Raw genomic sequence first — 57,671 nt, 5'->3', positions numbered from 1 at the left:
AGCACCTTGGCCAATGCGGCCTGGGCGGCGGCATCGGCCGGCCAGCCGGCCAGGTCGTAGCGGATGCCACGCTCCACGCGGTGCACCGGCTGTCCGGCACCGCGCAGCAACTCGGTGGCCTTGCTGGCCCACGGCGACAGCGTGCCCAAGCGCGGTGTGACGTAACGGGAGACGGCCCCGGCCTCACGCGGCGCGGCCGCGCTGCTGGCCTGCAGGATGCGGTCGAGCGCGGCGGCATCCGGGGTCTGGCCCGGATCGGCATCGACCCAGTACACCCACCACGCGCCCAGCAGGCGCAGGTCGGCATGGATGGCTTGGAGGCGGGCTTGCAGGCGTTCGCGGCGGAACGAAGACAGGGCGGGTACGCCCTCGAGGACGATCATGTCCGGGGAACCGTGCTACGTCGGGCCCGCCATTGTAACCGAGGCCTCACGATGGCGTTGCCCGGCCGGGCGGCGGGGTACGACAGGCCGCTGGGGGGCGGCGCGAAGCCGGACTTCCGGGGCCGCAAACGCAGACCGCCGCCCGAAGGCGGCGGTGCGGGCCCTCACCCAGGGGTGGCTTCAGCCGGCCCGGGTACCGAGGCATGGCCCGGATCAGGCTCCCGTGGCGGGCTTCACCGGGTCCGAGGGCGTCGCTGCGGCCGGAGCGGCGGCGGCCGGCTTGGCCCCTTCGCCCGCCAAGCGGTCCAGGGTGGCGCGCAGCTGGGCCGGCGGCAGGTAGCCGCCCACCTGGGTGCCATCCTTGGTCAGGATCATCGGCGTGCCGGTCAGCCCGGCGCGCTGGCCCACGTCGTACTGCATGGTGACGGTGTTCTTGCAGTCGACCATCTTCAGCGCCTTGTCGCTCTTGGCGTCGGTCAGGGCCTTCTTGCGGTCCGCCGCGCACCACACCGACACCATCTTCTTGTGGTCCTCGCTGCCGATGCCCATGCGCGGGAAGGCCAGGTACTCAATCGCGATGCCCTGGCGGTTGTACTCGGCGATCTCGCTGTGCAGCTTGCGGCAGTAACCGCACTCCACGTCGGTGAAGACGGTGACGGTGTACTTGGGGTTCGGCGGCGCGAACACGATGCGCTCGCTGGCCGGGATGGTCTTCAGCAGGTCCACGCGCATGCCGGACAGGGCCACTTCGCTCAGGTTCTTCTTGGCGCCCACGTCGAACAGCGCGCCGCCCGAGCCGGGCAGGAACAGGTACTTGCCGTCGTCGCTGATGTAAACGACCTGACCACCGACGATGGCCTCGCGGAAACCGGGCACTGGCGCCGCGGCGACCTTTTCCACGGTGACCTGCGGGTTGAGCTGGCGGATGGCGTCCACCGCGCGCGCTTCCGGCGTGCCGGCGATCGGCTTGGCCGCGGTGACGGCATTGGCGCTGGCGGCCTGGGCGCCGGGCGCCTGGGCGGACTGCGGAGCCTGCTGGGCGCAGGCGGAGAGGCTGATCGCGCCGAGCGCGGCGATGAGGATGCGCTTCATGAAGGGGGTTCTTCCCTGGAGGTTCGAGTAGTTCGACCGCGGCGACGGGCCTAGGTTCCGCGGGATTGTTGCACGACCAACGGCAAAGCCGTCGCCAACAGGACCGGGCGGCATGGAAACCGCGATGTGCGGCACTGTCCGCTCAGCCTCGCGGGTGGTGGCGCGCGTGCAACTGCTTGAGTTGCTCGCGCGCGACCAGGGTGTAGATCTGCGTGGTTGACAACGAGGCGTGCCCCAGCAGCATCTGCAGCGCGCGCAAATCGGCGCCGCGGTTCAGCAGATGGGTGGCGAAGCTGTGGCGCAGCCCATGCGGGCTGATCCGGCGGGGATCGATGCCCGCCGCGGCGGCGTGGCGCTTGACCAAGTGCCAGAACTGCTGGCGCGTCGGCGCCTCGCCACTCGCTTCGAGGAACAGCGGCGCCAGCGCACGCTTGCCGGCCAGTTGCGGGCGCGCGGCGGCCAGGTAGCGCTCCAGCCAGTGCTGGGCCTCTTCGCCCAACGGCACCAGTCGTTCCTTGCTGCCCTTGCCGGTGACCCGCAGCGCACCCTGGCGCAGGTTCACGGCGGTGGCCGGCAGGTTCACGAGTTCGCTGACGCGCAGGCCAGCGGCGTACATCAGCTCCAGCATCGCCCGGTCGCGCAGGCCGAGTGGCGTGGTGGTGTCGGGTGCGGCCAGCAGTGCATCGATCTCGCTTTCGGCCAACGCCTTGGGCAGCAATCGCGGCAGTCGCGGCGGCTCCAGCAGCCCGGTCGGATCATCGTTGCGCTCGCCACGGCGCACCAGCCACGCGTACAGCGCACGCAATGCCGACAGCAGGCGCGCGTTGCTGCGCGGCGAGTAGCCCTCGCGCGTGCGCCACGCCAGGTAATCGAACAGCACCGCACGGTCAGCGGCGGCCACGCCACCCGCTTGCCCCTCGCGCCAGCGGGCCAGCCCTTCCAGGTCGCGACGGTAACTGTCGAGGGTCTGCCGCGAGAGGCCATTCTCCGCCCACAGGGCTTCGAGGAAGCGGCTGATCAGGGACTGGTCCGCGTCCGGCACGGGGGGCAACGCCATCACCCGCTGGCGGCGTTCGGCAGGTGTGCGCGACGTCATGGTCGCAGCTTAGCGACTATCCTTGTGCGATGACATCGCACCCCGACACACCGCGCGCGCTCATCGGCTGGCGCCTGCTGGCCCTGCTCTACGACTTCTTTCCCGCACTGGCCCTGTGGATGGCGGCCGGGGCCGTGTTCACGGTGGGATACCAGCTCGCCGGGCATGGCTCGCGCGAAGTCATCGCCCCTTTCAGCGCGCTGCAGTGGTTGTTGTGGCTGGTGTGCTGGCTGTTGACCGGCGCGTATGCCATTGCCAGCTGGCGTCGCGGTGGGCAGACGCTGGGCATGCGGCCCTGGCGGCTTCACGTCATCGGTCCGGATGGCGGCCCCGCACCGCTGCCCGCGCTGCGCGTGCGCTACGCGGTGGGCACGGTGTCGGTGCTGGCAGCGGGCCTGGGCTTCTGGTGGGCGTGGTTCGACCGTGACCGCCTTACCTGGCATGACCGCGTCAGCGGCACGCGCCTGGTACGCCGCCCCAAGCCGACCTGATCCGGGGCGAAAGACTCAGCCCGACCGGCGTCGGAACAGCATCACCGACACGGCCACCATGATCACGGTCGGCAGCAGATAGGCGACGCGGAAGTCGAACTTGTACACCTGCGCCAGACGCACGAACTGGGTCTGCAACAGCCAGAAGCCCAAGGCGAACACGATGCCGATGAACAAGCGCTTGCCCAGCCCGCCACTGCGCAGGCTGCCGAAGGCGAACGGGATCGCCGCCAGGCACAAGGCCAGCGCATTCAACGCGTAGAACCAGCGCCCCCAGTAGATTTCCTGGAAGTCACCGGCATCCAGCCCGTTACGCAGGCGGTAGTCGATGGCGTCCTTCAGCTCGGGCGATGGCATGTAGCGTGGCTTGGCCATGCCTGCGGTGAGCGCGGTGGTGTCCAGCTCGGAGTCCCAACGCTCCTCGGCCACCTGCCGGCGTGCCACCGAGCGCTCGGCGAAGGTGGTCCGGGTCACGTCGCGCAACAGCCAGCCGCCGGGGCGGTGCTCGGCCACCTTGGCCACCGCCATGGACTTCAGCCGGCCGTCGGGCTCGAATTCGTACAGGCTGACGTCGCGCAGCTCCAGCCAGCGGTCGTCGCCGTTGTCGCGCTCGTCGCCATCGACGGCGTTGAGGATGACCTCGCCTTCACGCGCCCACAGGCCCGAATAACGCGCCACGATCAGGTCGTTGGATTTGGCCGAGGCCTTGAGCGCATCGGCCTGGCGCTGACCCCACGGCGCCAGCGTCTCGCCGTTCACCACCATCGCCAGGGTCAGCACCGCGAGCGCGCCCGCCACGGTCAGGCTGAGACGCCGGCGCGACAGGCCCACCGCGCGCAGCGCGGTCAGCTCGGAGGTGGCCGCCAGCTGGCCCAGCGCCATCAGCGCACCGATCACGGCCGCGGTCGGGAACAGCGTGTAGGCACGGCGTGGGACGGTGTAGGCCATGTAGGCCACGGCCTTGGGAAAGTCGTAGCTGCCCTTGCCGATGTCGCTGACTTCGCTGACCAGGGCCAGCATCACATCCAGCCCCAACAGCACCGCCCAGGTCAGCAGCACCGTGCCCAGCACGATGCGGCCCAGGAACAGCTCATGGACCTTGGGAAAGGCCTTGCCGAAGACCGCCATCAGCGACGCCCCCACAAGCCACGTGGGTGGCCATCACGCACGTACATCCAGATGCCCAGCACCAGCAGGGGCAGCACCAGCCACCACATCCCGGCCGCGGGCGGCAGCTTGCCGTCCTCCAGCCAGCCGCGCGCCATCAACATCAGGCTGGTGGCCACCACGAAGCCGAGGAACCCCATCAACAGGTGCCCATAACGCGCCTGCCGCGGCGAAGTGCGCGACAGCGGCACGGCCAGCAGGGCAAACGCCAGCGCCAGCAGCGGTGGCGCCAGGCGCGCGTGCACCTGCGCATTGGCCTCGCGGCGATCATCGGCCAGCAGCGCCGGCGTCGACATCACTTCCGGATCCTTGGGATCGAACTTCCCCTGTCCCGGTGGCAGGCGCACGTCATTACTGGCGTAGCGCAGCAATCGGTAACCCAAGCCGTCATGCCGCGGGCCTTCGACCTGGAAGCCTTTTTCCAGGGTAATGAAACGCTCCCCGTCAGGGTGCACGGTCAGGCGGCCGGTGTTGGAGGTGGTGATGTCCATCCGCTCGTCGTTCTGGCGGTGGATGAAGATGCGCTGGAACTGGGTGCCATCGCCGGACATGCTGCCCACGTACACCACGCCGCCGCCGGGCAATTCAGTGAAGCGGCCAGGCTCCAGGCCTGCGATCAACAGGTTGCGGTTGGCATCGCTGATCATCTGCTTTGAGGTGCGGTGGGCCAACGGGCCCAACCACAGCGAGCACAGGGCGATGAAGGTCACCACCGGGACCACCAGCATCATCACCGGCCGAAGCAGGCGGCCGGGGCCGACACCAGCGGCGGTGATGACCGGCATTTCCGAGTCGCGATACAGCCGCCCCACGCCCAGCATCAACCCCAGCAGCAGGGCCAGCGGCAGGATGATCGGCAGGTAGTTCAGGAACTGCAGCCCGATCTGCGCCAGCAGCAGCGCCGCAGGCACCCGGCCACTGGTGATGTCGCGCAGCACGTCGGCCAGCACCGCGCCCATGCTGACGATGAGCAGCACCACCAGCACCGCGAAGGTGGACTGGGCGAGTTCGCTGAACAGGTAGCGGTCTAGCTTGGGCATCGGGCCTCGGTGGGTTGGCGGCGCCCCGGACCCTTTTTTCGGGAATCCGGCACGGTGCTTTAGACTTGGGGGTTCGTCCGGCGATGCCGGGCCCGCCAAGGGCCCCGCCCGCCGCGCATTCTGGCCTGAAACGACCGTTGGCGCCGCCGGATTGTACGGAATGGCGCATGAAACGGCCGCATGGCCTCTGCATTCTCTGGAAACTGCCGCATGACCCTCGAATTCGACCTGAACCGCGATGCACCCGCCTCCACCACCACCGATTGCCTCGTGGTGGGCGCCTTCGCCGACAACACCCTGACCCCGGCCGGCCAGGCGCTGGACGCGGCCAGCGGCGGTCGCATCCGCGCCCTGCTGGAGCGCGGCGACGCCAGCGGCAAGACCGGCAAGACCGCCCTGCTACACGACCTGCCCGGCGTCACCGCGCCGCGCGTGCTGGTGATCGGGCTGGGCGAGGCGGCGAAGTTCGGGGTGCCCCAGTACCTCAAGGCGGTCGGTGACGCGGCGCGCACGCTGAAGAGCGGTCCGGTCGCCCACGCCGTGTTCACCCTGGCTGAAGTGCCGGTGGCCGGCCGCGATGCCGCCTGGAACATCCGCCAGGCCGTGATCGCCGCCGACCACGCCTGCTACCGCTACACCGCCACCTTGGGCGAGAAGGCCAAGAAAAAGGTCGACCCGGGCCTGCGCACCTTGGCCGTCACCGGCAGCGACGAGACCGCGCTGGCGCAGGGCAAGGCCATCGCCAACGGCGTGAAGTTCGCCCGCGAGCTGGGCAACCTGCCGCCGAACATCTGCAACCCGGGCTACCTGGCCGAGCAGGCGCAGACCTTCGCCGGCAAGTTCCCGACGACCTCCTGCGAGGTGCTGGACGTGGCGCAGATGGAGGCGCTGGGCATGGGCTCGCTGCTGGCCGTGGGCCGCGGCTCGGCCAATCCGCCCAAGCTGATCGCGCTGCAGTACCGCAACGGCGGTGATGCCAAGCCCTACGTGCTGGTCGGCAAGGGCATCACCTTCGACACTGGCGGCATCAACCTCAAGACCCAGGGCGGGATCGAGGAGATGAAGTACGACATGTGCGGCGCTGCCACGGTGATGGGCACGTTTGTCGCCGCCGTGGGCATGAACCTGCCGATCAACCTGGTGGTGGTGGTGCCGGCCGTGGAGAACATGCCCGACGCCGACGCGTACCGCCCGTCCGACGTGCTGACCAGCATGTCCGGCAAGACCATCGAGGTCGGCAACACCGACGCCGAGGGCCGCCTGATCCTGTGCGACGCGCTGACCTGGTCGCAGAAGTTCGAGCCGGCCGCGCTGGTCGACGTCGCCACCCTGACCGGCGCGTGCATGGTCGCACTGGGCAAGTACGCCTCGGGCCTGATGAGCAAGCACGACGATCTGGCGGGCGAACTGCTGGCCGCCGGCGAACACGTGTTCGACCGTGCGTGGCGCCTGCCGCTGTGGGACGAGTACCAGGGCATGCTGGATTCCTCCTTCGCCGACGTTTACAACATCGGCGGCCGCTGGGCCGGCGCGATCACCGCGGGCTGCTTCCTGTCGCGTTTCACCGAAGGCCAGCGCTGGGCACACCTCGACATCGCCGGCTCGGCCAGCGACGAAGGCAAGAAGGGCATGGCCACCGGCCGCCCGGTCGGCCTGCTGAGCCAATGGCTGATCGATCGCGCCGCCTGATCGCGCCGTGACCCACGCTACCGACTGACGGACCCGCGCCCGCATGGCCAGCGCCGAGTTCTACCTGATCCAGAAGCCGCGGTTCCGCGAGGAGCCGCTGCTGCTGGTGTGCAAGCTGGCGCAGAAGGCGCATGACGCCGGCCTGTGGACGCTGGTGCTGACCCGCGATGCCACCCAGGCCGAACAATTGGACGACCTGCTGTGGTCGTTCGACGAGGACGCCTTCGTGCCACACCAGATCGCCGGCATGGCCGACGAGGGGGACGAGGAGGACGGCGACCACCTGGCGCCGGTGCTGATCGCGCCGCCGTCGATCGACACCCCGGTTCGCCCGCTGGTGATCAACCTGCGCGACAACCCGGTCGAAGGCAGCTTCGAGCGGGTGCTGGAAGTGGTGCCGGCCGACGAATCCGCGCGCGGCCCGCTGCGTGAGCGTTGGCGGCAGTACCAGGCGCGCGGCCTGGAGTTGAAGAAGTACGACATGTAGTTCCCGGTCTTCGCTGCGGCATGCGCATGCCGCGAAGACCACCGGCCCTCCCGCACTTCGCTGCGTGTCGGCCCTGCACCACCGCGACGCACGCCGTCGTGTGCGCCACCCCACCTCTTACCGCGACTGCCCCATGACCTCGCTCTCCTCCAGCTACGATCCGACCCAATTCGAATCCCGCCTGTACCAGCAGTGGGAGAGCAGCGGCGCGTTCAAGCCCAGCGGCAAGGGCGAGCCCTACACCATCCTGCTGCCGCCGCCGAACGTGACCGGCACCCTGCACATGGGCCACGCGTTCCAGCACACGCTGCAGGACGCGCTGGTGCGTTACCACCGCATGCGGGGCTACGACACGCTGTGGCAGATGGGCACCGACCACGCCGGCATCGCCACCGAGATGGTGGTGTCGCGCAACCTCGCGACCGAAGGCAAGGGCGAGACCCGCGACTCGCTGGGCCGCGAAGGCTTCATCGCCAAGGTGTGGGAGTGGAAGCAGCAGTCCGGTGACACCATCGAGCGGCAGATGCGCCGCATCGGCACCTCCGGTGACTGGTCGCGCCGCGTGTTCACCATGGACCCGATGGCCGCCGAGGCGGTGGCCGAAGCCTTCGTGAAGCTGCACGAAGACGGCCTGATCTATCGCGGCCAGCGCCTGGTCAACTGGGACCCGGTGCTGAAGACCGCGATCTCCGACCTGGAAGTGGTCAACGAGGAAGAAGACGGCCACCTGTGGTCGATCGAGTACCCGCTCACCGACGGCAGCGGCACGCTGGTGGTGGCCACCACGCGTCCGGAGACCATGCTCGGTGACGCCGCGGTGATGGTGCATCCGGAGGACGAGCGCTACGCGCACCTGATCGGCCGCTCGGTCACGCTGCCGCTGACCGGCCGCGAGATCCCGGTCATTGCCGACGACTACGTGGACCGTGAATTCGGCACCGGCGTGGTCAAGGTGACCCCGGCGCACGATTTCAACGATTACCAGGTGTGGAACCGCCACGTCGGCACCGGCGTGTTCGATGCGCTACCCAACCGCGGGCTGATCAACATCTTCACGCCGGATGCGAAGGTGGTCGGACATTCGCATGGCAGCCCGGCTCACGGCGAGACCGCGGACGTGGCGACGCATGACGCCGGCATTCCCGACGCCAACGCGCTGCTCAACGTGCCGTCCGCCTACCATGGCCTGGACCGCTACGACGCGCGCAAGGCCGTGCTCGCCGACCTGGAAGCCGCTGGCCGCCTGGTCGAGACCAAGCCGCACAAGCTGCAGGTGCCGCGCGGCGACCGCACCGGCCAGGTGATCGAGCCGTACCTGACCGACCAGTGGTTCGTGAAGATGGACCGGCTCGGCGCGCGCGGCCTGGCGCTCGCGGAGAGCGGCAAGGTCAAGTTCGTGCCCGGCAACTGGATCAACACCTACCGCCACTGGATGGAGAACATCCAGGACTGGTGCATCAGCCGCCAGCTGTGGTGGGGCCACCGCATCCCGGCGTGGTACGACGGGCAGGGCAAGGCCTACGTCGGCCGCAGCGAAACCGAGGTGCGCACGCTCAACAACCTCGGTCCGGACGTCGCACTGACGCAGGACAACGACGTGCTGGAGACTTGGTTCTCCTCCGCGTTGTGGCCGTTCAGCACGATGGGCTGGCCGGACGCCGACGCGATGGCCAAGCGCGGCTACGAGCGTTACGTGCCGTCGTCGGTGCTGGTCACCGGTTTCGACATCATCTTCTTCTGGGTCGCCCGGATGATCATGATGACCGACCACTTCACCGGCGAAGTGCCGTTCCACGACGTTTACGTGACCGGCCTGGTGCGCGACAAGGACGGACAGAAGATGTCCAAGTCCAAGGGCAACATCCTCGACCCGCTGGACATCATCGACGGCATCACCCTGGACGCGCTGGTCGCCAAGCGCACCACCGGCCTGATGCAGCCGAAGATGGCCGAGAAGATCGAGAAGGCCACGCGCAAGGAGTTCCCCGACGGCATCCCGGCGTTCGGCGCCGATGCGCTGCGTTTCACCATGGCCGCGCTGGCGGGCCACGGCCGCGACATCAAGTTCGACCTCAACCGCGCCGAAGGCTACAAGAACTTCTGCAACAAGCTGTGGAACGCCGCGCGCTTCGTGCTGATGAACACCGAAGGCTTTGCCGCGCGCGAAGCGCTGCCGGCCGGACAGGCGCCAGCGGTGCCGCAGCCGGTGACCGACGCGGAGCGCTGGATCCTGGCGCAGTTGGAGCGCACCGCCGCCGAGGCCGCGCAGCACTTCGCCGATTACCGCTTCGACCTGCTGTCGCAGGCGCTGTACGAATTTGCCTGGAACCAGTTCTGCGACTGGTTCGTGGAGCTGGCCAAGCCGGCGCTCAATGGCGATGACGCCGCCGCGGCCGAGAGCACCCGCCACACCCTGCTGTACGTGCTCGAGCGCCTGCTGTGCCTGCTGCATCCGCTGGTGCCGTTCGTGACCGAAGAACTCTGGCTCGCCGTGGCGCCCAAGCTGGGCCTGTCCGGCACGGTCATGCGCCAGCCCTACCCGCAGGCCGGCGACGCCGCGGGCGACTTCGCCGCGGCCGAAGCCGACGTGGAGTGGCTGAAGGCGATGGTCTCGGCGCTGCGCAAGGTGCGCAGCGAGCTCAACGTGGCGCCGGGCAAGACCGTGGCGCTGCTGCTGGCCGATGGCGTGGAGGCGGACCGTGCGCGCGCGGCGCGCTTCGACTCGCAGCTCCGCTTCCTGACTCGCCTGGAGCGCATCGAATGGCTGGCCAGCGCCGATCAGGCGCCCGCCGCCGCTGCCGCCGTGGTCGGCGAACTGAAGCTGCTGGTACCGCTGGAAGGCCTCGTCGACCTCGGAGCCGAACGCACCCGGCTGGACAAGGAACTCAAGCGCGTGGAAGGCGAAATCGCCAAGTGCCAGAACAAGCTGGCCAGCGAGACCTTTGTCGCCAATGCCCCCGCCGCCGTGGTCGAGCAGGAGCGCAAGCGCCTGCTCGACTGGAACGTGCAGCGCGATGCGCTGGCGGCGCAGCGCGCCAAGCTGGGCTGACGCAGAGGCGGCGGGTTTCAGGGAAACCCGCCGCGATGCTTCAGAAACTCTTGTTCTCGGTGGTGATGTCTTCGCGCTGGGCGCTGGCCGCCCGTTCGGCGAAGGCATCCACATCAATGGGCGTCCACGTGCAGGCCGTCGCATCGGTGGGCAGGCGAATCACCAGCCCTTCCAGCGCGATGTAGCCCGGCCGGGGATCGATGCTCTTGGAACGCGTGACATAGGCCGCCTCGTTTTGGCGGAGTACCACCGCATTGCCGCCACGTTCCGCTGCCGCATGGGCGAGCTTGCCGAACGCCTGCTGATAGCTGACGCCACGCGCGGCTCGCGTGTCCTTCGACCCGATCGAGACCGACACCCGCCCCATCTTAGCCTCGACACACCCGGGAACCGCGTCCAATACCGCGGCCGGCTCCGACGATGCGGCTTCACCTGCGTATCCGCGTGTCGCCGCCATGAACAGGCACAACACCAACGCCTTTCGCACGAACATCAGCCTTCCTCCCTGAAAATCTCCATTGCCATGACGATGGCGTCCTCACGCCCGTCCTTGGCGGGATAGTAGCGCGGCCGCCGCCCGATCTCGTTGAAGCCTTCGTCGTGATACAGCGCAATGGCGCCGACGTTCGACGGCCTGACTTCAAGGAACACGCGCTCCGCTCCGCGCCCGCGCGCGACGTGCATGATCGCGCGCACCAGCTTGCGCCCCAGTCCGTGCCCCTGGTGCTCGGGCGCCACGCACACGTTGAGGATGTGCGCCTCGCCAGCGGCCACGCTCATCAGCACGTAACCGACGATCACGCCGGCCTCCTCCAGCACCCACGCCGGGTAATCCGAGCGCAGGCAGTCGCGGAAGATGCCCGGCGTCCACGGGAACTCGTACGCGCGCTCTTCCACGGCGTGCACGGCGACGAGGTCGTCTTCGCGCATGGGGCGCAGGCTGGCGGGCGCAGGCGCCGTATCGCGCGGAAGCGCGCTCACGGGCGGAACCTCGGCCGCAACGGCCGCAGTTTCAGCCACAACGCGCGCTTCGCGGCTGGGTTGCCGCGCAGCGCCTGCAGGTCCATGCCCAAGCGCTCAAGCACGGCACGGGCCTCCGAACGGGTGCGTTGGCCGGTGGCGCGCAGCAGCGCGCGTTCGAGCGCATCGTCGGGAGCACGGGATGGCGCGGTACGCGGCGGGCTGGGCGTCGCAACGTTCACAGGAGCTTCGGGGCGCGAATTCGCCTCAACCCCGGCAGGCGGCATCGGCGGACGTGGACGCGCCCTGTCGGCCGCAGGGGCTGCCGCAGCAAACCCTCGCTCACGGACGCCCTGGTGCCCCTCGTCACGCGATGGCAGGGCCGCGGACCGGGCGTTGCCAAGCGGGTCCCCGAGGGGCGCATCGACCCCCGGCTCATCGCCGGCCAACACGAAGACCCGGTGCCCCAAGGCCTTCAACCAGGCCTGTTGCTCGGCTGACCACAACGGTGTCACGTCGTCACTTCCTCGGGACGACGGCGCAGGCGGCGCCACATCGCATACACCGGGCCGAACAGCGCATACACCGCGCAGATCGCCAGCAACACGGTCGGCGGATCGATGGCGATGGCCACCAGCACCGCAACGACCACCACCGGCACCAGGAATGGCACGCGGTCATGGCGCGGGCCGGCTCCCTTGAAGCTGTAGTAGCGCATCCGGCTGACCATCAGCAGGGCTGCAATTACCGTCAGCGCCAGTGCGGCATAGCGCAGTTCGGTACCCGTGAAGCCGAACGCATCGAAGGTCCACACGAAGCTCACCACCAGCCCGGCGGCGGCAGGGCTGGCCAAACCGATGAACCAGCGCTTGTCCACCTGCCCCACCTGCGAATTGAAGCGGGCCAGCCGCAGTGCCGCACAGGCCGCATAAAGGAAGGCGGCGATCCAACCGATCTTTCCCGGCGTCACGCCATCCAGCTTCATCGACGCCAGCGCCCAGTGGTACATCACCATCGACGGCGCCAGGCCGAAACTGATCAGGTCGGCCAGCGAGTCGTACTGCACGCCGAACTCGCTCTGGGTGTTGGTGAGGCGCGCCACGCGGCCGTCCACCCCGTCCAGCACCGCGGCGATGAACACCGCGATGCAGGCATCGGCGAAATGCCCCTGTGTTGCGGCGATGATCGCGTAGAAGCCCGCGAACATGCCGCCGGTGGTGAACAGGTTGGGCAGCAGGTAGATGCCCCGGTGGCGGGGACGTGGCATGTGCGGTCGATCCATGTCCGGCAGTTTAGCGCTTGCCTGCCCCCCGGCACGGTGTTGCAATCAGCTCGACGTCCCCTCCCCACCGGAGCCCCGCATGCCCCGCCCCACCCACCGCGCCCCCGCCCTGCCCATCGGCCTGGCCGCCGCCGCGCTGCTGGCCGTGGCGCTGCCGGCTGCCGCCAGCAAGGTCTACCAGTGGAAGGACGCCAATGGGGTGACCCATTACGCCGACTCCCCGCCGCCGGGCCAGAAAGTCACGGACCGCACCCTCGACCCGCGCGCACCCGTCGCCCCGGCCAAGCCGGTGGTCAATGCCGACTGCAGCAACGCGCGCAGCAACCTCACCATCCTCAAGGGCAGCGGCCCGGTGGGGCTGGACGCAGACCGCGACGGCAAGCACGAACGCGAACTGACCCCGGCCGAGCGCGCCGAGCGCACCGCCAGGGCCGAGGAGGCCGTGAAGACCTATTGCGAAGGCGGCCCCGTCATGCCGGCCCGCTGAGGGCCACGCGTCGAGACCATCGTCGGATCGATGATGCCGGCAGCGGCACTGCGCCCGACTCCTGACGGCCCCCGCAGCCCGTGTAGCGTGCTCCGCACGCCCGCCCGCCCAACGCCCGGCGGTGGCCATCGCGTACCCATGGCAAAATGGCCGCTTCCCTCCGCGTGAAGCCCCATCGATGCGCCTGTCGCAGTTCCACCTCCATACCACCAAGGAAACCCCGGCCGACGCCGAGATCATCAGCCACAAGCTGATGCTCAAGGCCGGCATGATCCGCAAGCTCGCCGCCGGCCTGTACACCTGGTCGCCGCTGGGCCTGCGCGTGTTGCGCAAGGTCGAGCGCGCGGTGCGCGAGGAGATGGATGCCGCCGGCGCCATCGAGCTGCTGATGCCGACCATCCAGCCGCAGGAGCTGTGGGAGGAGACGGGACGCTGGGAGAAGTTCGGCGGCCAGCTCCTGAAGATCAAGGACCGCAAGGAAGCAGGCTACTGCTACGGCCCCACCGCCGAGGAGGTCATCACCGACTTCGCGCGCAGCGAGCTGTCCAGCTACAAGCAGCTCCCGGTCAACTTCTACAACATCCAGACCAAGTTCCGCGACGAGATCCGTCCGCGCTTCGGCGTGATGCGCGCGCGGGAATTCCTGATGAAGGATGCCTACTCGTTCCACATCAGCGAGGAGTGCCTGGGGCGCGAGTACCAGAACATGTACGACGCCTACGGCCGTGTCTTCACCCGCCTCGGGCTGAAGTTCCGCGCCGTGTTCGCCGACACCGGCGCGATCGGTGGCAATGCATCGCATGAGTTCCACGTGCTGGCCGACTCCGGCGAGGATGCGATCGCCTTCTCCACCGGCTCGGACTATGCCGCCAACGTCGAACTGGCTGAAGCCGTGGCGCCGGGTCCGCGTCCGGCCGCCAGCGAGGCCATGCGCAAGGTCGACACGCCGACGCAGAAGACCTGCGAGGACGTCGCCGCGCTGCTGGGCATCGGCCTGGAGCGCACTGCCAAGTCGGTGGCGATCATGGGTGCCGACGCGGAAGGCAACCCGCAGTTCGTGCTGGCGCTGGTGCGCGGCGACCACGTCGTCAACGAGATCAAGCTGGCCAAGCTCGCCGGCCTTGGCGACTACCGCCTGGCCACCGAGGCCGAGATCGTGGAGCACCTGGGCGCGCAGCCTGGCTTCCTCGGCCCGGTCAACGCCGTGCGCCCGATCCGCGTGGTCGCTGACCGCAGCGTGGCGGCGATGGCCGATTTCGTGGTCGGCGCCAACGAGAACGGCTTCCACTTGGCCGGCGTCAACTGGGGCCGCGACCTGCCGGAGCCCGAGGTCGCCGACATCCGCAACGTGGTCGAAGGCGACCCGTCGCCGGACGGCCACGGCACGCTGGGGATCGCCCGCGGCATCGAGGTCGGTCACGTGTTCCAGCTGGGTCGCAGGTACGCCGAGGCGATGAAGTGCACCGTGCTCGACGAGACCGGCAAGGCCGCCGTGCCGCTGATGGGCTGCTACGGTATCGGCGTCTCGCGCATCGTCGCCGCCGCCATCGAGCAGAACCACGACGACAACGGCATCTGCTGGCCGGAGGCGATGGCGCCGTGGCAGGCCGCGGTCTGCGTGATCAACCCGAAGAAGGACGCCGCCGTGGCCGAGGCCGCCGAGGCGCTGTACCGCGAACTCAACGCCGCCGGCATCGAGACGGTGCTGGATGACCGCGGCCTGCGCCCCGGCGCGATGTTCGCGGACATGGAACTGATCGGTGTTCCGCATCGCGTGGTGGTGTCGGAGCGCGTCGTGGCCGCGGGCAGCTTCGAATACCGCCACCGTCGCGCCAGCGAGGCCGAGAACCTCGATCGCGCGGGTCTGCGCATCAAGCTGGGGCTGGCCGGCTGATAACCGCGCCTCGCCGACCGGCGAATGTCCTCCATACACGAAAGCCCGGTCGAAAGACCGGGCTTTCGTTTGCGCCCGTGTCAGCCGAACCGGGCCAAACCCTGGGGAAACGTGGCCACCGGAACCGCCCTCTTCTACGAAGACATCGATGCTTTTGCAGTACCAAGCGCGAGGATATTATCGTGCCAATCACCCGTAACATTTACCGCCCGGGTTGGGCGCATTACCATCGCCCCGGTACGCCGCATTCCGCGGCACGATTATCTAGCCCCCATAGCCGAGATAATCCCGACCATTACCGGAGGTTTCATGTCGATCAATCTCGACGCCTTGTCCGCCAAGGAACTGCAGGCCCTGATCACCCAGGCCAAGAAGCGCAAGACCACGCTGGCCAAGCGCAAGCCCCTCGTCGCCGTTCGCAAGAAGGTGATGGCACTGATCAAGGCCGAAGGCTACACCGTGGCCGAACTGTTCGGCACCGGCAGCAGCGCACCCCGCGCCGCCGCTCCCAGGAAGGCCGCTCCGCGCAAGTCGACCGCCGGTAGCAAGGTGGCACCGAAATACCGCAACCCTGGCAATTCCACCGAAACCTGGACCGGTCGCGGCAAGCAGCCGCGCTGGCTGGCCACCCTGACCGCATCGGGCCGCAGCCTGGACGAGTTCCTGATCAAGTGAGGCACTGCGGGCCCGGCTGATGCCATGGCCCGCGGCACGCCAAAATGACGCCGGCCGCGCGCCGGCGTCATCGTTTGCAGCTTGCAGGTCAGTGCGGCACGCACGGGATGCACGCGCCGCCAGGGCCGCTACAGGTTACGCCGCGCCGACAGCAACAGGTTGCCGAACAGCAGACCGGCGATCAGCGCCAGCAGGATGTTGATCACCGCCAGCACCGCCTCCTGCCCAGCATTGACGTCCTGGGTTTGCAGCAGGCTCAACAGGCCGCGCAGACTAATGCTGCCGGGCACCAGCATGATGATGCCCGGTACGCGGATGATGGCGCCGGGGCGATGCCACCAGCGCGCATAGGCATTCCCTGCCGCGGTCACCGCCAACGCCGCCAGGAACACACCCGCCGGACTGCCAAAGGCTTGCCCCGCGAACCGGGAGATCAGGTAGCCCAACGCCGCTGCCAGCATCACCCGCGGGTAGTCACGGCGATGGGCCTTGAACAGCACGGCAAACGCGTACGCGGCCACCAGCAACGCACCCCATTCCACCCAATCGCTTTGTGGGCGCAGCGCCCGCACCTGCGGCTTCAAACCGAACAGATCAGCGACATACAGGGCGATAACCACGCCCACGGCCAATTGCATGATGGTGGTGACCGCACCAGCGAAACGCCCCGTGCCCGACATCAAGTGCTGGCTGCTGAGCTCGTTGACCGCATTGGTCAGCGCCAATCCCGGCAACAGAACCACCAACGACGCAATGATCACCGTGTTCTGGTTGAGTGGCGCCACCAGGCTGGCGACGAGGATGGCCAACGTCGCAACCATCACCGCTGCCACTGCGTCGAGCGCTTCGCGCAATTGTGGCCGTGACGCCGAATACTGCACCAGCCAGCCGGTAAGCAGTCCGTTGACGCCCGCGACCCCGATATCCAACCACGGCAGCCGGAACAGGCCACCCACGGCCGCGGCTGCGAGTCCAAACGCCAGTAGCTCCATCAGCCGCGCGCGCCGCCCCGGCGGCCGATCCAGCGCGCTCATCGTGGCGTGGGCTTCGGTCAGCCCCATGCGACCGGCGATCACCTCTTCGGCGATCCGATCAGTCTCGGCCAGCCGGTACAGATCGTTCTGACCCAGCGGCAGGCGGATGACGCGCGTGGTGTCGCTCTCGCCCGGCGGCCGCGTGGGGTCGCTGAAGGTCAGGATCATGCCGGTGGGGTTGGACCACGGCTCGCACTCCACGCCCAGCCGCTGCGCGGTCGCGGTGATTGCGCCCTCCAGCCGCTGCGCGGTGGTGCCGTAAAGGTGCAGGCGCTCGGCCAGTTCGATGAGGAAGTTGATGCGGTCCGCGTAGCTGGCGGAACTGGGCGGCGCGAGGGTCGACATGGCCGCAAGCATCGCATGCAAGTCCCTGCATCGATAGCGCCCCATGAGCGTTTTCATCACGATCCGGACACGTCATCGCACCGAGCCTGTATGCTCGCCTTCAGCGCCCGACCCTGCCGCCCATCCCCCCACTGTGCGACTGCCCGAGCTCACCTTCGAACCGCAGCAGCCCTCACAGCTCCGCCTCGCCGGAGGCTGGACGCTCGACCACGCCGATGCGATTCGCCAGCAACTGGCCGACGCACCGCCCGAGGCGACCGCGGTGGACGTCAGCCAGGTCGATCGACTGGACTCGCTGGGCGTGTTGCAGCTGATGCGGTTCGCGCGGCGCCGCGACCTGGACTTCAGCCACTTCCACTTCCACGAGCGTCACCGCGCGCTTGTCGCGGCCATCGAGGACGTGGCCGATGACCGCCCCCGGCGCAAGCGCGAGTACGGCGTCAACGCAGCACTCGAACGCATGGGCCACTCCGTGGTGGACAACTTCAAGGAATCCACGGCGCTGATCGGCTTCCTAGGCGAGGTGCTGTCCAAGATTGTGCGCATGGTGCGCGAGCCCACGCGCTTCCGCCCCACCGCCACCGTCCACCACATGGAACAGGTGGGCCTGGATGCGGTGCCGCTGGTGGCGTTGCTCTGCTACATGGTAGGCGCCGTGGTCGCCTTCCTCGGCGCCAACGTGCTGCGCGATTTCGGTGCCGTGATCTACGTGGTGGAGCTCGTCAGCATTTCCTTCCTGCGCGAGTTCGGCGTGCTGCTCACCGCCATCATTCTCGCCGGCCGCACTGCCAGCGCGTTCACCGCGCAGATCGGCGCGATGAAGAGCCGCGAGGAGGTCGACGCCATCCGCACCCTGGGCATGGATCCGATCGACCTGCTGGTGATCCCGCGCCTGCTCGCCCTGGTGGTGATGCTGCCGCTACTCACCTTCGTGGCGATGGTCTTCGGCCTGCTGGGCGGCCTGACGGTGGGCGCCTATGGCCTCGACATCCCGCCGCCGCAGTACCTTTCGCGCATGCAGGACACGATGGAGGTGCGTCACTTCATCGTCGGGCTGGTCAAGGCGCCGATGTTCGCGGTGGTGATCGCCCTCATCGGCTGCCTGGAAGGCCTGCAGGTGCAGGGCACCGCTCAGTCGGTGGGTGAGCGCACCACTTCGAGCGTGGTGCAGGCGATCTCGATGGTGATCGTGCTCGACGCGTTGGCCGCCATCTGGTTCATGGAGCTGAACTTCTGAACGCCGTCCTCGCCCCCGACCCGAGCCCCATCATCCGCGTGCGTGGCGTGGTCAACCGCTTCGGCGAGCAGATCGTGCACGATGGCGTGGAACTGGACGTACGCCCCGGAGAGATCCTCGGCGTGGTCGGTGGCTCGGGCAGCGGCAAGTCCGTCCTCATGCGCACCATCCTGGGCCTGCAGGAGCCGGCGGCGGGGCAGATCGAGGTCTTCGGCATCGACGCGCGCAGCACCGATCAGGAACAGCGCCGCGAAATCGAGCGGCACACCGGCGTGCTGTTCCAGGACGGCGCGCTGTTCTCCTCGCTGACCGTGGGCGAGAACGTGCAGGTGCCGCTCAAGGAGTACCACCGCGACCTGCCCGATTCATTGCGTTACGAATTGGCGCTGCTCAAGGTCAAGCTGGCGGGCCTGCCAGCCGATGCGGTGGACAAGCTGCCGTCACAGTTGTCCGGTGGCATGCGCAAGCGCGCGGGCCTGGCGCGGGCGCTCGCGCTCGACCCGCCGCTGTTGTTTCTGGACGAACCCACGGCCGGGCTCGACCCGATCGGCGCCGCGGCCTTCGACCAACTGATCCTGACCCTGCAGCGTGCGCTGGGACTGACCGTGTTCCTGATCACCCACGATCTGGATACCCTGTACACCATCTGCGACCGCATCGCGGTGCTGGCTGATCGCCGGGTGATCGCCTGCGCGCCCGTCGCCGAGGTGGAGCAACTGGACCACCCGTGGGTGCAGTCGTACTTCCACGGCCCACGCGGGCGCGCCGCGCGCGACGCCCACGCCGCCAACCGGGACCATTGACCCATGGAAACCAAGGCCAACTACGTCCTCATCGGTGCGTTCTCGATCGTGGTGACGCTGTTCATCCTGCTGTTCGCGCTGTGGGCGGCGAAGTATTCGTCCGAACGCGGCTGGCAGGACTACCTGGTGATCTTCAACGAGCCGGTCACCGGCCTCAGCGAAGGCAGCTCGGTGCAGTACAACGGCATCTCGGTGGGCACGGTGAAGACGCTGCGGCTGGCGCCCGACGACCCGCGTCGGGTGATCGCCGCGCTGCGCGTACAGGCCGACACACCAGTCAAGTCGGACACCCGGGCCAAGCTGTCGATGACCGGCATCACCGGCACGCCCTTCATCCAGCTGACCGGCGGCAGCCCCACCAGCCCATCGCTGATCGATACCGACCGCCGCGACGTGCCGGTGATCCAGACCGAGGCGTCGGCCCTGCAGAACATCGCCGACACCGCCAATCGGCTGGTCGCAAGGCTGGACCAGGTGCTGAGCGAGGAGAACGTCAAACGTATCTCCGACACGTTGGCGCACCTTGAATCCATGACCGGCTCGGTCGCGGACCAGCGCGAGGACCTGCGCGCCTTGATCGTCAATGGCCGCAAGGCCAGCGAACAGCTCACCGCGACCCTGGCGACCACGCAGGGCGCGGTGGAAGACCTGGATCGCGAGTTGATCGGCAAGCTGCCGCCGCTGATCGCCAAGCTGGACAACACGCTCACCAAGCTCGACGGCGCGGTGGGCGGCGCGGACGCGCTGATCAACGAGAACCGCGGCGCGATCCGCAGCTTCACCAGCGACGGGCTTGGCCAGATCGGCCCCACGCTGACCGAGTTGCGGGTGCTGGTCCGCGACCTGCGGCGCATCAGTGACGGCATTGACGCGGGAGCGGCCGGGTATCTGTTGGGACGCGACGCGCCAAAGGAGTTTGAGCCAAAATGAACCTATACGGATCCATTAGCACGGAAGCCCACAGCGTGCTGACCCGTGCGACGTCAGTCTTGCGGACTGCACTGGTGGGAACTCTAGTCGTTGGCTCCCTGGCGGGATGTGGCCTGTTGCGGACTGGGCAACGCGCAGTCACCACCTATGCTGTGGACCCGCTCATTACCGCTGATCCAAGCTGGCCTACCGTCCCTTGGCAATTGGCCGTTGGGGCTGGAGCCGCCTCACGGCAAGTCGATGGCCTGCGCATTGCAGTCCGTCCCACATCGCATGAGTTACAGGTGTACAAAGGGGCACAATGGTCCCGTCGGCCAAGCGAGATGGTGGGGGACACCGTACTTCGAGCGCTCGAAGAGTCCGGTCGCTTATCGGCGGTTGCCCGCGTTGGCGGCGGGGTCAGCACGGAATACAGGCTCATGCTGGAGGTCCGCCGTTTCGAATCGGACTACGCTACTGGTACGCCAACGGCAACGGTAGAAGTCAACGCGATGCTGCTACATGCGGCGGACCAAAAAATTGTGGCCTCTCGCACATTGGTTGAGAGGACACCCGCGACGGACGTTTCGATACCCGCGGTGGTCGCCGCTTTCGAGCAGACCTTGGCGAAGACAGGTAGTGCACTGACTTCGTGGACACTCAAGGCGGGAGCATTGCACGACCAAACGGCGCATCGCTGAATTACCGCGGTCCAAGAACGCCCTCATCCTTGGACATCGCCCTGCCCTGCGGCCCCGCCTAGAGATCGTCAGCCCGGGCGCCAGAGCGATGGCAGACGTGTCCGCCGCCTCCCATATCCGGACAGCCTGTCGCTCCCGTGAAAATGCGGCGACCTGACCGAAGTCAGGTACCAAATCCGCGAGCCAAGAACACTGCCATCTGGTCACGCGTCACGTTGCTCGACGGACAGTACTGATGGCTAGGCTGCTGGTCGGGCCACCTAGATCATGCGGCCCCGGAAAAGTCCATCCGGGTATTGGCCGCCCCGCCTGTCCAAGCGAAGCTGGACCGGCGGAGGTGAAGGAAGCAACATCCAGCTCCAACGTCGCAAGCGCGGGCGTAGGCGATCCAACCAACCGATCCAGTTCGTCCAGATGAAAGGCAGCGGCAGAAACAGCTGCAACCCCCGCACCGAGAAGCAATGCCTCAGTCGTAGCGAACCATGGTGCCCCATCAGCTCTCCCTGCTCCTGGATTTTCTTTGCGCAACAACTGCAACAGCGAGTCAACCGCCGGCTGCCCCACCACTACATTCCAAACGTACGAACCAGAAAAGCCGCCATCTGCTCGCGCGTAACTGATTCGGAGGGACAATATCGCGCGGGGGCGGCCGCGCAACCGTTTGCGATTCCTTCCCGCGCAAGCTGCTCAATCCAGGCAGCAGCCCAATGGCTCGTCGGCACGTCTTCAAACAGTCCTGTCGGCGGCGGTGGCTGGTATGCAACGCCATGCTTGGCGCGAAGCAGGAATACCGCAATCTGCTCGCGAGGTACTTCCTGACTCGGGCAGTAGTTGGGCGGATCCAGACTGCAGCCGTTCGTCATTCCCTCGCGACGCAGTTGCTCGATCCACTCCGATGCCCAATGCTCCACCGGCACGTCGAGAAAATGGCCTGTCGCAGACGGCGGCCGATAGGCGGAGCCGTGGATGGCCCGCAGGAGGAACACCGCCATCTGCTCTCGGAGCACCGGCTGCTCCGGACAGAATGAGGACGGGTACTTGCTGCAGCCGTTGGTCACGCCGGCTTCGGAAAGTCGCCGGACGTAGTCGAAAGACCAATCATCAAAACCCACGTCTGCATAGGGCGCGCTGTCCAACGTGACGCTCCACATGCCCGCGCCTGCAGTGAAGATGTACAGGCCCTTGGAGCCATCAACCCGCTGCCAGACCGCAAGTTTCACGATTGGCGCACCCCGGAATGGCGATGCGACTGCGTGCCAAACGCGCGTCCCCGCATCCGTCGCATCGACATTCCAGCCCACGTAGAGTTCGCCCTGCTCCGTCCCAAGGTAGACGATGTCATTCAACACGGGGTCGATGGCAATGGCGCTGACATTGCCATCGGGCAGTCCGTCGGCCGCGCCGGGCGCATCGAGAGAACGCCAGCTGATGCCCGCATCCTGGCTGAGGAACACCGCAGGCTCGCCACGGGCGGTCAGGAACACCCTGCGCGGCTCCGCCTGATCGAACAACATGTCGTTGAATGTCACCGGGCTCGGTCGCAGCGTCTGCGCGGCCCATGAGGCTTCGCCATCCAACGAAAGCGCGTCGCTGCGACGCGACACTGCACAAGGCGTTGCAACCAGCACGATATTCGAATCCACGGGCGATACCGCAATCAGACGGGCTGGTGAACAGCCGGGCGCATACCCGATCAAAGTTCCCGTGGCCAATCCATCGTCGCTACGGTAAATCGCCGAACCAATTCCGGCCCACGCGCGGGCTGGCTCCGAGGGATCTGGCGCAATGTAAGCGAGACCACCAAATCCGAACTCGGCAACGTTTGTGGTCGACCACTGCGTCTCGTCCGCGTCGAATCTGCACGTGGTTCCTGTCTGGCAAGGCGACGCGTAGAAACGATCGATGCCGCCGGACGTGCTCACGAAGAACCTATAGGGTTGCTGTTCCGCCATCTGCAGCCAGTCCCCCGGAGCATCCAGATCGCTGAAGTAGAATCCTTGATGCGTCGAAGTCGTGGCAAGGATGCTGCCATCGCCGGCAACCGAGACATGCCTGAACTGTTGCCCGTTGATTCCCAAGCGCATTGGCGCCCAAGCCACTTCGGGTGTGTCGTCCGGACGCGAGCAGATCGAATCATCGCCCAACTGCACGGCTGCATGGCGATTGGTCGAGCGATAAATGCCACGCGCGGTGGTAACGTACAGACCCGTCGGCTGAAACAGCAATTTCGAAATCCGCTGAGGCAGCCTGTGCTCGACCGCGGTGCTGCCCAAGCTGACACTGGCGCGCCCGAAGTGCTCACCCCCATCGTCGGATCGATACAACTGCTTGTATCCAAGCCATACAACCCAAGGGTTATCAGGGTCAACGGCAAAGGCGATGTTCTCGAACCAAGGCGCGGGCGACGAACTGGCACAGATCGCCTCAAGCTCTCCAAAGAGCGAAAGGTGGACCGGATTCGCTTCATCGCTGAAGTCGATGGTCTTCTTCCAACTCAGTCCAGCGTCGGAAGAACGAAACACGCCAAAGTAGCTCGTGGCGTAGAGCAAATCCTGACTTGCCGGCGACATCGCCAACCTGGCGCCACGCAATTCGCTTTGATCATCTACGAGCTCGAATGCGCCACCGTTTGTGCTCCTGTAGAGGCCGTCACAGGATGCGTACAGCCTGTCGCCGGCGCCGACGATATCCTTGCATCGGGAAGTCGTGGCCAACAGACGCGTCCAGGTTGCTCCGGCGTCGTCAGTACGGTACACACCCAGTTCGGCCGCCGCGTAGACGTATTGCCCAATGGTTGCAATACGCCATACCGAGTTTTCCCACGGCTTCCGCGGGTCGCCCAGCGTAACAGGCTGTGTTTCGCCATCACTGATCCGATAGAGGCGCGCCGAACTCGTGGAATCCGTCGCGAAAAAGACGACGGGGCGTGCGGCCGTCTCGGGAATCGCCGCCAACTGCTTCAGGCTCAACGCCTGAGGCTGCTGTACGTGTGCGACCTGCCGCCAACTTCCGCCTTCGTCCGTGGATTGATAGATGGCACCAAACTCACCAAGCGTATACAGGCGCCCACCGGCGGAGACCACGTCCACGGCGGCACTTGGCAGAGTGTCCGATTCGATGGACACCCAGTCGGAGAACCGAACCCGAGCGTCTGCAGGCCACGACCCGTCGGGTTGAACAACCGGGATCGTCACGGATTCGACCGCGGCAGCGTCGGTCCCGCTTTGGAGGGGCGCCCCACCTTCCGTGCCGGTCGGTTGCACGACTGTGGCCACGATGCAGGCAAATGCGGAGGCCGCGACTCCCGCCAGGACAAACGGTACCCACCGACGGCTGAATCCTTGCATCGTTTACTCCTTTGAGATTCCCTTAGGGTGACCCCACGGTCGCCGCCGCGCATACATAACGGCGACCGCCATTGAGTCGACCTCGGGCTGTCGCGGAGGCCCCCACCCCGCCTTTCCGCCACCCGGCGGCCTTTCCCCCAAGGCTGCCATACGCGTTTGACGATAAACTTTACACCACTTTCCGCCCCCGTCGACTGCGCGTCGGGCAGCCCGGGACTGGGTCATCTTCTGGAGAACAATATGTCTGAGATCGAACGCGACGTGATGGAGTACGACGTCGTCACCGTGGGCGCGGGCCCGGCGGGCCTGTCGTTCGCCATTCGCCTGAAGCAGCTCAATCCGGAAATCTCGGTCTGCGTGATCGAGAAGGCCAGCACCATCGGCGCGCAGATCCTGTCCGGCGCGGTGATCGAGACCGGCCCGCTCGACGCCCTGCTGCCCAACTGGCGCGACAACCCGCCGCCGATCTGCGTGCCCGCGACCGAAGACGAGTTCTGGCTGTTGAGCAAGGACGGCGGACGCAAGCTACCGGTGCCCCCGGGCATGAACAACCACGGCAATGTCATCGTCAGCCTCGGCGCGATGTGCGCGTGGCTGGCACCGCAGGCCGAAGCACTGGGCGTGGAGATCTATCCCGGCTTCGCCGCCAGCGAAACCCTGCATGACGCCGACGGCACGGTCATCGGTGTGCGCATCGGCGACATGGGCGTGGCGAAGGACGGTTCGCACAAGCCCGGCTACACCGCCGGCATCGACATCCGCGCCAAGGTCACCGTGCTGGCCGAAGGTGCGCGCGGCCACCTGACCAAGCGCCTGATCAAGCGCTTCGAACTGGACAAGGACAGCGATCCCCAGGGCTATTCGATCGGCATCAAGGAGCTGTGGCAGGTCCCCGAGGACCGCGTGCAGCCGGGCAAGATCGTGCACAGCTTCGGCTGGCCGGCCGACAGCCACACCTACGGTGGCAGCTTCCTGTACCACCTGGACAAGGGCCGCATCGCACTGGGCTACGTCAGCGGCCTGGACTACAAGGACCCCGGGTACAAGCCGTGGGAGGCCTTCCAGCAGTGGAAGAACCACCCCATGATCAAGCCGCTGCTGGAAGGCGGCAGCATCGTTTCCGCCGGGGCGCGCGCCATTGTCACCGGCGGCTGGCAGTCGCTGCCGAAGTGCGAAATGCCCGGTGCACTGCTGATCGGCGACACCGCCGGCCTGCTCAACGTGCCCAAGGTCAAGGGCACCCACCAGGCAATCCGCAGCGGCATGCTCGCCGCCGAGCACCTGGTTGGCTCGCAGCTGGCACCGGAAGGTTTCGATGCCAAGCTGCGCGCTTCCGACGCGATGGCCGAGCTGAAGAAGGTCCGCAACATCAAGCCGGGTTTCAAGCGCGGGCTGTGGTTCGGCATGCTCAATGCCGCGTGGGAAACCGCCACCGGCGGCCTGTCGCCCTGGACGCTGAAGAACAAGCCCGACTGGTCTTCACTGGACAAGGTGGGTACGCACGAACAGCCCAAGCGCGATTATCTGGAACGCACGCTCGCCCCGCGTGATCGCCTGGCATCCGTGTACTTCGCAGCCACCGAACACGACGAGGACCAGCCCGTGCACCTGCGCGTGCACGACACCTCTGTGTGCGTGACCCGCTGCGCGGAGGAATATGACAACCCGTGCACGCGATTCTGCCCGGCGGGGGTGTACGAGATCGTCAATGACGAGGCGGGCAAGCGCCTGCAGATCAACGCCGCCAACTGCGTGCACTGCAAGACCTGCGACATCAAGGATCCGTACCAGATCATTGATTGGGTCACGCCGGAAGGTGGCAGCGGGCCGAATTACCAGAACCTCTGAGCACACCGTATCCGGACGGCGGCGGGCCCGGACCCAAGGCGCCATCCATGGCGCCTGCCGGGATCAAAGTCCGAAAGTCCTGACCAGGAAGACCGCCATTTCGTCACGCGTCACCGCGCTGGCCGGGCAGTACGCCTTCGGCGCAGTCATGCACCCGTCGGTAATGCCATCGGCCGCCAGCTTCTCAATCCAGGGCGCCGCCCAATGCGACAGCGGGACATCGGCAAAAACACCTGTGGCCGGCGGTGGCACATAGTTCGCCCCATACTTGGCTCGCAACAGGAACACCGCCATCTGGTCCCGGGTGACGGAGGCTGTCGGACAGTAGACCAGAGGATTCATACCGCACCCGCTGGTAATGCCTTCCTGGGCCAACTGCTCGATCCATGACAGGGCCCAGAACCCATTGGGCACGTCGGCGAACCTGCTGGTCGCCACTTGCGGGGGAATGTACGCGCCGCCGTGCCTTCCGCGCAGCAGGAACACTGCCATCTGGTCGCGGGTCACCGGCGTATCAGGGCAATACAAGGGTGGGGCGGTCCCGCACCCCTGGGTCACATCGGCATTCGCCAGGCGCCTGATCGCGTCAAACGCCCAGTAGTCGCCCGATACATCCCAGAACTCGACCTGCGTTGCACGGAATGCCGCGACGGCCGCCATGGTCTGCCCCATCGACCGCACGTTATCGGCTTGGCCGACAACCCCACATGGCGCATTGCCGCAGGTGTTGAGGGACGGGTTGGCGAACACGCGGTACTGGGTTTGCCCGGCGCGTCGAATCGACATGATGGTGAACATGTCGTTGCCGGTTCCGTCGGTGCTGTACGAGAACGAATCGGGATGCGCGCCGTACTCTTCCGGATCCAGCGTATTGCCATCACCGTCCGTGTCATCGGTCTCGCGTGCGGTCAACACATCGTGTTGCTGACCCATGTTATGGCCCAACTCGTGCGCCAGATGCAGTTCGGGGCAAGTGTGGGCATTGTCCGGGAACATGTCACCGCTGGAATCGCTCACCACCGAGACGCCAAAACCAGAGCTGCCGGCATCGATCGGGGTCTGTTGGCCACCCAGCATCCAGGCCGCGCCGCAACTGGCGTTTTCGGGATCCTCGAACTTGCGGACCATCACCAGGAGATCCGCACCGTACGTCTCGCGCGCGTCCACCAACGGTTGCAGTGCCGCCGGCCGCTGCACCGTCGTGCAGCCCAGGCGCCAGTCGGGAACGTAGACGTTGCCGTTGGGATCCGGCTCGCAGTACACGCCAGTGAGCGCCATCAGTGCCGCATCGTTCGAAGTCGCATCGGGATAGTCGACCCGCAATGTCTTCACCAGCCGGATCTGGGCATTGAGGCCACTGCGCAGATAGGCCTGGTTCGCGAGGTCGACCAGGAACGTCAACCTTGTCTGGGCTTGTGATTGCCCGCCAAGCCGATCGGCAAATCCGGCGGTGTAACCCACAAGGATGTCGACGGTCGTTGGAGTCCACGCCAAGGCTTGGGTGGCCGGCGGCGTAGCGATCAGTTCGACGCCCCCCGCGACCGCAGCGCTCTGGATACTGCCCAGCGCACGCGAGGCGAGCGCCGCGGGCAGTCCATCCGGCACCAGGAAGTCGCGAGAACTCGCGGCAACCCGGCTGGCATCGAAGCCGCTGCCGTCCGTTTCGACCAGCCAAACCGAACCTGCTTCCGTCGTGAGCCGCAGATCCGAGTTCCCATGCCGGATCAGGCCGAAGACGGCCTTTTCGCCAAACGTCAGGACTGTCTCGGCGCCAGGCGCCGCGCCCACCTCTCGGCCGACCCAGGTCCAGTTTCCATCGGCGTGCTCGAAATGTCGCTCGTAACGAAGACGGATCATCTGGCCGTCCGGCGCCTGGATTGACATCACGCCGTCGGCGATCGCCTGCAAGGCGTGCGCCTCGCTGACCTTCACCGGGCGCCAGTTGGAGGCGCCGCTCCGCACTGCACCGCGCACGGGGTCATTGCTGAAAAGCTGTCCGGCGTCGCCATGAGCGGCGATACCCCCGCCCGCACGAACTCGGTTGCTCGCCCAAGCCAGACCGGGAGGGTTGGTGTGATCGACCGCGCCCGCGCCATCCCCCGCGGCCATGCCTCCAACGCGATTCCACGTGATCGCCATGACCAGCGCCATGCCAGCTGCCAGCATCAGGTACACGATGCGCATGTGCCCTCCTAACGGGAACGTCCCCTCAAGCAAACCCCTGTACCCGTATTACGTAGTGGGCACCTCGCGAGCGGTCATTACCCTGCGTCAAGCCAGAAAAAATCCTGCTCTGGCCATGCTGTTCATGCAGCGCGCACGCGGGTCTACGGCATCCGCAACCTGGCGGATGCCATAGCGCTGCACCCGCCAGGTGGACCCGTTACCGTTAAGGTGCGCTTGTGTAGTAGTCCCAATGCAGCCCCATGGCGCGACTCAGGAACGCCGCCATCTGCCCGCGGGTGACTGCCTGATCAGGACAGAAATTGCTGCCGCCACACCCCAGCGTGATGCCGGACTTGGCTAGCTGCTGGACTTCGTTGAAGAACGGATGCCCAACGGGAACATCCGCGAACGATGCGGATGCCGGCGCAGGGGCGATTTGGCGCGCCCAGAACACCCATATGCCGCGAAACCGGACCGTGCTGCCGGTCGGCATTTCAAGGCGAACGGAGTATCCGTGGTGATAGGAGTCGTCCGTATAGCTGTCCACGGTGTGGTTGATGGCAGCGGACGTAGTGCCGAGTCTGTAGTCCGCCGAGGTGCTGGCCGACGTGAAAAGGGAGTTGGGCAGAGACGCGTAGCTGGCAATTCCACCGTCACCGTAATAGGCGTTGCTACGCTCTATCGAGACCGCCAGATTCAGACTGGCGTCATTGTCGTAGTAGAAGACCGAATAGGAGGCAATCCTTGCCCCCTCCGGAAGGTCAAGCCCGGCTTCGTACGTGCCGCACCAACCGCCGGCCCCGCCCGGCCGGTAGTAATAGTAGTTCGCATAGTAGGCCAACGCACACGCCGGCTCGCTTGACGTGAACGCCGACGCCGGAATGTAGAGGCCTTGGCCTCCCAGGCCGTAGATTTCCCCCGCGGGCGAAACTGGCGACGCGATGGCGAGCACCGAGGCCACCATGGCGACACAAATAGACTTTCTGGACATCACGGTCCACCCCTCCCTTTTCCCGGAATGCGGGACTGAGGTCCGCGCTTAGCAATAAACGAGCCCCCCCCTTCGCACCGGCCATCGGCAGTGCACGAACCGCAGGGGGCTCCCTGGTGAGGCCGCCCCGGACGCGCACACTTGAACCGGGGTGTGGCCTGGTCTAGAACTAGCGTCTCACGGTCGATCGTCGATGCGCGTGGATCACCGGACGTCATGGATGCCAATCGCGCCGGCCATGGCGGCACGTGTTGACTGGGAGAGGGGATCAGATGCTGCGCACCAGTGTTTTGGTTTTGCTGATCGGGGTTGCATTGAGCGCTTGCAGTGACGACCAACGCATCGCCAGGGCTGTCGGCCTGTATCAGGACGGGAAAGCCAAGGAGGCCGTGGAGATTTGGCGCCCGCTGGCCGGAGCCGGCAATCTGGACGCCCAGTACTTCCTGGCAACGGCATACGCCGAAGGCAAGGGAGTTCCCCGTGACCGGGCGCAGGCCAATGACATGTACCGGCGCGCGGCCGAGGGTGGCCACGCCCGGGCTGCCTACAACCTTGGCATTGCGTACTTGCAGGGCGACGGCTTGCCTGCGTCATCACGCGAAGCGGCCCGATGGCTGACCCAATCCGCTGATGGAAACTATGCCGATGCCCAGTTCGCCCTCGGCGTTCTGTCTGGCGACGGGACAGGAGGTATCCCACAGGATCTGCCTGCCGCTCGATCCTGGCTCACGAAGGCCGCCCGGCAGAACCACAGCCGCGCCCAGTTCCTGCTGGGCAGGCTGTACCTGACTGGAATGGGCGTGCCCAAGAATGAAGCGGCGGCCCGCCAATGGTTCGAACTGGCTGCGCGAAACGGAGAGCCAGACGCGGTGTATCAAATCGCGGCGTTGAATGACCCCAACAATCGGCAGGGCCCCCAGTCGTCCAACAACGAAGCACTGCGGAAAGCGGCCACTGCGGGATTACCAAGCGCACAGCATGAACTGGGCTCCATCCTGCTCCGCACTGGCGACGCCAAAGGGGGCGGCGCCTGGTTGAAGCGAGCCGCTGAGTCCGGCTATGGGCCGGCGATGTTTGACTATGCCGTGCTGCTTCGGGATGGCACACGCATTGCCAGGGACGTCGATGCCAGCGCCAGCATGTTGCGCCGCGCAGCCGAATCGGGCTTCGCACCGGCTCAGTACGAATTGGGCAGGCTGCTACTGGAAGGCGCCAATGGCATGCCCAAAGACCCCTCCGCGGCCCTGGGCTGGATGCGCAAGGCCGCTGAACGAGGGGACGTGCGCGCCGAGCACGCGCTCGGCTACCTGTATTTCGATGGCATAGGCGTTGACCGAAACCTCAACACTGCGCGTCGATGGTTTGAGAAGGCCGCGATGGGCAACCATCCGGAATCGGTCTTCATGCTCGGGACGATGCACGCCAACGGCGAGAGCGTGACGAAGGACCGGGTCAAGGCCACCGAGTACTACTGCCGCGCAGCCGCGCTGGGCCATGACCGGGCCAAGGCGCTGATCCAGGCGAGGACACAGCCGGGCGAGTACCCATGCACAGGCGCGCCGCGGAACAACGCGGCGCCCTCCGCCAGGTAACCCGTTCAAACCAACGGGACGCCCGTCCTCTGTTGCAGCTCTTCCCTCGTGACGCCAGGGGATGTCTCGACGATCCGGAGGCCTTCCGGCGTGACGTCCATCACCGCCAGTTCGGTGATGATGCGATTGACCACGCCCACCCCCGTCAACGGCAGCGTGCACTCCGGCAGGATCTTGTGCTCGCCGTTCTTCGCGGTGTGCTCCATCAGCACCACCACGCGCTTCACTCCGGCCACCAGATCCATCGCGCCACCCATGCCCTTGACCATCTTGCCGGGCACCATCCAGTTGGCGAGATCACCCTTGTCGGTCACCTGCATCGCCCCCAGGATCGCCAGGTCGATGTGACCGCCGCGGATCATCGCGAACGAGTCATGGCTGCCGAAGAAGCTGGCGCCCGGCATCGCGGTTACGGTCTGCTTGCCGGCGTTGATCAGGTCGGCATCGACCTCGTCGTCTGTCGGGAACGGACCGATGCCGAGCAGTCCGTTCTCAGACTGGAGCCACACGTCCATCCCCTCGGGGATGTAGTTGGCCACCAGCGTCGGCAGGCCGATGCCCAGGTTCACGTAGGCACCATCGCTCAGTTCCTGCGCGGCGCGCTGCGCCATCTGGTCGCGGGTCCAGGCCATCACTTGCCTCCTGCGCGCACGGTGCGCTGTTCGATGCGTTTCTCGGGCGTGGCGTTGACCACGATGCGGTCGACGTAGATGCCGGGCAGGTGCACATGGTCCGGGTCGAGAGCGCCGACCTCCACCAGTTCCTCCACCTCGGCCACACAGACCTTGCCAGCCATCGCGCACGCCGGGTTGAAGTTGCGCGCGGTCTTGCGGAACACCAGGTTGCCGGCCTTGTCGGCCTTCCACGCCTTCACCAGCGACACATCCGCCTTGAGCGCGGTCTCCAGCACGTAGTGCTTGCCGTCGATCTCGCGGGTTTCCTTGCCCTCGGCCACGATCGTGCCGTAGCCAGTAGCGGTGAAGAACGCGGGGATGCCCGCGCCGCCCGCACGCAGGCGCTCGGCCAGTGTGCCCTGCGGGTTGAACTCCAGTTCCAGCTCACCCGAAAGGTACTGGCGTTCGAATTCCTTGTTCTCGCCCACGTAGGACGAAATCATCTTGCGGATCTGCCGCGTTTCCAGCAGTAGGCCGAGGCCGAAACCGTCGACGCCAGCGTTGTTGGAGATGGCGGTCAAGCCCTTGACGCCGGAATCGCGCAGCGCTGCGATCAGCGCCTCGGGGATGCCGCACAGACCGAAACCGCCGACCGCCAGGGTCTGGTTGTCGGCCACCAGCCCATCAAGGGCGGCAGCGGCACTGGGGAACACCTTGCTCTTCTTGGCCGTGGAAGACACGGCGGCGGCTTCGGCCATGGGGCACAACTCCATGCGGGAGAGCGCCAAGTTTACCGGTGCGCCACTGCCGCCGACACTGTACGAGTGGGCATGGAGGGCCGTCGGCAACATCGCCTACGACCTCCACCCACCATGCGTTCAAGTATCAGACGGCCTCGGGCGGCCGCAGCGTGACCGCCAACGCACCTCGCCAATCGGGCAATGAAACCGCCCACTGTTGCCGCAACGAGCCCGTGTCGAGCACTGACCATGCGGGCCGTGCAGCCGGTGTCGGATATTCGGCCGTGCCGATTGGCACGACCCGCGGGCGCCTGGCCAGCAATCCGGCCGCCACCGCCTCCTCCATGATCGCATCGGCAAAGCCATGCCAACTGGTCTGACCGGCCGCCACCAGGTGGTGGGTTCCGCCGCTACCGATGCCCTGCCGCAGGATCGTTGCGGTCACGTCTGCGATCAACCATGCGGGCGTCGGGCTCCCCACCTGGTCGGCCACCACGCGCAGCTCTTCGCGCTCGGCGCCCAGTCGCAGCATGGTCCGCAGGAAGTTGTGGCCATGCAGGCCATAGACCCAAGCGGTACGGAGGATGAGGTGGCGTGCGCCGCTGTCGCGCACAGCCGTTTCGCCGGCCAGCTTGCTCGCCCCGTACACGCCCAGCGGCGCCGTCGGGTCCTGTGGCAGATAGGGCCGCGATGCGCTGCCATCAAAGACATAATCGGTGGAGTAATGCACCAGCGGCACGCCACGCTCGGCACACGCGCCGGCGATTTCCCCGACCGCGCCCGCATTGGCGCGAAACGCCGCATCGGGCTCGGTCTCGGCCTTGTCCACCGCGGTCCAGGCCGCGGCGTTCACCACGAAGTCCGGCGACAACCGATGCACGGCGCGCGCTGCATCGCCGGGCACAGCCAGGTCCAGCGATTCGCATGTCGCATCACCCGGCAGGAGACCGCTACGGGTGGTCACCACCACCTGCCCGAGCGGAGCCAGACTACGCCGCAATGCGTGGCCCACCTGGCCGTTGCCGCCGATCAGCAGGATGCGCATGTCACGCGCCCTGGTAGGCAGGCAGACGATCCAGGGGAATGTCCGCCAGCAACGGCGCCACCGCATCCTTGGCCGACAATCGTGGCTCGGCAACCGGCCAGTCGATGCCCAGCGCCGGGTCGTCCCAGCGCAGATTCGCGTCGGCCGCCGGATCGTAGGTCGCCGTGCACAGGTAGGTGAACAGCGCATGCTCGCTCAAGGCAACGAAGCCATGGGCAAACCCTTCGGGAATCCAGAAATGGCGCTTGTTCTCCGCGCTCAGCAGAATCGCCGTCCACTTGCCGAACGTGGGCGAACCGCGGCGGACATCCACCGCCACGTCCCAGACCTCGCCTTCCAGCACCGACACATACTTGCCCTGTGGATTGGGCCACTGGTAGTGCAAGCCGCGCAGCACGCCCCGCGCCGAGCGCGAGACGTTGCCCTGCACGAATTGTGGCGCCAAACCGAGCGGTGCCAGCCTGTCGTGGTTGAACGATTCGAAGAAGTAGCCGCGGTCGTCGCCGAACACGCGAGGCTCGAACACCAGACAGCCCGCAAGATCCGTTTCAATGACTTTCATGGCGCCTCAGGGCACGTAGCCGCGATCGATCAGGTTGAGCAGATACTGGCCGTAGCCGTTCTTGCTGAGCGGTTTGGCCAATTGGACCAGATCGTCGTTGCCGATCCAGCCGTTGTTCCAGGCGATCTCTTCGGGGCAGCACACACGCAAGCCCTGCCGCGCCTCGATAGTCTCGATGTAGTTGGATGCCTCCAGCAGCGACTGGTGCGTGCCGGTATCCAGCCAGGCATAACCGCGACCCAGGCGCTCCAGATGCAGCGCGCCCTCGTCGAGGTAGCACTTGTTGAGATCGGTGATCTCCAGCTCGCCACGCGACGATGGCTTGAGGTCCGCGGCGAGATCGCTGACGCGGCCGTCGTAAAAGTAGAGGCCCGTCACCGCATAGTTGGAGCGTGGCTTGGCCGGCTTCTCTTCCAAACCCACCACGCGGCCTTCGGCATCGAATTCGGCCACGCCGTAGCGCTCCGGGTCCTTGACCCAGTAGCCGAACACCGTGGCGCTGTCCAAGCGCTCGTCCGCGCGCCGCAGCATCGCGGTCAGGCCGGGGCCGTGGAAGATGTTGTCACCCAGCACAAGGCAACTCGGGCTGCCGGCCAGGAACTCGCGCCCGATCAGGAACGCCTGCGCCAGCCCGTCGGGGCTGGGTTGCACGGCGTACTCGATCTTCATCCCCCACTGCGAACCATCGCCCAGCAAGGCCTTGAACAGCGCCTGCTCGTGCGGGGTGTTGATCACCAGCACTTCGCGGATGCCCGCCAGCATCAGCACGCTGAGCGGGTAATAGATCATCGGCTTGTCGTACACCGGCAGCAGTTGCTTGCTGATGGCCTGGGTGATCGGATACAGCCTCGTGCCCGAACCGCCGGCGAGGATGATGCCCTTGCGACCGGTGGTGGACGCCACCGGAGCGCGCGCGGTCACGCCGCGCCCCCGATGCGTTCCAGGCGATAGCTGCCGTCCAGCACACGCTGCACCCACGGCTGGTTATCCAGGTACCAGTCAACGGTGCGGGCGATGCCTTCCTCGAAGGTCACCGACGGCGACCAGCCCAGTTCGTTGTGCAGCTTGCTGGCGTCGATGGCGTAGCGACGATCATGACCGGGGCGGTCCTTGACGTAGGTGATCAGCGATTCACGCGCACGGCCATCGGCCAAAGGGCGGCGCTGGTCGAGCAGCGCGCAGATGGCCTTCACTACGGTGATGTTGGTGCGCTCGGCGTCGCCGCCCACGTTGTAGGTCTCACCCACGCACCCCGCCTCCAGCACGCGGCGGATAGCCGCGCAGTGGTCGCCCACGTACAGCCAGTCGCGTACGTTCAGGCCGTCGCCGTACACCGGCAGCGGCTCGCCGGCCAGCGCCTTGGCGGTCACCAACGGGATCAGCTTCTCGGGGAACTGGTACGGGCCGTAGTTGTTGCTGCAGTTGGTGGTCAACACCGGCAGTCCGTAGGTGTGGTGGAAGGCGCGCACCAGATGGTCGGAGGCGGCCTTCGACGCCGAGTACGGCGAATTGGGCGCGTATGGGGTGGTCTCGGTGAACTTGCCGGTGTCACCCAGCGTGCCGTACACCTCATCGGTGGACACGTGCAGGAAACGGAACGTATCGCGCACCGGCGCGTCCAGCGACTTCCAGTAATCGCGGGTCTTCTCCAGCAGTGCCAAGGTGCCGACCACATTGGTCTGGACAAACGCCGCCGGACCGTCGATGGAGCGGTCGACGTGGCTCTCGGCGGCGAAGTTGATCACCGCCCCGGGCCGATGCTCGCGCAGCAGGCGCTCGACCAGCGCCGCGTCGCCGATGTCGCCTTGGACGAAGGCATGACGGGGGTTATCGGCGATGGTGGCCAGGGTGTCCAGGTTGCCTGCGTAGGTCAGGGCATCGAGGTTGACCACCTTCACGCCCGCCCGGATAGCCTCCAGCACAAAGTTGCCGCCAATGAAACCGGCGCCGCCGGTGACTAGCCACGTTGCCATGCTGCTCCAGAATTCCGCTGATGCGACCGATCATTGTAGCTTTGGCGTCCCCTCCGGTTCGGAGACTCTTTCCGCGCCCATGCGCTAAGGTATGGAGATCAACGGAAACTATCACAACCGGCTAAAATGGGCGGTTCATGGCTCCCGGCCCTCTCCCACCAGGAATTCCCGCACGATGAAGATCCTCGTTGGCTACAAGCGCGTGGTGGACTACAACGTCCGCATCCAGGTCAAGCCGGACGGCTCCGGCGTGGTCACCGACGGCGTCAAGCTGTCGGCCAACCCGTTCGACGAGATTGCGTTGGAAGAGGCCCTGCGCCTGCGCGACAAGGGCATCGCCACTGAGGTCGTGGTCGCCACCATCGCCCCTGCCGACGCCCAGGCCCACCTGCGCAACGGCCTGGCCATGGGTGCCAACCGCGCCATCCACGTGGTCGCCGATGGACCGCTACAGTCACTGACCGCCGCCCGTGCCCTGCTCAAGTTGGTCGAAAAGGAGCAGCCGGACCTGGTGATCCTCGGCAAGCAGGCGATCGACGACGACGCCAACCAGACCGGCCAGATGCTGGCCACCCTGTGGGGGCGCCCGCAGGCCACCTTCGCCAGCAAGCTCGAGGTCGCCGACGGCAAGGCCACGGTGACCCGCGAGGTCGACGCTGGCCTGGAGACGCTGGAAGTGGACCTGCCGGCCGTGGTCACCACCGACCTGCGCCTGAACGAGCCGCGCTTCATCAAGCTGCCCGACATCATGAAGGCCAAGAGCAAGCCGATGGAGACCATCGCGTTCGCCGACCTCGGCGTGCAGGAAGGCGACGGCCTTAAGACCACGCACTACGCCCCGCCGGCCAAGCGCAGCAAGGGCGTCATGGTGAAGGATGCGGCCGAACTGGTCGCGGCACTGAAGGCCAAGGGCCTGCTCTGAGTTCGAGGAATTACGACATGTCCAACGTCCTGATCGTCGCCGAGCACCTCGACGGCAAGCTCAACCCCTCCACCGCCAAGTGCGTGTCCGCCGCCAAAGCCCTGAACCCCGCCGCCATCGACATCGTGGTGCTGGCCGCCGACCCGGCGACCATCGCCGCCGACGCCGCCATGATCGACAGCGTGCGAAGGGTGCTGACGGTAACCAACCCCGCCAACGCCAACGCCATCGCCCAGGTGCAGGCGCCGCAGGTGGCCGCGCTGGCCGCCGGCTACAGCCACGTCTTCGGTCCCTCCACCACCTTCGGCAAGGACCTGATGCCGTGCGTGGCCGCCCTGCTGGGCGTCTCGCAGGTGTCGGACGTGATGGCCGTGGAAGGCAGCCACACGTTCAAGCGCCCGATCTACGCGGGCAACGCGATCGTCACCGTCGAGGCCCCGGCCAACGCACCGGTGGTCGCCACCGTGCGTACGGCGTCCTGGCCCGAAGCCAACAAGGGCGGCAATGCCGCGATTGAACCGGCGTCACCGGACGCATCCCTGCCCGCCCACACCCGCTATGTCGGGCTCGCCGCCGGCAAGTCGGACCGCCCGGACCTGCAGAGCGCCAAGCGCGTGGTTTCCGGTGGTCGTGGCGTCGGCTCGGCCGAGAACTTCAAGATCATTTACGACCTGGCCGACAAGCTGGGCGCCGCCGTGGGCGCCTCGCGTGCCGCGGTGGATGCCGGTTACGTGCCCAATGAGCTGCAAGTCGGCCAGACCGGCAAGATCATCGCGCCGGAGCTGTATGTCGCAGTCGGCATCTCGGGCGCGATCCAACACCTGACTGGCATCAAGGATGCAGGCACGATCGTGGCGATCAACAAGGATGGCGATGCACCAATTTTCGAGATTGCGGATATCGGGCTGGTTGGCGATTTGTTTGCGCTGTTGCCGGAGTTGCAGGACGCGCTCAGTGCCTGACCCAGGCGTCTACTGTTGAAGATGAAACGGCGCCGTTACGGCGCCGTTTTCATTCATGGGCCGGTCGCCGTCTGGACCCCGCTGGTGTCCACCTGAACAACATGACGAACTGTTATAAGCTTCGAGGCATCCCCGTGGTCGGCGCCTGGTGTCAGGCAAGGAACGGCGGATGCACCAGGAGAGCAGGCTTAGAACATGAACCAGCAAGAATTGGCTTCCGCGCTGGCCAAGCGCTATGGAATCAGCACGGAGTTCTGCTCCCGTTACATCGCCGACAACCGGCTCGCCCACGCTCCCACTGTTGACGTGAATTCGTTTCTTGGTGGCCTGGGAGAAACTCAGCGCCTATACCTCGATTACGCCCTGTCGACAAACCAACGAGGTGAGTCCGTGCGTCGCCAGTTCGACGTCGGGCCCCGCGCACCGCATCAGCGGGTCCTGGACATCGGATGCGGCCAAGGGGGAGCCATTCGGGCGTTTTCCGCTGCCGGCCGGGACGCGATTGGCATCGAGATTGACCCGACGCTGGCCGAGTACGCCCGTCTCAATCTCGGCCCGCAAGGCGACCGCATCAAATGCCTGGATGTACTCACGTGCAACCTGGATGAGCTGGGAACGTTCGACCTGATCCTGTGCAGCGACGTGATAGAGCATGTCGGCGATCCCGACGCCATGGTCGCGATCGCCGCCCGACTGCTTCGCCCGGGCGGCACGTTTGTGCTCCAGGTGCCGAACAAAGACAGCATTCACCAGGTAATCGCGGATGGGCACTTCCGCATTGCCGGCCTCACCTTGCTCAGCCGGCAGGAAGGCAGAGAGCTCAAGCGCCAGCTGCAAGGCTGGGATGACCCCTATGAACACATGGGTGAACATCTGCCTTCGGCGCATTATGTGGCTCGCATGAGATCCAGCGGCCTGGAGGTTTCCCTGGAACCAGGCGCCAGCGACCCTTCACGTGCGCTTTCAACGTTCGGCGAAGCGTGCGGGAAGATTGACTACCTTCTCGCCCACGGCTCCCTGTCGTGGTTCACTCGGCGGGAGTTGTCGCGCGCATTCTCGGACTATGGGCAGCGCTTCCTTGCCGCGTATGGCGCAGCCTCGATCCTCGGCGATATGACGGACTTTGCACACCACTTCGTTGAGCCAACGTGGACGTTCAAGGCCCGAAAGCCTGCGCTTGGTTGAACCGGGCCCCCCGCCGCACGACATGAATGTCCTGCGGAGTCAGACACTGCCAGCAAGGGTGAGAATGTGACTGAAGTCGCACAACACAATCGTGAGGTCGAGGCCAATCTGGAGGCTTGGCATGCCAAGCCCCTGCTTTGGCGCGTCTACCGCGACATGCACGAGGAAATCGCCAAGGAACTGGCAAGTGTCCCTGGACTGACCGCGGAAATCGGCTCTGGGATTGGCAACATCAAGGAGGTCATCCCCGACTGCCTTCGCACCGACCTGTTCCCCAACCCATGGCTTGACCAGACAGAAAACGCGTATGCGCTCTCATTCGCTGACCAGTCTGTCGCGAACCTCATCCTGTTTGATGTCTTCCACCACCTGAGATATCCCGGCACCGCACTGCGCGAACTCGCACGTGTACTTGTGCCCGGCGGTCGCGTTCTCATCTACGAGCCCGCCATGGGCCTGCTCGGTCGCGCAGTGTTCGGCCTGTTCCATCACGAGCCCATCGCGCTCGGCGAAAGGATCAGCTGGCTTGCCCCCGACGGCTGGACTCCGAATGACGTGGACTATTACGCCGCGCAAGGCAATGCGTCCAGGATATTCACACGCTCGGCAATGACAGAGCCTGTCGAAGGCCTGGAGCAGATTGCACTGAAGCGCTTCGCACAGTTGTCCTATGTTGCGTCAGGTGGTTACTCCAAGCGCCAGTTGTATCCCGACAACGCGTATCCGGCCATGCGGTCGTTGGACCGCATGCTGGATGCGTTTCCTTGGCTATTTTCCACGCGAATGCTGGCAGTGCTGCAGAAGCCCCTGGCCAGCAGCACTACTGGGCCTCGGTGAACCGTACCGAGGTCTGAGCGGCATTTCCCCAGCCAGGCCCCTTGTCGGGACGCAGCGCTTCAACCCGGATGCGCACGGCCTGCCTCGTGCCCGCCGCCACCGGGATCCGCTGGCGCCACCAACCCGACCCTGCCTCGGCTGCGACATCGTGCCTGCGCACTGTTGCATCCCCGATCTCCACAACCTGAAACATGCGGTCAAGGAATCCACCCGGTGCGTAACGGTCCTCAACCTCCAGCGTTACCTCGCCGCCATCGCCCAAGGCAGCAAGCTGGCAACGAAGCTCCGCATATTCGCCGGGCTCGGGATCGGAGTGCTCGACGGCGAACATGAATCCTGAAGGCCCGGCCGACAGTACCCGGCCACCCTCCAACTGACAATCTGCAACGGCATGCGGCAACCGTACCCGGTATTGACGCTTGCCCGCCGTCACCCAGGCGGCATCCTGGGCGCGAACCCATTCATTCAGGCGATCAAGTCCGGTGGTCGCCCCCAAGAGCAGAAGCCCTGACGCAAGTGCGACGATGCCAGTGCCACGCAGCGACGCTCGCGAGTGATGCAGTCGCGCGGCCGCCACGCCTATCGCCAAGGCCTCCAGGACAAACACCACCAGGAAGAACCGGGCCTGGACCGCCACGACGAAATGGATTCCGACCTTGAGCAGGACCGCAATCGCGATGGCCATCAGCGCCCGATCACGCGTCTTGAACCCAAGATACGCAGCTCCCAGGAACAACGCGTGCAAGAGGATGGACGCGTAAAGGACGGGCTTCGACGAAACCTGCCCTAGGCGCGCGGCCGATGCGGCCTCGACTGGACTCCGGCCGCCCGTAACCCCGTCGTCGGCGGCGAACGCCCAATACTGCAGTGTCCCATCCCGTGTGGTCGCGGTGTCCAGCACTGCACCGGCGCGGCGCACCAGGTGAAAGAATGGCCGCGCGCGAATCTCTTCAATTGCCAACCGGCCCGCCTCTGCGCGGACACGCTCGGCGTCGCCCGACAATGCGGGCTCCCGCCAGGCGATGAAGTCGTCGTGGGCGATCCAGCCGAAGCCCGCACCGGGCACATAGGATCCCAACATTGAAGACCCGCCGTGTCGGGACGCCAACGAGAAATCGCCGGTCGCAATCTGTCGCTGGCTGGCCACTCCCAGCATCAGTACCAGCGCGACACCCGAGAACAGGACTAATGAACGCACGGCCGGCGGATGGCGCACGGGCCATGCCGCCAGCAATGCAAGCGGCAACAGCGCCACCAGCATCTCCTGCCGGACATACAGCGCCACGCACCAGAGCAAGGCACTCCATACCGGATAACCACGACCCTCCCCGCAGGCGTTCCGAACTGCCAGGCTGGCCAATGCCAGTGTCGGCAGCTGCACCCAGTTGTCCTGGGCCACCACACCCGAAAACACGACAAGGGATGGCAACAGGGTCAGGATCCCCGCCACCAGCAGACGTGACCACAAGGGCAACACCCCACGCAGCACCAGCAGCGGGATCAACGGCAGCATTGCCAGGACTGTAGCGGTAACCACCCTCGCAACCGTCGCGTCGTCAGCGCCCGACAGTGCCAGGGGAATCGACAGGAACGTTGGGGTCCCCGCGCTGAAGAAGTTCCAGTACCAGCCGGGCGCGAACGGCCCGTGCTCCGCCAGATCGGAGGCAAAGGTCACGATCCCCAGGAAATCGGAGATCAGCGGCGTCGGATGCAGGAGCGGCAACCAGAGGTGGGTGACCAGCGATGCCACCAGAATCCCGAACGCAGCGACGATCTCCCTGGGCTGACGCAGTGCCGGAGATGTGCGCATGGAGTCCACCGCGCCTGGGGTGCTCATATGAACTTGAGCTTGCGGCTTGCGAACACCAGCATTACCAGGAGCAGCGCACCGTGGCGCCAACGAGAAATGTTTGTCTCGCCATATGTCCGCTCGCGATAGGTGATGGGCACTTCAATCACCTTCAGCCCCATTCGCGATGCGCCGAAGATTAGGTCAAAGTCGCCAAACGGGTCGAACTCCCCGAAATACGACCGGTTCCTCGCAAGTCGCTGGTAATTCTCACGGGTAAGCACCTTTGTGCCACAAAGCGTGTCCTTGAAGCGCTGTCCCAGCACGAAAGAGAAGGCCGCTGCGAAGAACTTGTTGCCCAGCATGTTCAGGAAGCGCATGGCCTCCTTCTCCATTGGATACACCAACCGGGAGCCGTTGATGAACTCCGCCTTCCCGCTGACGAGGGCGTCATAGAACTTCGGAAGGTCCTCTGGCGGGACGGTGAGGTCGGCATCCAGGATCATCAGGATGTCCTTGGACGCCATGGCAAACCCCTTCCTCACCGCGTCGCCCTTGCCCTTTCCATCCTGTTTTCCAATCACGATATTGCGATGCGGGTTGTCCTTCTGTGCCTGGACGATGCGATCCCAGGTATCGTCGGAAGAACCGCCTTCGATGAAGATCAGTTCATCATCGGGCCCCATGTTCTTCACCCGACGGACGATGTTGTCGATGTTGCCGGCCTCGTTCCGCGCGGCAACCACCACCGACACCGAGGGGCGCGAAGTGGTGCGCTCGACGCGTGCCGGCCGCGCCACGTAAACATTGACGAGCGCCAGGGCACGAAGGCCGGGAAGTGGCGCCAGATAACGGTTGACCACCGAGGACAGTAGCGGGATGTACATCGGCAACAGCACCCGGCTATCGCGCCTGACCAACTCGAAATCCGTGAGACGCAGGAAATTGGCGATATCCGCGTCGGCCAGCCAGTTGGACTCAAGCGTCTTGCGACGCAGGCCCAGCATGGTCGCCAGCTGGATGAACGGCCGCCACAACGCACTGTAGGTCACGACCAGCAGTCGGGTGTCCTCCCGCAACGAAGTCCGGATGCCGGCCAGATAGCCTTGGATGTCTGCTTCATAATGCAGGTTTCCATTCAGGATGACGTAGTCGGCGGTGGAGCCCCCCCCCGCGTCGCGCAGCTGCGCACTGCTCACGGACTCCGTGGAGCCGAGGATCTCCTGCAACTCTCCAGAAACCGCGTCGACTTCGATGACGCGATCGCTCGGTCGCGCATAGAGCCTCAGGTAGGTCGACAGCAGCCGGTAGAAATAATTCCTCACGCACCTACTCCTTGAAAGACAAATCAATCGATCGCCGGCGCCGCATGATGCCTGCGACGGGAGTGCCATACAAAAATGCCAGGCACGGTTATCAGGGCGTTGGCGAATCCAAACAGCAGTGACGTTGCCAAGGCAGCTTCCTTCGGCACCCCAGCCGCTGCGAGGCCCGCGACCATGGCCCCTTCCCGAACGCCCCAACCGTTCACGGAAATTGGAAGCAACGAGACAAACACGGCCAACGCAGTAACGGCAAGCAGCGACAAGTATTGCGTCTGCACGCCAAGGCCCGCCGCAATCATATGCACGCCCAAGATCATCAGGCAGTAGATCGCGATGCTGATGGCGAATGCCTTGGTGGACTCGACCGATGCGATGTTGCTGCGCAGGGCAAGCAACAAGTCGATCATCTTGCGCCGCTTTCCGGAGCCGGCATATCGGTTCAGGATACCTATCCGGTGCAATGAAAGGATCGTGCAGATGCCGACGATCGTGGCCAACACCAATAGCAGGGCAAACAGCTTGAGCACGCTGGGCAATTCTGCCCAGATGAAGGGAAGGCCAAGCGCCAGCACCAGCACCACGCTCACCACGCCCACCAGGCGATCCAGCGCCAGGGACTGCACGGCATGGGCAAGCCTTGCGCGTCGATGCATAAAGTATGCAAGCCGGGCTGCATCCACCCCGATTCCCGCAGGCAGGAACTGCCCCACGAACAACGCCGAGTATGTTGCCTTTGCATAGAAGCCAAGGGGGAGGTCGATGCCCGAGGCGCGGGCCGCGAAGCTCCAACGCCACGCCGACAGGATGACGGTCGGCGCCATGACGAGCAGGCCCAGCAGCAGGTACCGTGCATCGGCATGGGCCACCGCACGGGTCATGCTGCCCCAGTCAACCCAGACGGCCAGGGCGACGATCATCCCGATGGATATCAGCAGCTTCAGCAGCTCGCCGGCGTACGACCTTCGGGCATGGACCTGGGCCGGATATTCACCTGCCTGGGAGGTGTCATTCTTCACGTCGAGGACCTCGCTTTCGCAGACCCGCCTTGGGCTCGGACAATTTCCTGGCAGAGCATCGTGAGCACCTTCCCCCGGCTCTGCCACGAATGCTCCGCCGCCCCGTCCGCGTTCAGGTCAAGGCCGGCATGCAGCATCCGCGACTGGCTTCTGGCTGCAAGCTCCCCGAGCATCGCACTGATCGCAGGGACGCTGCTGTCGCATTGCCAGCCCCTCCGCAACTCCCCTTCCAGCCAAGCCCCGACAGGATCGCCCGCACCCTGCCGGATATACAGGATCGGACGCTGGCTGCCGAGGTATTCGTATACCTTTCCAGGCGTCTGTACCGGGTCCGCATTGCCAAGGCACACCAGCACGTCGCTGCGCCGTTGCGCCAACAGCGCCTGCTCGTGGGAAAGCTCACCAAGCAGGCGGAAAGACCCAGGGTGTCGGCTGGCAAACGACTCCAACAGGGTCGCGCTCGAGTTTGTCGCCACCTCAAGCACAATCCCCGGCGTGCGCGCGACGGCTTCAAACAGGCTCCTTCCATCACGGAACGGATAGAACCTTCCGGTGTACAGGAGCGTCAGCGGCCCCGCTGCATCCGGGCATGGCGTTTGCGGCGGAGGCGTGGCATCGAAACCTTGCGGAATGACCTCGATGCGCGCGTGTGGTCCATGTCGTCGAGCGAGCAGGTCCCTGGTGGTCGCATTGGTTACGACGAGTGCATCGGCATGGGCATGGATATCGCGTTCCAGCGCGAACGATCTGCGCTTCCATCGCCCTGGCGTGTAGGCCGATAGCACTGGATCGCCCAGGTCGGCGATCCAGGCAACCCCTTGCAGGCGGCACCGCAACCACAGCATGGGACTGACTGCCGGCTCGTGGGACGTAATGACCAGGTCCGGCCTGTTGGCCTGCAGCCATGCTCGAAGAGCGCGTTCGGCCGGCTTCAACCAGGCGTAACGCACGTCAGGAAATACCGTCGCGCCCAACCCACGCTTGATCCACTCGTTGACGGTGCCGCGCCAATTCCGGGACGTTGGACGGCTCGCGCCAGCGCCAACGGATCGCGATCCCACCAGACGCAAGTGCCTTCCCACTCTCACGGCCCAGGAATGCAGGCTGGCAGGTGCGACGCTGATCACAGTCGCACCAGGCGCCGCCTCCCGCACATTCCCCGGGTGTCCCGGCAGGGCCGCACACAGCACGGTCAACTCGTGACCAGCTGCCAGCAATTGGCGCGTCAAGTAATGCCAGCGCAACGCCTGGGGCGACTCCAGTGGAGGGTAGTCGTGCGCAATCAACAGAATCTGCATGGATTCAGGCGGCCAAGCCTTCGCGGAGTATCGCCACGATTCGGCGTGACGCCTGGCCATCGCCGTAAGGCGAGCCCCCCCGCGCCATGTGCGCATATGCGTCGTCATCGGTCAGCAGCAAGCTGGCGTTCCTGACAATAGCGTCACGGTCGGGCCCCACGAGACGCACGACGCCTTCGGTTACGGCCTCGGGACGCTCGGTCTCCCGCCGCATCACGAGCACGGGCTTGCCCAACGCAGGTGCTTCCTCCTGAACTCCCCCGGAATCGCTGAGGATCAGGTGCGCTCGCTTCATCGCTGCGACAAAGGGGAGGTAGTCCAACGGCTGGCTGAGCGTAATGGCGGGATGACCCGCCAGAATCTCGTTGACCGTGTTCACCACGTTGGGATTTGGATGGACCGGATACAGCACGTGAATATCGCCATGCCGCTCGACCAGGTCGCGCACGGCAAGGCATATTCCCCGCAGTGGCTCCCCGAAGTTCTCGCGGCGGTGCGAGGTCACCAGAACGAGTTTCTTGCCGACGGGGATGTCCACGCCCATGTCAAGCTCACGCGATGCAACCGCCATCAACGCGTCGATAACCGTGTTTCCGGTGACATGGACGTCAGCCGCCGGGTAGCCCTCGCGAATCAAGTTCTGCTGCGCACTCGTCGTAGGAGCGAAATGCCAGCGCGACAACCTGCCCGCCACCACCCGGTTCATCTCCTCGGGGAAAGGATTCCTGATATCACCGGTACGTAGTCCCGCCTCAACGTGGCCCACTGGAATGCCACGGTAGAAGGCAGCCATGGCGACGGCCATCACGGTTGTGGTGTCCCCCTGGACCAGAACGGCATCGAACTGACGCGCTTCGAAGACCCCGTCCATCCCATGCAGGATCCTGGCCGTCAGCTCGGTCAGCGACTGGTTCGGCCGCATGAGGTTCAGGTCGATGTCCGTACTGATCGCGAATGCGGCCATGACCTGGTCGAGCATCTGCCGGTGCTGCGCGGTGGCCAGCACGGTGACCTCCGCCCATGGCTCCGCACGGAGGGCAAGGATCACGGGCGCCATCTTGATGGCTTCTGGCCTGGTGCCTACGACAATCAGAATCTTCTTCTTGTTGCTCACAACCCCATTTCCTCGCTCACCGCCCACACTGGATCGGCACCGGCCAATCCAAGGTCATGCATCAAGCTGTCCCAATCTGAAAGGAATGCCCCGTCGCTGAACGCCTTGGCACAGCTGGTCATCCGATCGGATGCCGACAGGTAATCGTCAACTATCGCTTCCAGCTTGTCGGCCCCAAGCCCGACCTGCGCTGGCACGTACAGGTGCCTGTCGTCACCGCCAACCAGCTCCGAATGCTCGGGCAAGGCCGACAGCAGCACAGGGACGCCTGCAGCAATACTCTCGGCCGCGGCCAATCCGAACGACTCGCCGAACGACGGGGAGACCATCACCGCCTGCAGCTCGTGCAAGGCACCGAGAAATGCCGAAGTCTGCAGGAAAGGCAACGGAGGCAACTGCAGCACCTTGCCGCGCAGCCCGGCCTTTTCGATCCTGTGCGCCATGTCGTAACCCGGCACCTCGGGACCCACGACAAGGCCAAAGTACCGACCTGGCGTCCGCCGATCGAGCTCAAGGAAAAGCTCTATGAAGCCTTGTGGATTCTTCAGGTCGTCCAGGCGCCCGAAATACAGCAGCGGCTGCTGCTTCCATCCCGGCAATCGCGGGGCGGCCTTGCCCTGATGGGGCGACACGCAATTGCGAAGCAGGCGGATACGCAACCCCAGTTCGGGATGCTCTTCGCGCACCAGTTTCTCGAAGGTCATCGAGGGAACCGTGACTTGAGCGATCTCGTCCGGCAGTTGAGCGAGATAGCTCCGGGCCGCTGCGTACGGGGTATGGCACTCCATTACCCACTTGGTGATGTCGGTCAGGCGCGCTGGGAGCAGTGCAGGAGAGTCGATGGCGAACACGACGTCGTACCGCGCCGGATCGAAGCGCGGCGTGACGCGCAACCGGTCGTCCAAGCCCAGGTCGACGATCGTCCTTTGAAATGCGGCAAGGCCCCCGCCGTCGGATCCATAATAAACCTCGATCTCGACGTCCCGCCCGTGGGCCGCGAAGGCGTGCGCACGATTGAGGAAGACGCGCTCCACTCCGCCATAAGTCGCCCATTGGTAGGCAAAACAGACCTTACGAGCCATACATCCCCCGAAGCCCATCGGCATCCACGAGCCTGAGCATCGAATCAAACCGGGCTTCCCACGTCGTCTGCTCCAAGCATCGCTCCATGGCCTCGTAGTCCGGCTGGATTTCCAGTTGGGCCTGGCAAGCTTCCACAAACGCCCCAAGGCCCTCTACGACACTCACGCCAGGAAGGTCGGCAAGGTGCGGAATGCCGGTGCACACGGTGGGCAAACCGAGGTAAATGTACTCATAGACCTTGATGGGATCGATGGCCACTGCAAGCGGACCCGGCCTGAACGGCGCGAGGCCCGCGTGCCAGTGTCGCGCATGCTTCCACAGATCAGATGGTGGAACCTTTCCCAACAGCGTCAGATTGGGCACCTGGCTCGCGGCGTCCCGCACCCACTGGGGTTCGCCATAACCGATGATCTCGAACCGGCAGTCCGGGAGCTGCCGGGCGGCATCGAGGACAAGGCCCCAGTCGAACCAAGCATCGGTCAGATGGCCGAAGTAACCAATGCGGAGCTGTTTCCCGTCATTCCTTGCGCCTGCGGCGCAGAACTTGTTGTCGAGTCCGAGCACGGCTGGCGTATAGCCGTTACCGATAACATGCATGTCGCCCCGCAGGTGGCCGAACTTCGCAGTCAATGGCGGCGAAACGGCAGCGACCACGTCTGCCGCCATTACCGCTTCGTGCTCATGGGCCTTGGAGTACCACGGCGCCTGCCCTACTGCATTGAAAGCCTCCCACTCGTCGAGGATGTCATACACCACCGCAAAGCCGCTCCTGCGCACGGCCTGGTGCAGGTTGACCAGCTCAGGCGCGGGAAGCGTCAAGACGTAGATCGAGCTGGGATCCTGGCGCCGCGCAAGCTTCCCAACGTTGTCAATGAGCGAATACAGGTCGATCTGCCAGATGCCCGGATGAACCTGCTGGTTGGATTTCGACAAGCGCTCGTCGCGTGACCACTGCCAGGCCGCAAACAGGACGGTGTAGCCGCGACCGGCGAGGTACTTTGCAAGATTGATCGGACGCTGGTTGGCAAGTTCCTCGAACTCAAATGCGCTCGGCACGATCGCAACCTTCCCCGCAGCGTCGACAAGGGCGATCCAATCGAGGCCAGCGTCGGAAGCCGGGAGTTCCACTTCCTCAGCCACTTTCGCGCGCTGCACGAACCGGTGACGAAGGCTGTCCAGCTTGAGGCGCAAGGGTTGCGGCATAGCCCAGAACGCCGACCTCATTGCGCTATAGGCCAACGCTCGGCGCTCGTGCGCTGGCAACACAAGCAACGCGCGGCCCAAGCGGATCGGGTGCGTCAAACGCCACGTCCAGCTCCCCACGACCTTATCAAGCTCAGCGGAGCGCTCGGCCAGCAACCCCTGCATGCGGTCGCGTTCACGCCCTGCCACGTCATGGTCGGCGCGGAGCTGGGAGACTTCGGACATCAGGGCGTTCGTGACGGTGATGCGCGACTCGATCTCCTTCCTGAGCTCAAGGCACTCACTGGAATAGGCCTCCCGCTCCTGTCGCAACGCCAATTGCTGGCGGTCCTTGCGGTCGAGCTCTTCTCGCAGGCCCGCAACGTCTGCGCGACAGGCATCGACGTCCGCCTGCAACGCATGCAGACGTTCAGCCCCGGTCGCCACTTGCGCACGCAGTGCAGTGAGTTCCGCTTCCTTTGCCGCGACCATGCCTTCGGACAAGGCCACTGCGCGCTCTGCAGTACTGACGGCAAGCTCGTGCTGTCGCATTGCACCAGCAAGCGCGGTCACCTGGCCTTCAGATCGCGCGAGTTGGGCCACGAGGGCCGCTTCACGGCGAGCGAACGCACGCTGCGCCGTGCTGTCGCTCCACGTGCCAACCCAATCAAACCTGTCGCTGGACCAGCGCCTCGAGGATTCACGTCCGCGCACGGAATCGATCGCGGAATGCAGCAAGACTTTGTGCGCGAGCGCCGCCGCCTCCAACTCGAATATCCGCTCCATCGAAACAAGTGGACGATCGGTCTCCAGCAGCGTGCGCATGCCATTTCGCCACGCTTCCGGCGGCGCCGACGGCATCAACCTCAGCGACTCCGGCAAGCCGGACATTTCGGAGACGCGACTCATCTTGGGGTCGTACTCGATGCATAGCGCCGGACGTCCCAGTTTCAACGCCAGGATCTGGGCATGAAGCCGCATGCACACGAGGCGATCGCAGCCCGCCAGCACAGCCACCATGTCGTCAGGATCTGGTGAGGCTGCCACCTCGTGCTCATACTCGCCCAAGCGGGCCATCAGCGAACGGGCAAGGACCATATCCGCGCTTGACGCGCCCTCCTCCCCTACCTGGAACGGAATCCAGACGAGTCGTTCGTTCTGCGGTGAAGCCGCACTTCTGATCGCGGCAACGAACGCGTCTTCCCAGCCCGGCTGGAACGACCATTCGCGCAATACCAAGCCGAGACGACGGGTGGCGCCGATGCTGCGTTGCCCGCTGCGGTCCACCGGAAACGCCCAGACAGGGTCCGGAGCAACGAGCACGTCATGCCCCACCCCGATCTCGCGCAGGGTGCGATTGGAGACCTCGTCCCTCACGCTGGCGAATGACGCCTTGGAAAAGACGTCCCTGACGATCTCCCTGGGGTGATCGCCATTGAGCGGACCAACGCCCTGTGCCCACAACAGCGTGGGCACCCCCATCTGGTGGGCCATCAATGCCGGACGGGCGTACGCAGAGATGTCGCCAGGCGCGTAGTCGAAAAGCCCCGGCACCGTGAACCCATGGTGGGTCTGGAAGAGGCCTCCGCCTCCCAGAACGAACAGATCTGCGTCGAGCATGCTCTCCGCCGCCGCGCTGAAGTCGAAGGCGTCCACCGCTTCCAGGCCATGGATGCTGCGGGTATGGCGGGGAAACGGACTCAGCGTGGTAACTCGCGCGCCGGCTTCCTCGCACCACCTGGCCAATATGCGCAGGATCAACTCATCGCCGACATTGCCCGCGCCATACCAGCCCGTCGCGAGCACGCGCACATGTTCATCCGAGGTACTCACGAGTTCACTACCCTGGGTACATGGAACACGGGAGACGGCGCGAGCCAACCTGCCCCCGAATGAGGTTGCGAGAGTACGTCGAAATGCCCGGCATAGCTCACCCGGTGCGCCCGACGGTATTCACCGTTCATGATCTGGCCGACACCAATGGCCACGACGTATCGATTGCCTGAGAACGGTGTGCGCAATTCCCACTCATAGTGGTAGACCCCCGGATCAAGAGCGGGCAGTTGGACGCCCATCATCTGGGTGGTGACACTCCACAGCGAAATGCCGTCGACACTCGACAGCTGGATGCCGAAGCACGGCTCTGGCACGACACCATTGACCCGCACGCTGACGCGAACGCGCAGGATCCCAGAGAACGCCACGGTGGAGCATGGCCGGTTCGAAGGATCCGTCAGCGCAACCGACTCCACCATGATCGGGACACTCACCGAAGCGGCATCGTCATCGACCACCACGGCAACCTGCGGCTCATGGCATTCTGGCTCCACGGCAAGGTCCAGCAGTTCGCCACCCTCGTCGAGCACCAGGTCATCGGCATAGGCCTTGACCACGTCGCGGCAATCGCCGTCCATGACCAACGTGCCCTTCTTGAGGAATATGGCGCGGTCGCAGTATTCGATCAGGGCGTTCGTCGAGTGCGTCACCAGGAGGATAGCCACTCCCCGTCGCTGCAACTGGCGAATGCGATCGAGGCATTTTTGCTGGAAAGCGGCGTCGCCTACCGCCAGCGCCTCGTCCACCACCAGGATGTCGGGATCCACATGGATCGCCGTGGCAAACGCGAGACGGACGACCATGCCACTGGAGTACGTCTTGATGGGCTGGTCGATGAAGTCGCCTATGTCGGCGAAGCGCAGGATGTCATCGAACCTCGCGTCGATCTCCTTGGCGCCGAGGCCGAGCACGGCCGCATTCAGGTAGACGTTCTCGCGGCCGGTGAACTCGGGGTTGAAGCCGGACCCCAGTTCAAGCAGCGCTGCGATCCTGCCATTGGTCTCGATCTTCCCTGTTGTCGGCGTCAACGTTCCGCAGATGAGTTGCAGCAGCGTCGACTTGCCCGAGCCGTTGCGGCCAATGATCCCCACGGTCTCTCCCGGAGCGACATGGAAGGACACATCGGTCAGTGCGTGGAAATCGCTGTAGTAGCGCTTGTCGGGCAATCCCAGGATCCGGCGCAATCGCGGCACGACGAACTGCTTCAACCGCGCCCGCGGTGAATCAAACATCAGGTAGTGCTTACCGACGCGATCAACCCGGATGACACTCGCATCAGAGGACATCGGCAAAACCCTTGCGCGTTACCTGGAACCACGCATACCCCATCCACGCCACCAGGCCACCAAGTACCAACGCCATGGTCCAAGCGCCTGGATCGAAACCCTGCCCCCAAATCATGACCTGGCGCGCCTGGGTGATGGTGGTGGTCAGAGGATTCGCGTGCATGATGGGCCAATACTCCTTGGGCAGCGATTCCACTGCATAGAAGATCGGCGACATGAACATCAGCACCGTCGTGAAGATACCCACCGCCTGTCCCACGTCACGGAGATAGACGCCAAGCGATGCGAGCAGCCAACTCAGACCCAGCGTCAACAGCACCAGCGGCGCGAGCACGACGGGAAGCAACAAGGCGGTGACAGGCGGGATGCCAAAATAGCAAAGATAGAAGGCTGTCCAGACCAGCACGCTCACCAGCATGTGGAACAACGCCGACAGGAAGCTGACGACGGCCAGGATCTCCAGCGGGAAGACCACCTTCTTGACGTAGTTGACGTTGTTCAACACCAGGCTTGGAGCACGGTTCACGCATTCCGAGAAGACGCTGTACACCATCAAGCCCGTAAACAGCACCAGCGCGAACTCAGTCTTGGATCCCTGCCCACCGGGCCAGCGCGCCTTGAACACCACCGAAAACACGAACGTGTAAACCGCAAGCATCAACAGCGGGTAGAGGAAAGACCACGCCAGGCCGATGACCGAGCCACGATACCGACCCACGACTTCCCGCCGAGTCAGCGCGACGATGAGTTCCCTGTTGTCGCGCAGCGACCTGACCAGCCCAAGCGGGCTGGCGGCGCGGTGCCGATACTGACTCACTACTTCACTCCTCGATACACGGGCACTTCAGCGCCCGACGCCAATCACCTGTTCCAGGCTCTCGCGCAGGTCGGCGACGTCCTCGACGCCGACACTGAGCCGCACGAGGCTGTCGGCAATCCCCAACTGTGCACGCCGCTCCTTGGGAATGGATGCGTGTGTCATCACGGCCGGATGGTTGATCAGGCTCTCCACGCCACCCAGCGACTCGGCAAGGGAAAACAGGCCGGCGTTCTCGCACAGGCGCTTGGCGGCTTCAAAGCCCCCCCTGAGATAGACCGAAACCATCCCCCCAGATCCGTCCATCTGCCGCTGAGCCAGCTCGTGTTGCGGATGCGACTTCAACCCTGGGTAGATCACCTTTTCGATCGCCGGGTGCGACTCCAGCCACTCCGCCAACGCCATCGCATTCTCGCAATGCGCCTTCATCCGCAGGTGCAGCGTCTTCAACCCACGCAGCGCAAGGAAGCTGTCAAACGGTCCCTGCACGCCACCGATGGCGTTCTGCAGGAATGCCATCTTCTCGGCCAATTCTGCGTCGTCGCCTACCACCGCCATGCCGCCGACGATGTCGGAGTGACCATTGAGGTACTTGGTGGCCGAGTGCATGACGATGTGCGCCCCCAGTTCCAGTGGCCGCTGGATGATCGGCGAGCAGAAGGTGTTGTCCACCACCACGATCAGCCCGCGCTTGCGCGCCACCGCGGCGATCTGCTCGATGTCGACCAGTTTCAGCAGCGGATTGGTGGGCGTCTCGATCCAGACCATCTTCGTTTCCGGCCGAATCGCTGCCTCAAAGGCGGCCAGGTCGCTCAGGTCCACCCAGCTGAAGTCCAGGCCCGCCGTACGTCGACGCACACGCTCGAAGAGGCGGTAGGTACCGCCATACACGTCGTCCATGGCAATGATGTGGCTGCCGGCGTCCAGCAATTCCAGAATGGTGGACGTCGCCGCCAGGCCCGAGGCGAAGGCGAACCCACGGGTGCCGCCTTCCAGCGCCGCCACGCAGCGCTCGTAGGCGAAGCGCGTGGGGTTGTGGCTGCGCGAGTACTCAAACCCCTGGTGCACGCCCGGGCTGGACTGCACGTAGGTCGACGTCGCGTAGATCGGCGTCATCACCGCGCCGGTACTCGGATCCGGTGATTGCCCGGCATGGATCGCCAGCGTCCCAAGACCCGGCTTGTGGGCGGAATTCCCCGATGACGGTTCGGCCATTGCGATGCTCCCTGCGCCCACGGTGGGCGACCGCAGATTCTAGCATCGGCCGCGCATCGGCCAGACTGCAAAACCCCCTTGAAACCCGGGCGACGACCCTCGCGGACGCGCCCTGTTCAGCACAGGACGCACCAAACCGTGACGCCTATTGCACCCTGCGCCGCAGATAGTTCAACAAGTCGATCCGGGTGATCAGCCCCAAGAATTTTTCGCCCTCGGTGACGATGGCCACGTGCCCCCGGTCAAACACCGGCAGCAGCGCCTCGATCGGCGCGCGCACATCGACCTTGTCCAGCTTGCTGACCATCGCCGTGGACACGGGATCGCGGAACCGCGACTCATCGCCGTACACGTGCAACAGCACGTCGCTTTCGTCCACTATGCCGACGAGTTGGTCGCCTTCCATCACCGGCAGCTGGCTGACGTCGTACAGCTTCATCCGCTGGTACGCGGTGACCAACAGGTCGTTCGGCCCCACCACCACCGTGTCGCGCTGCGAGAACGGGCGCAGGATCAAGTCGCGCAGGTCGTTGTACGGTTCGCGCGCCAGGAAGCCGTTGTCCAGCATCCAGTAATCGTTGTACATCTTCGACAGGTACTTGTTGCCCGTGTCGCAGACGAACACCAGCACCTTCTTGGGCGTGGCCTGCTCCTGGCAGTACTTCAGCGCCGCGGCCAGCAGGGTGCCGGTGGACGAGCCGCCGAGGATGCCTTCCCGCTCCAGCAGCATGCGCGCGGTCAGGAAGCTTTCCTTGTCGCTGATCGCATAGGCCTTCTTCACCCGGGTAAAGTCGGAGATCGGCGGCAGGAAGTCCTCGCCGATGCCCTCCACCATCCAGCTGGCGGACTTGTCGCTGAGCGTGCCTCGGTTGATGTATTCCTCGAGGATCGAGCCGACCGGGTCGGCCAGGATCAGCTCGGTCTGCGGCGAGTGCGCGGCGAAGCAGCGCGACAGGCCGGTCATGGTGCCCGAGCTGCCGCAGCCGAACACGATGGCGTCCAGCCCCCCGACCTCGGCCATCTGCGCGAGAATCTCCGGCCCGGTGCCAAACTCGTGCGCCGCGGGGTTGTCCGGATTGCCGAACTGGTTGATGAAGTACGCGCCCGGGGTCTCCCGCGCGATGCGCTCGGCCATGTCCTGGTAGTAGTCGGGGTGGCCCTTGGCCACGTCCGAACGGGTCAGCACCACCTGGGCGCCCATCGCCTTGAGGTTGAAGATCTTCTCGCGGCTCATCTTGTCCGGCACCACGAGGATCAGCTTGTAGCCCTTCTGCTGGGCCACCAGCGCCAGACCGATGCCGGTGTTGCCGGCGGTGCCCTCGACCAGCGTGTCGCCAGGTTTGATGTCGCCGCGCGCCTCGGCGGCCTCGATCATCTTCAGGCCGATGCGGTCCTTGATCGAACCACCCGGGTTCTGCGATTCCAGCTTGAAGTAGAGCTCGCACACCCCGGTATCGAGGTTGCGCGCCTTGACGATCGGCGTCTGGCCGATGAGTTCCAGTACGGAGGCGTGGATGGACATGCGGATCCTGCGGCCGCAACCGTGCGGCTGACCCGCGAAGTGTAACCGGCCGCGGGCGCCGCAGGCCGACGAGGATGGCCTACGGCGCCCGTCGGCGGGTGTCAGTGGGGCCTGGCGTCGTACATCCTGACGAGGCGGTCCTTGGCAGCCAGTTTCTCGCGCTTCATCTGGTGCAGGGTGTTGTCATCGATGGGGAGCACGCCCAACTCGGCGTCCATGACCTTCTTGTCCAGGAGCTGGTGGCGTTGATAGAGCTGCTTGAACTCCGGGTCGCTCTTGATAAGCGCGTCGATTTCCAACTGCGGTTGACCTTCGAACATGAGTGCCTCCTTCAGCACAAATGCAAACGCCCCGACCGGGCGGTCGAGGCGTCGCGGGGAGTCGTCATGGTGGCCAGATCCATCCGGGGGCCGGGATCACACGGCCCCGGCACCGGCTTTCCGGCGGCGGGATCCTGTGAAGTCGACACCTGCTTCATGGGCCTGGCTCATCGCCAAGCGGAAAAAGGACCGCTTGGATAACCGACCCTACTCCTGCCACCGGGGGTCGGCAATAGGCGATGGTCGAATGCCGACGGATGGCCGACCGGCCCGCGAGGCGGAGGCCCCGGGACATCGGGCCCGTCCCGCAGTTATGTACATAAGTAGCTGATAAATAACGTTATTTTGACAATACGATGACTTCCACGCGGCGGTTCGCCGCGCGTCCGGCGTCAGTGCGATTGTCCCCGACCGGCTGGTCGGCGCCACGGCCCACGGCCTGTACCCGCACCGCCGGCAAACCCGCTGCAAGCAGCGCATCGCGCACCGCGTTGGCACGCTGCAGGGACAGGCTGCGGTTGGCACTGGCGCTGCCCTGGCTGTCGGTGTGGCCCTCGACCCGGGCACGGCCGCCTTCGATCGCCTGCAGATACACCGACAGGGTCCGGACCGCGCTGGCCGCGGTCGGGGTCAGCGTCGCCTTGCCGGAGGTGAAAGCGTCACCGGCCAGCGTGAACACCTCACCGCGGGCATCGACCTTGGAGGGCGGCAGCTTGCCGCGCGCCATGAGCTCGGCTTCCTGGCGAGCCAACTGCAGTTCACGGGCGCGCGCCGCATTCAACTTGGCCTCCTGCGCGCCGGTGACGCCTTCCAGGGCCGTTTCCACGTCCTGCCGGGCCATGGCGTCGGCCTCCGCCTGGGCGCGCAGTCGCGCAGCCTCTTCGGCCTGCATCTGGGCTTCCATGCGCAGGCGCTCGGCCTCGGCGCGGGCCCGGGCCGCGTCCTGGCGCGAGGCTTCCAGCATCAGTTCGGCGCGTTCGCGGTCCAGCCGGTCGACGTCCCGCTGCAGGGCCTGCGTTCGGGCCACGATCTCGGCCGCTTCCACCCTGCGTTCGGCCACATAGCGGGCGGCTTCGCGTTCACGGCCAGGGGCCTTGGCCAGCGCATCGAGCGCCTGGCGGGCCTGAAGGCGCTCGTAGGCGGCCAGGCCGCTGTACTGGGCATTGGCTTCCACCGCCACCAGCCGCTCATTGAGGCGGGCCAGGGCATTGGCCGGGTCCTGGGCCCAGCCCGGTCCAGCAGCCAGCAGGGCGCCCAACGCGGCGGCAAGCATCATCGGACGCGGCATCACGGGCCCTCCTCCAGTTGCAGTCGGCGCCGCAGTTCGGCGACCTCGGCCTGGCGCTGGGCCAGTTCGGCGCGGGTCACGGCCTCGCGGCTCCTGGCATAGGCCAGATCGGCCTCGGCCGCGGCCGCCAGGGCCATGCGGCGGGCATCGTCCTCCTTGCCCGCGGCCATCGCTGCTTGGGCACGGCCGAGGGCGTCACGGGCCGTGGCCAACTGGTCGGGAGCATGCTGCGAGGCATCCGCCCCGTCGGCCCGGGTGACCGCCTGCTGGGCATTCGCCAGTTCCTGGGTCGGCGGTGGCAGCGACGCGCATGCACCCAGCGCACAGATCAGGAAAACGACCAGCAGCGGAAATCGAAAGTGTGCGAAGCTAGGATTCATCAAGGGGTGCCGTGATTGAGTGGGCTCGCGCGGCCATTGTCATTAGCGGATGGCCGCCTTGCAACGGTACGCCATCGCCACCGAGGGAGTTGTACATGGACATCGGCTATTTCCTGAAGCTGATGACGGACAAGAACGCGTCGGACATGTTCCTGACCACCGGCGCACCGGTGTACATCAAGATCGAAGGCAAGCTGCACCCGCTGGGCAGCACCGGCCTGCCGTCCGGCATGGTCAAGAAGATCGCCTATTCGCTGATGGGGGAAGGCCAGGTCCCGCAGTTCGAGCGCGACCTGGAACTGAACATGGCCTATGCCCTGCCCGACTCCGGCCGCTTCCGCATCAACGTGTTCAAGCAGCGCGGCGAAGTGGGCATGGTGATCCGCGCCATCCGCAGCACCATCCCCTCGATCGAGGAGCTGCAGCTGCCGCAGGTACTGAAGAACATCATCATGGAGCCGCGCGGCCTGGTGCTGATCGTCGGCTCCACCGGCTCGGGCAAGTCGACCACGCTGGCGTCGATGATCGACCACCGCAACAGTAACTCCAGCGGCCACATCCTCACCATCGAGGATCCGATCGAGTACCTGCACCG

Annotated in this window: 51 protein-coding genes (2 of these 51 running past the window's edge); 18 read left to right on the top strand and 33 right to left on the bottom strand. The window is 65.5% G+C overall.

Annotated elements, in window-relative coordinates; all coding sequences use genetic code 11:
• From purL to xerD, 3 genes are all read right to left on the bottom strand, one after another.
• Positions 1 to 383, bottom strand: the beginning of a protein-coding gene (gene purL, locus N800_RS06180) for a phosphoribosylformylglycinamidine synthase (protein WP_036135973.1). Its footprint begins 3,544 nt before the window's first position; 383 of the gene's 3,927 nt are visible here — the first part of the coding sequence; it begins with the start codon at positions 381 to 383; the stop codon falls past the left edge of the window.
• Positions 384 to 596: 213 nt separating this feature from the next.
• Entirely contained in the window at positions 597 to 1,475 is an 879-nt protein-coding gene (locus tag N800_RS06175) for a thioredoxin fold domain-containing protein (protein WP_084087275.1), read from the bottom strand.
• 142 nt (positions 1,476 to 1,617) lie between these two features.
• Positions 1,618 to 2,571: a site-specific tyrosine recombinase XerD gene (gene xerD / locus N800_RS06170; protein ID WP_036135970.1), complete on the bottom strand. Its 954-nt coding sequence runs from the start codon at positions 2,569 to 2,571 to the stop codon at positions 1,618 to 1,620.
• Between the two features lie 29 nt (positions 2,572 to 2,600).
• On the opposite strand from xerD, the gene N800_RS06165 reads away from it, so the two are divergent.
• Positions 2,601 to 3,062 (top strand): RDD family protein, encoded by a 462-nt coding sequence (locus N800_RS06165; RefSeq protein ID WP_036135967.1) that lies wholly within the window; start codon positions 2,601 to 2,603, stop codon positions 3,060 to 3,062.
• A 15-nt stretch (positions 3,063 to 3,077) separates the two neighbouring features.
• On the opposite strand, the gene lptG is transcribed toward N800_RS06165, so the two are convergent.
• Positions 3,078 to 4,190, bottom strand: a complete 1,113-nt coding sequence (lptG, locus tag N800_RS06160) for an LPS export ABC transporter permease LptG (protein ID WP_036136054.1) — start codon at positions 4,188 to 4,190, stop codon at positions 3,078 to 3,080.
• Positions 4,190 to 5,269, bottom strand: coding sequence for an LPS export ABC transporter permease LptF (lptF, locus tag N800_RS06155; RefSeq protein ID WP_036135966.1), 1,080 nt, complete (start codon positions 5,267 to 5,269; stop codon positions 4,190 to 4,192). The genes lptG and lptF overlap by 1 nt, the downstream gene beginning before the upstream one ends.
• Positions 5,270 to 5,479: 210 nt before the next feature.
• On the opposite strand from lptF, the gene N800_RS06150 reads away from it, so the two are divergent.
• The 3 genes from N800_RS06150 (at position 5,480) to N800_RS06140 (ending at position 10,494) form a co-directional block, all read left to right on the top strand.
• Positions 5,480 to 6,958 (top strand): leucyl aminopeptidase, encoded by a 1,479-nt coding sequence (locus N800_RS06150; RefSeq protein WP_036135964.1) that lies wholly within the window; start codon positions 5,480 to 5,482, stop codon positions 6,956 to 6,958.
• 43 nt (positions 6,959 to 7,001) lie between these two features.
• The gene (locus N800_RS06145) at positions 7,002 to 7,445 is read left to right on the top strand and encodes a DNA polymerase III subunit chi (protein WP_036135962.1); all 444 of its coding nucleotides are present in this window, start codon (positions 7,002 to 7,004) and stop codon (positions 7,443 to 7,445) included.
• A 133-nt stretch (positions 7,446 to 7,578) separates the two neighbouring features.
• On the top strand, positions 7,579 to 10,494 hold the full coding sequence (locus N800_RS06140; RefSeq protein ID WP_036136053.1) for a valine--tRNA ligase: 2,916 nt from the start codon (positions 7,579 to 7,581) through the stop codon (positions 10,492 to 10,494).
• Positions 10,495 to 10,534: 40 nt separating this feature from the next.
• Here N800_RS06140 and N800_RS06135 read toward each other — a convergent pair whose 3' ends face one another.
• The 4 genes from N800_RS06135 to pssA all read right to left on the bottom strand — a co-directional run bounded on the left by N800_RS06135 (position 10,535) and on the right by pssA (position 12,721).
• Positions 10,535 to 10,987 carry a hypothetical protein gene (locus tag N800_RS06135; RefSeq protein ID WP_036135960.1) on the bottom strand — a complete coding sequence of 151 codons (453 nt, stop codon included), beginning with the start codon at positions 10,985 to 10,987 and terminating at the stop codon, positions 10,535 to 10,537.
• Entirely contained in the window at positions 10,987 to 11,475 is a 489-nt protein-coding gene (rimI, locus tag N800_RS06130) for a ribosomal protein S18-alanine N-acetyltransferase (protein ID WP_036135958.1), read from the bottom strand. Before rimI ends, N800_RS06135 begins: the two co-directional genes overlap by 1 nt.
• The gene (locus N800_RS16280; protein ID WP_052107971.1) at positions 11,472 to 11,696 is read right to left on the bottom strand and encodes a hypothetical protein; all 225 of its coding nucleotides are present in this window, start codon (positions 11,694 to 11,696) and stop codon (positions 11,472 to 11,474) included. The genes rimI and N800_RS16280 overlap by 4 nt, the downstream gene beginning before the upstream one ends.
• Positions 11,697 to 11,965: 269 nt before the next feature.
• Positions 11,966 to 12,721: a CDP-diacylglycerol--serine O-phosphatidyltransferase gene (pssA, locus tag N800_RS06120; RefSeq protein ID WP_425476500.1), complete on the bottom strand. Its 756-nt coding sequence runs from the start codon at positions 12,719 to 12,721 to the stop codon at positions 11,966 to 11,968.
• 94 nt (positions 12,722 to 12,815) lie between these two features.
• On the opposite strand from pssA, the gene N800_RS06115 reads away from it, so the two are divergent.
• From N800_RS06115 to N800_RS06105, 3 genes are all read left to right on the top strand, one after another.
• A complete protein-coding gene (locus tag N800_RS06115; protein WP_052107970.1) occupies positions 12,816 to 13,223 on the top strand; it encodes a DUF4124 domain-containing protein in 408 nt (135 codons plus the stop codon).
• A gap of 178 nt (positions 13,224 to 13,401) precedes the next feature.
• Positions 13,402 to 15,117 carry a proline--tRNA ligase gene (locus N800_RS06110; protein ID WP_036135950.1) on the top strand — a complete coding sequence of 572 codons (1,716 nt, stop codon included), beginning with the start codon at positions 13,402 to 13,404 and terminating at the stop codon, positions 15,115 to 15,117.
• Positions 15,118 to 15,426: 309 nt separating this feature from the next.
• Positions 15,427 to 15,792, top strand: coding sequence for an H-NS histone family protein (locus N800_RS06105; protein WP_036135947.1), 366 nt, complete (start codon positions 15,427 to 15,429; stop codon positions 15,790 to 15,792).
• Positions 15,793 to 15,920: 128 nt separating this feature from the next.
• On the opposite strand, the gene N800_RS06100 is transcribed toward N800_RS06105, so the two are convergent.
• The gene (locus tag N800_RS06100) at positions 15,921 to 17,183 is read right to left on the bottom strand and encodes a threonine/serine exporter family protein (protein ID WP_036135944.1); all 1,263 of its coding nucleotides are present in this window, start codon (positions 17,181 to 17,183) and stop codon (positions 15,921 to 15,923) included.
• Between the two features lie 31 nt (positions 17,184 to 17,214).
• Here N800_RS06100 and N800_RS06095 point away from each other — a divergent pair, with 31 nt between their 5' ends.
• From N800_RS06095 to N800_RS15600, 4 genes are read left to right on the top strand one after another with little or no spacing between them, the layout of a single operon-like run.
• A complete protein-coding gene (locus N800_RS06095) occupies positions 17,215 to 18,408 on the top strand; it encodes an ABC transporter permease (RefSeq protein WP_084087272.1) in 1,194 nt (397 codons plus the stop codon).
• Positions 18,405 to 19,211, top strand: coding sequence for an ABC transporter ATP-binding protein (locus N800_RS06090; protein ID WP_036135940.1), 807 nt, complete (start codon positions 18,405 to 18,407; stop codon positions 19,209 to 19,211). The genes N800_RS06095 and N800_RS06090 overlap by 4 nt, the downstream gene beginning before the upstream one ends.
• A gap of 3 nt (positions 19,212 to 19,214) precedes the next feature.
• Positions 19,215 to 20,141, top strand: a complete 927-nt coding sequence (locus N800_RS06085; protein WP_036135939.1) for an MlaD family protein — start codon at positions 19,215 to 19,217, stop codon at positions 20,139 to 20,141.
• Positions 20,138 to 20,821 carry an ABC-type transport auxiliary lipoprotein family protein gene (locus tag N800_RS15600; protein WP_084087271.1) on the top strand — a complete coding sequence of 228 codons (684 nt, stop codon included), beginning with the start codon at positions 20,138 to 20,140 and terminating at the stop codon, positions 20,819 to 20,821. Before N800_RS06085 ends, N800_RS15600 begins: the two co-directional genes overlap by 4 nt.
• A 566-nt stretch (positions 20,822 to 21,387) precedes the next feature.
• On the opposite strand, the gene N800_RS06075 is transcribed toward N800_RS15600, so the two are convergent.
• On the bottom strand, positions 21,388 to 24,168 hold the full coding sequence (locus tag N800_RS06075; protein WP_036135938.1) for a WD40/YVTN/BNR-like repeat-containing protein: 2,781 nt from the start codon (positions 24,166 to 24,168) through the stop codon (positions 21,388 to 21,390).
• A 240-nt stretch (positions 24,169 to 24,408) separates the two neighbouring features.
• Here N800_RS06075 and N800_RS06070 point away from each other — a divergent pair, with 240 nt between their 5' ends.
• A complete protein-coding gene (locus N800_RS06070; protein WP_036135937.1) occupies positions 24,409 to 26,016 on the top strand; it encodes an electron transfer flavoprotein-ubiquinone oxidoreductase in 1,608 nt (535 codons plus the stop codon).
• A 63-nt stretch (positions 26,017 to 26,079) separates the two neighbouring features.
• On the opposite strand, the gene N800_RS06065 is transcribed toward N800_RS06070, so the two are convergent.
• Positions 26,080 to 28,200 (bottom strand): reprolysin-like metallopeptidase, encoded by a 2,121-nt coding sequence (locus tag N800_RS06065; RefSeq protein ID WP_036135936.1) that lies wholly within the window; start codon positions 28,198 to 28,200, stop codon positions 26,080 to 26,082.
• A 205-nt stretch (positions 28,201 to 28,405) separates the two neighbouring features.
• Positions 28,406 to 29,173, bottom strand: coding sequence for an S-layer homology domain-containing protein (locus N800_RS06060; RefSeq protein WP_036135934.1), 768 nt, complete (start codon positions 29,171 to 29,173; stop codon positions 28,406 to 28,408).
• A 272-nt stretch (positions 29,174 to 29,445) separates the two neighbouring features.
• Between N800_RS06060 and N800_RS06055 the strand changes: the two genes are divergently transcribed.
• Positions 29,446 to 30,765 carry a tetratricopeptide repeat protein gene (locus tag N800_RS06055; RefSeq protein ID WP_036135932.1) on the top strand — a complete coding sequence of 440 codons (1,320 nt, stop codon included), beginning with the start codon at positions 29,446 to 29,448 and terminating at the stop codon, positions 30,763 to 30,765.
• A 5-nt stretch (positions 30,766 to 30,770) separates the two neighbouring features.
• Here the strand turns inward: N800_RS06055 and N800_RS06050 are convergent, their stop codons facing one another.
• From N800_RS06050 to rfbB, 6 genes are all read right to left on the bottom strand, one after another.
• Positions 30,771 to 31,397, bottom strand: coding sequence for a CoA transferase subunit B (locus tag N800_RS06050; RefSeq protein ID WP_036135930.1), 627 nt, complete (start codon positions 31,395 to 31,397; stop codon positions 30,771 to 30,773).
• Entirely contained in the window at positions 31,397 to 32,137 is a 741-nt protein-coding gene (locus tag N800_RS06045) for a CoA transferase subunit A (RefSeq protein ID WP_036135927.1), read from the bottom strand. The genes N800_RS06050 and N800_RS06045 overlap by 1 nt, the downstream gene beginning before the upstream one ends.
• Positions 32,138 to 32,264: 127 nt before the next feature.
• Entirely contained in the window at positions 32,265 to 33,164 is a 900-nt protein-coding gene (rfbD, locus tag N800_RS06040; RefSeq protein WP_036135924.1) for a dTDP-4-dehydrorhamnose reductase, read from the bottom strand.
• A 1-nt stretch (position 33,165) separates the two neighbouring features.
• The gene (gene rfbC, locus N800_RS06035; protein ID WP_036135922.1) at positions 33,166 to 33,726 is read right to left on the bottom strand and encodes a dTDP-4-dehydrorhamnose 3,5-epimerase; all 561 of its coding nucleotides are present in this window, start codon (positions 33,724 to 33,726) and stop codon (positions 33,166 to 33,168) included.
• A gap of 6 nt (positions 33,727 to 33,732) precedes the next feature.
• Positions 33,733 to 34,629, bottom strand: coding sequence for a glucose-1-phosphate thymidylyltransferase RfbA (rfbA, locus tag N800_RS06030; protein WP_036136044.1), 897 nt, complete (start codon positions 34,627 to 34,629; stop codon positions 33,733 to 33,735).
• 14 nt (positions 34,630 to 34,643) lie between these two features.
• Positions 34,644 to 35,699, bottom strand: a complete 1,056-nt coding sequence (rfbB, locus tag N800_RS06025) for a dTDP-glucose 4,6-dehydratase (protein WP_036135920.1) — start codon at positions 35,697 to 35,699, stop codon at positions 34,644 to 34,646.
• 175 nt (positions 35,700 to 35,874) lie between these two features.
• On the opposite strand from rfbB, the gene N800_RS06020 reads away from it, so the two are divergent.
• The 4 genes from N800_RS06020 to N800_RS06005 all read left to right on the top strand — a co-directional run bounded on the left by N800_RS06020 (position 35,875) and on the right by N800_RS06005 (position 39,605).
• On the top strand, positions 35,875 to 36,621 hold the full coding sequence (locus N800_RS06020; RefSeq protein ID WP_036135918.1) for an electron transfer flavoprotein subunit beta/FixA family protein: 747 nt from the start codon (positions 35,875 to 35,877) through the stop codon (positions 36,619 to 36,621).
• A 17-nt stretch (positions 36,622 to 36,638) separates the two neighbouring features.
• Positions 36,639 to 37,583 carry an electron transfer flavoprotein subunit alpha/FixB family protein gene (locus N800_RS06015; RefSeq protein WP_036135915.1) on the top strand — a complete coding sequence of 315 codons (945 nt, stop codon included), beginning with the start codon at positions 36,639 to 36,641 and terminating at the stop codon, positions 37,581 to 37,583.
• A gap of 195 nt (positions 37,584 to 37,778) precedes the next feature.
• Entirely contained in the window at positions 37,779 to 38,768 is a 990-nt protein-coding gene (locus N800_RS15265) for a class I SAM-dependent methyltransferase (RefSeq protein WP_052107968.1), read from the top strand.
• A gap of 66 nt (positions 38,769 to 38,834) precedes the next feature.
• Complete coding sequence (locus N800_RS06005) at positions 38,835 to 39,605, top strand: methyltransferase domain-containing protein (RefSeq protein ID WP_036135913.1); 771 nt, start codon at positions 38,835 to 38,837, stop codon at positions 39,603 to 39,605.
• Here the strand turns inward: N800_RS06005 and N800_RS06000 are convergent.
• The 14 genes from N800_RS06000 to N800_RS05935 all read right to left on the bottom strand — a co-directional run bounded on the left by N800_RS06000 (position 39,589) and on the right by N800_RS05935 (position 57,076).
• Positions 39,589 to 41,415, bottom strand: a complete 1,827-nt coding sequence (locus N800_RS06000; RefSeq protein WP_156962888.1) for a hypothetical protein — start codon at positions 41,413 to 41,415, stop codon at positions 39,589 to 39,591. The genes N800_RS06005 and N800_RS06000 overlap by 17 nt on opposite strands.
• Positions 41,416 to 41,438: 23 nt before the next feature.
• Positions 41,439 to 42,719, bottom strand: a complete 1,281-nt coding sequence (locus N800_RS05995) for a glycosyltransferase family 2 protein (protein ID WP_036135907.1) — start codon at positions 42,717 to 42,719, stop codon at positions 41,439 to 41,441.
• Between the two features lie 23 nt (positions 42,720 to 42,742).
• Positions 42,743 to 43,735 (bottom strand): lysylphosphatidylglycerol synthase transmembrane domain-containing protein, encoded by a 993-nt coding sequence (locus N800_RS05990; RefSeq protein ID WP_036135903.1) that lies wholly within the window; start codon positions 43,733 to 43,735, stop codon positions 42,743 to 42,745.
• A complete protein-coding gene (locus N800_RS15595) occupies positions 43,732 to 45,033 on the bottom strand; it encodes a glycosyltransferase (RefSeq protein WP_198032480.1) in 1,302 nt (433 codons plus the stop codon). Before N800_RS15595 ends, N800_RS05990 begins: the two co-directional genes overlap by 4 nt.
• 4 nt (positions 45,034 to 45,037) lie before the next feature.
• Entirely contained in the window at positions 45,038 to 46,147 is a 1,110-nt protein-coding gene (gene wecB, locus N800_RS05980; protein WP_036135898.1) for a non-hydrolyzing UDP-N-acetylglucosamine 2-epimerase, read from the bottom strand.
• Positions 46,144 to 47,229, bottom strand: coding sequence for a glycosyltransferase family 4 protein (locus tag N800_RS05975; RefSeq protein ID WP_036135896.1), 1,086 nt, complete (start codon positions 47,227 to 47,229; stop codon positions 46,144 to 46,146). Before N800_RS05975 ends, wecB begins: the two co-directional genes overlap by 4 nt.
• On the bottom strand, positions 47,219 to 50,245 hold the full coding sequence (locus tag N800_RS05970) for a polysaccharide pyruvyl transferase family protein (RefSeq protein ID WP_156962886.1): 3,027 nt from the start codon (positions 50,243 to 50,245) through the stop codon (positions 47,219 to 47,221). The genes N800_RS05975 and N800_RS05970 overlap by 11 nt, the downstream gene beginning before the upstream one ends.
• Complete coding sequence (locus N800_RS05965) at positions 50,242 to 51,534, bottom strand: ABC transporter ATP-binding protein (RefSeq protein ID WP_036135891.1); 1,293 nt, start codon at positions 51,532 to 51,534, stop codon at positions 50,242 to 50,244. The genes N800_RS05970 and N800_RS05965 overlap by 4 nt, the downstream gene beginning before the upstream one ends.
• On the bottom strand, positions 51,524 to 52,351 hold the full coding sequence (locus N800_RS05960) for an ABC transporter permease (protein WP_036135888.1): 828 nt from the start codon (positions 52,349 to 52,351) through the stop codon (positions 51,524 to 51,526). Before N800_RS05960 ends, N800_RS05965 begins: the two co-directional genes overlap by 11 nt.
• A gap of 27 nt (positions 52,352 to 52,378) precedes the next feature.
• Positions 52,379 to 53,566 carry a cystathionine gamma-synthase gene (locus N800_RS05955; RefSeq protein ID WP_036135885.1) on the bottom strand — a complete coding sequence of 396 codons (1,188 nt, stop codon included), beginning with the start codon at positions 53,564 to 53,566 and terminating at the stop codon, positions 52,379 to 52,381.
• Between the two features lie 145 nt (positions 53,567 to 53,711).
• Positions 53,712 to 55,088 (bottom strand): pyridoxal-phosphate dependent enzyme, encoded by a 1,377-nt coding sequence (locus N800_RS05950; RefSeq protein ID WP_036135883.1) that lies wholly within the window; start codon positions 55,086 to 55,088, stop codon positions 53,712 to 53,714.
• 101 nt (positions 55,089 to 55,189) lie between these two features.
• A complete protein-coding gene (locus tag N800_RS05945; RefSeq protein ID WP_036136039.1) occupies positions 55,190 to 55,408 on the bottom strand; it encodes an HP1242/YdcH family protein in 219 nt (72 codons plus the stop codon).
• Positions 55,409 to 55,748: 340 nt separating this feature from the next.
• On the bottom strand, positions 55,749 to 56,696 hold the full coding sequence (locus N800_RS05940; protein ID WP_232227550.1) for an OmpA family protein: 948 nt from the start codon (positions 56,694 to 56,696) through the stop codon (positions 55,749 to 55,751).
• Positions 56,696 to 57,076 carry a DUF4398 domain-containing protein gene (locus N800_RS05935; protein ID WP_036135881.1) on the bottom strand — a complete coding sequence of 127 codons (381 nt, stop codon included), beginning with the start codon at positions 57,074 to 57,076 and terminating at the stop codon, positions 56,696 to 56,698. The genes N800_RS05940 and N800_RS05935 overlap by 1 nt, the downstream gene beginning before the upstream one ends.
• A gap of 95 nt (positions 57,077 to 57,171) precedes the next feature.
• Between N800_RS05935 and N800_RS05930 the strand changes: the two genes are divergently transcribed.
• A protein-coding gene (locus N800_RS05930; protein WP_036135879.1) for a PilT/PilU family type 4a pilus ATPase crosses the window boundary here: on the top strand, positions 57,172 to 57,671 show its 5' end (the start). The gene runs 616 nt beyond the window's last position; only the first 500 of its 1,116 coding nucleotides appear in the window; the start codon lies at positions 57,172 to 57,174; the stop codon falls past the right edge of the window.

Origin of the sequence: Lysobacter daejeonensis GH1-9 (assembly GCF_000768355.1) — a bacterium.
GTDB classification, from domain to species: Bacteria; Pseudomonadota; Gammaproteobacteria; order Xanthomonadales; family Xanthomonadaceae; genus Aerolutibacter; species Aerolutibacter daejeonensis.
Note: the sequence above shows the minus strand (reverse complement) of the source record. Positions and strands in the feature narration are given on the sequence as shown.

Excerpts from the sequence above, each read along its gene's own strand:
- N800_RS06175 (WP_084087275.1), bottom strand. The coding sequence starts at position 1,475 with ATGAAGCGCATCCTCATCGCCGCGCTCGGCGCGATCAGCCTCTCCGCC.
- xerD (WP_036135970.1), bottom strand. The coding sequence starts at position 2,571 with ATGACGTCGCGCACACCTGCCGAACGCCGCCAGCGGGTGATGGCGTTG.
- N800_RS06165 (WP_036135967.1), top strand. The coding sequence starts at position 2,601 with ATGACATCGCACCCCGACACACCGCGCGCGCTCATCGGCTGGCGCCTG.
- lptG (WP_036136054.1), bottom strand. The coding sequence starts at position 4,190 with ATGGCGGTCTTCGGCAAGGCCTTTCCCAAGGTCCATGAGCTGTTCCTG.
- lptF (WP_036135966.1), bottom strand. The coding sequence starts at position 5,269 with ATGCCCAAGCTAGACCGCTACCTGTTCAGCGAACTCGCCCAGTCCACC.
- N800_RS06150 (WP_036135964.1), top strand. The coding sequence starts at position 5,480 with ATGACCCTCGAATTCGACCTGAACCGCGATGCACCCGCCTCCACCACC.
- N800_RS06145 (WP_036135962.1), top strand. The coding sequence starts at position 7,002 with ATGGCCAGCGCCGAGTTCTACCTGATCCAGAAGCCGCGGTTCCGCGAG.
- N800_RS06140 (WP_036136053.1), top strand. The coding sequence starts at position 7,579 with ATGACCTCGCTCTCCTCCAGCTACGATCCGACCCAATTCGAATCCCGC.
- N800_RS06135 (WP_036135960.1), bottom strand. The coding sequence starts at position 10,987 with ATGTTCGTGCGAAAGGCGTTGGTGTTGTGCCTGTTCATGGCGGCGACA.
- pssA (WP_425476500.1), bottom strand. The coding sequence starts at position 12,721 with ATGCCACGTCCCCGCCACCGGGGCATCTACCTGCTGCCCAACCTGTTC.
- N800_RS06115 (WP_052107970.1), top strand. The coding sequence starts at position 12,816 with ATGCCCCGCCCCACCCACCGCGCCCCCGCCCTGCCCATCGGCCTGGCC.
- N800_RS06110 (WP_036135950.1), top strand. The coding sequence starts at position 13,402 with ATGCGCCTGTCGCAGTTCCACCTCCATACCACCAAGGAAACCCCGGCC.
- N800_RS06105 (WP_036135947.1), top strand. The coding sequence starts at position 15,427 with ATGTCGATCAATCTCGACGCCTTGTCCGCCAAGGAACTGCAGGCCCTG.
- N800_RS06100 (WP_036135944.1), bottom strand. The coding sequence starts at position 17,183 with ATGCTTGCGGCCATGTCGACCCTCGCGCCGCCCAGTTCCGCCAGCTAC.
- N800_RS06095 (WP_084087272.1), top strand. The coding sequence starts at position 17,215 with ATGAGCGTTTTCATCACGATCCGGACACGTCATCGCACCGAGCCTGTA.
- N800_RS06085 (WP_036135939.1), top strand. The coding sequence starts at position 19,215 with ATGGAAACCAAGGCCAACTACGTCCTCATCGGTGCGTTCTCGATCGTG.
- N800_RS15600 (WP_084087271.1), top strand. The coding sequence starts at position 20,138 with ATGAACCTATACGGATCCATTAGCACGGAAGCCCACAGCGTGCTGACC.
- N800_RS06075 (WP_036135938.1), bottom strand. The coding sequence starts at position 24,168 with ATGCAAGGATTCAGCCGTCGGTGGGTACCGTTTGTCCTGGCGGGAGTC.
- N800_RS06070 (WP_036135937.1), top strand. The coding sequence starts at position 24,409 with ATGTCTGAGATCGAACGCGACGTGATGGAGTACGACGTCGTCACCGTG.
- N800_RS06065 (WP_036135936.1), bottom strand. The coding sequence starts at position 28,200 with ATGCGCATCGTGTACCTGATGCTGGCAGCTGGCATGGCGCTGGTCATG.
- N800_RS06060 (WP_036135934.1), bottom strand. The coding sequence starts at position 29,173 with ATGTCCAGAAAGTCTATTTGTGTCGCCATGGTGGCCTCGGTGCTCGCC.
- N800_RS06055 (WP_036135932.1), top strand. The coding sequence starts at position 29,446 with ATGCTGCGCACCAGTGTTTTGGTTTTGCTGATCGGGGTTGCATTGAGC.
- N800_RS06050 (WP_036135930.1), bottom strand. The coding sequence starts at position 31,397 with ATGGCCTGGACCCGCGACCAGATGGCGCAGCGCGCCGCGCAGGAACTG.
- N800_RS06045 (WP_036135927.1), bottom strand. The coding sequence starts at position 32,137 with ATGGCCGAAGCCGCCGCCGTGTCTTCCACGGCCAAGAAGAGCAAGGTG.
- rfbD (WP_036135924.1), bottom strand. The coding sequence starts at position 33,164 with ATGCGCATCCTGCTGATCGGCGGCAACGGCCAGGTGGGCCACGCATTG.
- rfbC (WP_036135922.1), bottom strand. The coding sequence starts at position 33,726 with ATGAAAGTCATTGAAACGGATCTTGCGGGCTGTCTGGTGTTCGAGCCT.
- rfbB (WP_036135920.1), bottom strand. The coding sequence starts at position 35,699 with ATGGCAACGTGGCTAGTCACCGGCGGCGCCGGTTTCATTGGCGGCAAC.
- N800_RS06020 (WP_036135918.1), top strand. The coding sequence starts at position 35,875 with ATGAAGATCCTCGTTGGCTACAAGCGCGTGGTGGACTACAACGTCCGC.
- N800_RS06015 (WP_036135915.1), top strand. The coding sequence starts at position 36,639 with ATGTCCAACGTCCTGATCGTCGCCGAGCACCTCGACGGCAAGCTCAAC.
- N800_RS15265 (WP_052107968.1), top strand. The coding sequence starts at position 37,779 with ATGAACCAGCAAGAATTGGCTTCCGCGCTGGCCAAGCGCTATGGAATC.
- N800_RS06000 (WP_156962888.1), bottom strand. The coding sequence starts at position 41,415 with ATGCGCACATCTCCGGCACTGCGTCAGCCCAGGGAGATCGTCGCTGCG.
- N800_RS15595 (WP_198032480.1), bottom strand. The coding sequence starts at position 45,033 with ATGCAGATTCTGTTGATTGCGCACGACTACCCTCCACTGGAGTCGCCC.
- N800_RS05975 (WP_036135896.1), bottom strand. The coding sequence starts at position 47,229 with ATGGCTCGTAAGGTCTGTTTTGCCTACCAATGGGCGACTTATGGCGGA.
- N800_RS05965 (WP_036135891.1), bottom strand. The coding sequence starts at position 51,534 with ATGTCCTCTGATGCGAGTGTCATCCGGGTTGATCGCGTCGGTAAGCAC.
- N800_RS05955 (WP_036135885.1), bottom strand. The coding sequence starts at position 53,566 with ATGGCCGAACCGTCATCGGGGAATTCCGCCCACAAGCCGGGTCTTGGG.
- N800_RS05950 (WP_036135883.1), bottom strand. The coding sequence starts at position 55,088 with ATGTCCATCCACGCCTCCGTACTGGAACTCATCGGCCAGACGCCGATC.
- N800_RS05945 (WP_036136039.1), bottom strand. The coding sequence starts at position 55,408 with ATGTTCGAAGGTCAACCGCAGTTGGAAATCGACGCGCTTATCAAGAGC.
- N800_RS05940 (WP_232227550.1), bottom strand. The coding sequence starts at position 56,696 with ATGCCGCGTCCGATGATGCTTGCCGCCGCGTTGGGCGCCCTGCTGGCT.
- N800_RS05935 (WP_036135881.1), bottom strand. The coding sequence starts at position 57,076 with ATGAATCCTAGCTTCGCACACTTTCGATTTCCGCTGCTGGTCGTTTTC.